Annotated in this window: 57 protein-coding genes (1 of these 57 only partly in view); 30 read left to right on the forward strand and 27 right to left on the reverse strand. The window is 70.9% G+C overall.

Annotation, left to right across the window (positions count from 1 at the left end):
• The first annotated feature begins 934 nt into the window (after positions 1–934).
• Both FHG89_RS32890 and fxsT read left to right on the forward strand, forming a co-directional pair.
• Complete coding sequence (locus FHG89_RS32890; RefSeq protein ID WP_167517382.1) at positions 935–1369, forward strand: hypothetical protein; 435 nt, start codon at positions 935–937, stop codon at positions 1367–1369.
• Between the two features lie 2 nt (positions 1370–1371).
• Positions 1372–4095, forward strand: coding sequence for an FxSxx-COOH system tetratricopeptide repeat protein (gene fxsT / locus FHG89_RS10865; protein WP_244295354.1), 2724 nt, complete (start codon positions 1372–1374; stop codon positions 4093–4095).
• A 115-nt stretch (positions 4096–4210) separates the two neighbouring features.
• Here fxsT and FHG89_RS10870 read toward each other — a convergent pair whose 3' ends face one another.
• Positions 4211–4957 (reverse strand): phosphotransferase family protein, encoded by a 747-nt coding sequence (locus FHG89_RS10870; protein ID WP_139584250.1) that lies wholly within the window; start codon positions 4955–4957, stop codon positions 4211–4213.
• An 81-nt stretch (positions 4958–5038) separates the two neighbouring features.
• Positions 5039–5254 carry a hypothetical protein gene (locus FHG89_RS34120; protein WP_139584251.1) on the reverse strand — a complete coding sequence of 72 codons (216 nt, stop codon included), beginning with the start codon at positions 5252–5254 and terminating at the stop codon, positions 5039–5041.
• A gap of 178 nt (positions 5255–5432) precedes the next feature.
• On the opposite strand from FHG89_RS34120, the gene FHG89_RS10880 reads away from it, so the two are divergent.
• Together FHG89_RS10880 and FHG89_RS10885 are read left to right on the forward strand one after the other, a co-directional pair.
• Positions 5433–5873, forward strand: a complete 441-nt coding sequence (locus FHG89_RS10880; protein WP_139584252.1) for a VOC family protein — start codon at positions 5433–5435, stop codon at positions 5871–5873.
• 544 nt (positions 5874–6417) lie between these two features.
• Positions 6418–6855, forward strand: a complete 438-nt coding sequence (locus FHG89_RS10885) for a GNAT family N-acetyltransferase (protein WP_244295347.1) — start codon at positions 6418–6420, stop codon at positions 6853–6855.
• An 8-nt stretch (positions 6856–6863) separates the two neighbouring features.
• Here the strand turns inward: FHG89_RS10885 and FHG89_RS10890 are convergent, their stop codons facing one another.
• Complete coding sequence (locus FHG89_RS10890; protein WP_139584254.1) at positions 6864–7775, reverse strand: NAD-dependent epimerase/dehydratase family protein; 912 nt, start codon at positions 7773–7775, stop codon at positions 6864–6866.
• A 121-nt stretch (positions 7776–7896) separates the two neighbouring features.
• Between FHG89_RS10890 and FHG89_RS10895 the strand changes: the two genes are divergently transcribed.
• From FHG89_RS10895 to FHG89_RS10905, 3 genes are all read left to right on the forward strand, one after another.
• Positions 7897–8325: a VOC family protein gene (locus FHG89_RS10895; RefSeq protein ID WP_139584255.1), complete on the forward strand. Its 429-nt coding sequence runs from the start codon at positions 7897–7899 to the stop codon at positions 8323–8325.
• 82 nt (positions 8326–8407) lie between these two features.
• Positions 8408–8992, forward strand: a complete 585-nt coding sequence (locus FHG89_RS10900; protein WP_139584256.1) for a hypothetical protein — start codon at positions 8408–8410, stop codon at positions 8990–8992.
• Between the two features lie 48 nt (positions 8993–9040).
• Positions 9041–9985, forward strand: a complete 945-nt coding sequence (locus tag FHG89_RS10905) for an acyltransferase domain-containing protein (RefSeq protein ID WP_139584257.1) — start codon at positions 9041–9043, stop codon at positions 9983–9985.
• Between the two features lie 80 nt (positions 9986–10065).
• Here FHG89_RS10905 and FHG89_RS10910 read toward each other — a convergent pair whose 3' ends face one another.
• The 3 genes from FHG89_RS10910 to FHG89_RS10920 form a co-directional block, all read right to left on the reverse strand.
• Positions 10066–12894 carry a PQQ-dependent sugar dehydrogenase gene (locus FHG89_RS10910; RefSeq protein ID WP_139584258.1) on the reverse strand — a complete coding sequence of 943 codons (2829 nt, stop codon included), beginning with the start codon at positions 12892–12894 and terminating at the stop codon, positions 10066–10068.
• Between the two features lie 88 nt (positions 12895–12982).
• Positions 12983–14122 (reverse strand): ThuA domain-containing protein, encoded by a 1140-nt coding sequence (locus tag FHG89_RS10915; protein ID WP_425280167.1) that lies wholly within the window; start codon positions 14120–14122, stop codon positions 12983–12985.
• 406 nt (positions 14123–14528) lie between these two features.
• On the reverse strand, positions 14529–15149 hold the full coding sequence (locus FHG89_RS10920) for a TetR/AcrR family transcriptional regulator (protein ID WP_139584260.1): 621 nt from the start codon (positions 15147–15149) through the stop codon (positions 14529–14531).
• A gap of 269 nt (positions 15150–15418) precedes the next feature.
• Between FHG89_RS10920 and FHG89_RS10925 the strand changes: the two genes are divergently transcribed.
• The 3 genes from FHG89_RS10925 to FHG89_RS10935 all read left to right on the forward strand — a co-directional run bounded on the left by FHG89_RS10925 (position 15419) and on the right by FHG89_RS10935 (position 18395).
• Positions 15419–15733: a MarR family winged helix-turn-helix transcriptional regulator gene (locus FHG89_RS10925; protein ID WP_139584261.1), complete on the forward strand. Its 315-nt coding sequence runs from the start codon at positions 15419–15421 to the stop codon at positions 15731–15733.
• Positions 15730–17373, forward strand: coding sequence for an MDR family MFS transporter (locus tag FHG89_RS10930; protein ID WP_139584262.1), 1644 nt, complete (start codon positions 15730–15732; stop codon positions 17371–17373). Before FHG89_RS10925 ends, FHG89_RS10930 begins: the two co-directional genes overlap by 4 nt.
• Before the next feature lie 104 nt (positions 17374–17477).
• Complete coding sequence (locus FHG89_RS10935) at positions 17478–18395, forward strand: phosphatase PAP2 family protein (RefSeq protein WP_244295349.1); 918 nt, start codon at positions 17478–17480, stop codon at positions 18393–18395.
• On the opposite strand, the gene FHG89_RS10940 is transcribed toward FHG89_RS10935, so the two are convergent.
• Positions 18374–19117, reverse strand: coding sequence for an SAM-dependent methyltransferase (locus tag FHG89_RS10940; RefSeq protein ID WP_139584263.1), 744 nt, complete (start codon positions 19115–19117; stop codon positions 18374–18376). The genes FHG89_RS10935 and FHG89_RS10940 overlap by 22 nt on opposite strands.
• 208 nt (positions 19118–19325) lie before the next feature.
• Here FHG89_RS10940 and FHG89_RS33660 point away from each other — a divergent pair, with 208 nt between their 5' ends.
• A complete protein-coding gene (locus tag FHG89_RS33660) occupies positions 19326–19517 on the forward strand; it encodes a uracil-DNA glycosylase family protein (protein ID WP_244295351.1) in 192 nt (63 codons plus the stop codon).
• Here FHG89_RS33660 and FHG89_RS10950 read toward each other — a convergent pair.
• Both FHG89_RS10950 and FHG89_RS10955 read right to left on the reverse strand, forming a co-directional pair.
• On the reverse strand, positions 19514–20017 hold the full coding sequence (locus FHG89_RS10950) for an SRPBCC family protein (protein WP_139584265.1): 504 nt from the start codon (positions 20015–20017) through the stop codon (positions 19514–19516). The two genes, FHG89_RS33660 and FHG89_RS10950, sit on opposite strands and share 4 nt — an antisense overlap.
• Positions 20014–20376 carry an ArsR/SmtB family transcription factor gene (locus FHG89_RS10955; RefSeq protein WP_167517384.1) on the reverse strand — a complete coding sequence of 121 codons (363 nt, stop codon included), beginning with the start codon at positions 20374–20376 and terminating at the stop codon, positions 20014–20016. The genes FHG89_RS10950 and FHG89_RS10955 overlap by 4 nt, the downstream gene beginning before the upstream one ends.
• A 100-nt stretch (positions 20377–20476) precedes the next feature.
• On the opposite strand from FHG89_RS10955, the gene FHG89_RS10960 reads away from it, so the two are divergent.
• Complete coding sequence (locus FHG89_RS10960) at positions 20477–21577, forward strand: calcium:cation antiporter (RefSeq protein ID WP_208760927.1); 1101 nt, start codon at positions 20477–20479, stop codon at positions 21575–21577.
• Between the two features lie 42 nt (positions 21578–21619).
• On the opposite strand, the gene FHG89_RS10965 is transcribed toward FHG89_RS10960, so the two are convergent.
• The 3 genes from FHG89_RS10965 to FHG89_RS10975 form a co-directional block, all read right to left on the reverse strand.
• Positions 21620–22876, reverse strand: coding sequence for an RNA polymerase sigma factor (locus FHG89_RS10965; RefSeq protein WP_139584267.1), 1257 nt, complete (start codon positions 22874–22876; stop codon positions 21620–21622).
• Positions 22877–22879: 3 nt separating this feature from the next.
• Positions 22880–23272: a YciI family protein gene (locus tag FHG89_RS10970; RefSeq protein ID WP_244295355.1), complete on the reverse strand. Its 393-nt coding sequence runs from the start codon at positions 23270–23272 to the stop codon at positions 22880–22882.
• A gap of 114 nt (positions 23273–23386) precedes the next feature.
• The gene (locus FHG89_RS10975; protein WP_139584269.1) at positions 23387–23752 is read right to left on the reverse strand and encodes a hypothetical protein; all 366 of its coding nucleotides are present in this window, start codon (positions 23750–23752) and stop codon (positions 23387–23389) included.
• Positions 23753–23942: 190 nt separating this feature from the next.
• Between FHG89_RS10975 and FHG89_RS10980 the strand changes: the two genes are divergently transcribed.
• Together FHG89_RS10980 and FHG89_RS10985 are read left to right on the forward strand one after the other, a co-directional pair.
• On the forward strand, positions 23943–24680 hold the full coding sequence (locus tag FHG89_RS10980; protein WP_139584270.1) for a neutral zinc metallopeptidase: 738 nt from the start codon (positions 23943–23945) through the stop codon (positions 24678–24680).
• A gap of 121 nt (positions 24681–24801) precedes the next feature.
• Positions 24802–25458 carry an HAD family hydrolase gene (locus tag FHG89_RS10985; protein WP_139584324.1) on the forward strand — a complete coding sequence of 219 codons (657 nt, stop codon included), beginning with the start codon at positions 24802–24804 and terminating at the stop codon, positions 25456–25458.
• 15 nt (positions 25459–25473) lie between these two features.
• On the opposite strand, the gene FHG89_RS10990 is transcribed toward FHG89_RS10985, so the two are convergent.
• The 5 genes from FHG89_RS10990 to FHG89_RS11010 all read right to left on the reverse strand — a co-directional run bounded on the left by FHG89_RS10990 (position 25474) and on the right by FHG89_RS11010 (position 31474).
• Entirely contained in the window at positions 25474–25851 is a 378-nt protein-coding gene (locus FHG89_RS10990; protein WP_139584271.1) for a carboxymuconolactone decarboxylase family protein, read from the reverse strand.
• 165 nt (positions 25852–26016) lie between these two features.
• A complete protein-coding gene (locus tag FHG89_RS10995) occupies positions 26017–28572 on the reverse strand; it encodes an ABC transporter permease (protein WP_139584272.1) in 2556 nt (851 codons plus the stop codon).
• Complete coding sequence (locus FHG89_RS11000; protein ID WP_139584273.1) at positions 28572–29339, reverse strand: ABC transporter ATP-binding protein; 768 nt, start codon at positions 29337–29339, stop codon at positions 28572–28574. The genes FHG89_RS10995 and FHG89_RS11000 overlap by 1 nt, the downstream gene beginning before the upstream one ends.
• A 333-nt stretch (positions 29340–29672) precedes the next feature.
• Entirely contained in the window at positions 29673–30359 is a 687-nt protein-coding gene (locus tag FHG89_RS11005) for a response regulator (protein ID WP_139584274.1), read from the reverse strand.
• Positions 30360–30559: 200 nt separating this feature from the next.
• Positions 30560–31474, reverse strand: coding sequence for a RecB family exonuclease (locus tag FHG89_RS11010; protein ID WP_139584275.1), 915 nt, complete (start codon positions 31472–31474; stop codon positions 30560–30562).
• A 140-nt stretch (positions 31475–31614) separates the two neighbouring features.
• Between FHG89_RS11010 and FHG89_RS11015 the strand changes: the two genes are divergently transcribed.
• From FHG89_RS11015 to FHG89_RS11025, 3 genes are read left to right on the forward strand one after another with little or no spacing between them, the layout of a single operon-like run.
• Entirely contained in the window at positions 31615–32706 is a 1092-nt protein-coding gene (locus FHG89_RS11015; RefSeq protein WP_425280168.1) for a M50 family metallopeptidase, read from the forward strand.
• The gene (locus FHG89_RS11020; protein WP_425280166.1) at positions 32703–33704 is read left to right on the forward strand and encodes a tRNA (adenine-N1)-methyltransferase; all 1002 of its coding nucleotides are present in this window, start codon (positions 32703–32705) and stop codon (positions 33702–33704) included. Before FHG89_RS11015 ends, FHG89_RS11020 begins: the two co-directional genes overlap by 4 nt.
• Positions 33705–33750: 46 nt before the next feature.
• Positions 33751–34323 (forward strand): hypothetical protein, encoded by a 573-nt coding sequence (locus FHG89_RS11025; RefSeq protein WP_139584277.1) that lies wholly within the window; start codon positions 33751–33753, stop codon positions 34321–34323.
• 52 nt (positions 34324–34375) lie between these two features.
• On the opposite strand, the gene FHG89_RS11030 is transcribed toward FHG89_RS11025, so the two are convergent.
• Positions 34376–34669: a ferredoxin gene (locus FHG89_RS11030; protein WP_139584278.1), complete on the reverse strand. Its 294-nt coding sequence runs from the start codon at positions 34667–34669 to the stop codon at positions 34376–34378.
• Between the two features lie 178 nt (positions 34670–34847).
• On the opposite strand from FHG89_RS11030, the gene arc reads away from it, so the two are divergent.
• Positions 34848–36632: a proteasome ATPase gene (gene arc, locus FHG89_RS11035; RefSeq protein ID WP_139584279.1), complete on the forward strand. Its 1785-nt coding sequence runs from the start codon at positions 34848–34850 to the stop codon at positions 36630–36632.
• Between the two features lie 61 nt (positions 36633–36693).
• On the opposite strand, the gene FHG89_RS32895 is transcribed toward arc, so the two are convergent.
• Positions 36694–37044 carry a GtrA family protein gene (locus FHG89_RS32895; protein ID WP_167517385.1) on the reverse strand — a complete coding sequence of 117 codons (351 nt, stop codon included), beginning with the start codon at positions 37042–37044 and terminating at the stop codon, positions 36694–36696.
• 171 nt (positions 37045–37215) lie between these two features.
• Here FHG89_RS32895 and FHG89_RS11045 point away from each other — a divergent pair, with 171 nt between their 5' ends.
• From FHG89_RS11045 to prcA, 7 genes are all read left to right on the forward strand, one after another.
• Positions 37216–38823 (forward strand): DUF2142 domain-containing protein, encoded by a 1608-nt coding sequence (locus tag FHG89_RS11045; protein WP_139584280.1) that lies wholly within the window; start codon positions 37216–37218, stop codon positions 38821–38823.
• 37 nt (positions 38824–38860) lie between these two features.
• A complete protein-coding gene (gene dop / locus FHG89_RS11050; protein WP_139584281.1) occupies positions 38861–40378 on the forward strand; it encodes a depupylase/deamidase Dop in 1518 nt (505 codons plus the stop codon).
• A 77-nt stretch (positions 40379–40455) separates the two neighbouring features.
• Positions 40456–41721: an acyltransferase family protein gene (locus tag FHG89_RS11055; protein ID WP_139584282.1), complete on the forward strand. Its 1266-nt coding sequence runs from the start codon at positions 40456–40458 to the stop codon at positions 41719–41721.
• A 90-nt stretch (positions 41722–41811) separates the two neighbouring features.
• Positions 41812–42027 (forward strand): ubiquitin-like protein Pup, encoded by a 216-nt coding sequence (locus FHG89_RS11060; protein ID WP_088948111.1) that lies wholly within the window; start codon positions 41812–41814, stop codon positions 42025–42027.
• 214 nt (positions 42028–42241) lie between these two features.
• Complete coding sequence (locus FHG89_RS11065) at positions 42242–42706, forward strand: endonuclease VII domain-containing protein (protein ID WP_244295352.1); 465 nt, start codon at positions 42242–42244, stop codon at positions 42704–42706.
• The gene (prcB, locus tag FHG89_RS11070; protein WP_208760928.1) at positions 42625–43464 is read left to right on the forward strand and encodes a proteasome subunit beta; all 840 of its coding nucleotides are present in this window, start codon (positions 42625–42627) and stop codon (positions 43462–43464) included. The genes FHG89_RS11065 and prcB overlap by 82 nt, the downstream gene beginning before the upstream one ends.
• Before the next feature lie 58 nt (positions 43465–43522).
• Positions 43523–44356, forward strand: a complete 834-nt coding sequence (prcA, locus tag FHG89_RS11075; protein ID WP_139584284.1) for a proteasome subunit alpha — start codon at positions 43523–43525, stop codon at positions 44354–44356.
• Between the two features lie 53 nt (positions 44357–44409).
• On the opposite strand, the gene FHG89_RS11080 is transcribed toward prcA, so the two are convergent.
• Genes FHG89_RS11080 through rfbB form a run of 6 tightly spaced genes read right to left on the reverse strand, consistent with a single transcriptional unit; the run spans position 44410 to position 49692 of the window.
• Positions 44410–45438 carry a glycosyltransferase family 2 protein gene (locus tag FHG89_RS11080; RefSeq protein WP_139584285.1) on the reverse strand — a complete coding sequence of 343 codons (1029 nt, stop codon included), beginning with the start codon at positions 45436–45438 and terminating at the stop codon, positions 44410–44412.
• Positions 45435–46748 (reverse strand): lipopolysaccharide biosynthesis protein, encoded by a 1314-nt coding sequence (locus FHG89_RS11085; RefSeq protein ID WP_244295353.1) that lies wholly within the window; start codon positions 46746–46748, stop codon positions 45435–45437. Before FHG89_RS11085 ends, FHG89_RS11080 begins: the two co-directional genes overlap by 4 nt.
• Positions 46745–47446, reverse strand: coding sequence for a glycosyltransferase family 2 protein (locus FHG89_RS11090; RefSeq protein WP_139584286.1), 702 nt, complete (start codon positions 47444–47446; stop codon positions 46745–46747). The genes FHG89_RS11085 and FHG89_RS11090 overlap by 4 nt, the downstream gene beginning before the upstream one ends.
• Complete coding sequence (locus tag FHG89_RS11095) at positions 47439–47810, reverse strand: DUF2304 domain-containing protein (RefSeq protein ID WP_139584287.1); 372 nt, start codon at positions 47808–47810, stop codon at positions 47439–47441. Before FHG89_RS11095 ends, FHG89_RS11090 begins: the two co-directional genes overlap by 8 nt.
• The gene (gene rfbD / locus FHG89_RS11100) at positions 47807–48694 is read right to left on the reverse strand and encodes a dTDP-4-dehydrorhamnose reductase (protein WP_139584288.1); all 888 of its coding nucleotides are present in this window, start codon (positions 48692–48694) and stop codon (positions 47807–47809) included. The genes FHG89_RS11095 and rfbD overlap by 4 nt, the downstream gene beginning before the upstream one ends.
• A complete protein-coding gene (gene rfbB, locus FHG89_RS11105) occupies positions 48691–49692 on the reverse strand; it encodes a dTDP-glucose 4,6-dehydratase (RefSeq protein ID WP_139584289.1) in 1002 nt (333 codons plus the stop codon). Before rfbB ends, rfbD begins: the two co-directional genes overlap by 4 nt.
• A gap of 87 nt (positions 49693–49779) precedes the next feature.
• Between rfbB and rfbA the strand changes: the two genes are divergently transcribed.
• From rfbA to FHG89_RS11125, 4 genes are all read left to right on the forward strand, one after another.
• Positions 49780–50670 (forward strand): glucose-1-phosphate thymidylyltransferase RfbA, encoded by an 891-nt coding sequence (gene rfbA / locus FHG89_RS11110; RefSeq protein ID WP_139584290.1) that lies wholly within the window; start codon positions 49780–49782, stop codon positions 50668–50670.
• Positions 50667–51290 (forward strand): dTDP-4-dehydrorhamnose 3,5-epimerase, encoded by a 624-nt coding sequence (gene rfbC / locus FHG89_RS11115; RefSeq protein ID WP_139584291.1) that lies wholly within the window; start codon positions 50667–50669, stop codon positions 51288–51290. The genes rfbA and rfbC overlap by 4 nt, the downstream gene beginning before the upstream one ends.
• 68 nt (positions 51291–51358) lie before the next feature.
• Positions 51359–52717 carry a Pup--protein ligase gene (gene pafA / locus FHG89_RS11120; RefSeq protein ID WP_089021075.1) on the forward strand — a complete coding sequence of 453 codons (1359 nt, stop codon included), beginning with the start codon at positions 51359–51361 and terminating at the stop codon, positions 52715–52717.
• 69 nt (positions 52718–52786) lie between these two features.
• Positions 52787–52981 carry a hypothetical protein gene (locus tag FHG89_RS11125; protein ID WP_139584292.1) on the forward strand — a complete coding sequence of 65 codons (195 nt, stop codon included), beginning with the start codon at positions 52787–52789 and terminating at the stop codon, positions 52979–52981.
• 22 nt (positions 52982–53003) lie between these two features.
• On the opposite strand, the gene FHG89_RS11130 is transcribed toward FHG89_RS11125, so the two are convergent.
• Both FHG89_RS11130 and FHG89_RS11135 read right to left on the reverse strand, forming a co-directional pair.
• On the reverse strand, positions 53004–54089 hold the full coding sequence (locus tag FHG89_RS11130) for a DUF3866 family protein (RefSeq protein ID WP_139584293.1): 1086 nt from the start codon (positions 54087–54089) through the stop codon (positions 53004–53006).
• 60 nt (positions 54090–54149) lie between these two features.
• A complete protein-coding gene (locus FHG89_RS11135; RefSeq protein ID WP_139584294.1) occupies positions 54150–55157 on the reverse strand; it encodes a cation diffusion facilitator family transporter in 1008 nt (335 codons plus the stop codon).
• Between the two features lie 129 nt (positions 55158–55286).
• On the opposite strand from FHG89_RS11135, the gene FHG89_RS11140 reads away from it, so the two are divergent.
• Positions 55287–55980 carry the 5' portion of a helix-turn-helix transcriptional regulator gene (locus tag FHG89_RS11140; protein WP_139584295.1) on the forward strand. Its footprint extends 305 nt past the window's final position, so only the first 694 of its 999 coding nucleotides appear in the window; its start codon is at positions 55287–55289; the stop codon falls past the right edge of the window.

Here is a 55980-nt window from a genome sequence, read left to right on the forward strand (position 1 = left end):
CGACTCAAAGACCGCGACCTCGGCCGCGTCCCACCGGCCACCAAGACAAACGACTAAAGATCAACCAACCCGAGGTGGTCCACTTTCAGCCGGACCACGGTGGTCAGGGTTGAGGCGGCGTTGACAAAGGGATGGAACTAGCGGATTGAGTTGCTTGGGGACGCTCGGCTACGGCCTGACATCTCTGCATACGATCAGCGGGTATGGGGCGAAGTGGAGGCTGGGGCAGTTCGCGGCCAACGTCCTTGTCCAGATGTCCTATTTGGCCCTGACGCTACCCATAGCTGTCGTGGACATACTCATCCAACGCTCGGCGTTGTATCACGTAGGTCCTGATCCCGATCTGTATCTGACGTCCTTAATACCGGACAGCCGGCTGCCAGCGAAGTGACCCAAACTGTCTGTGCGTCTTCAAGGCGGCCCTGAACGGGCCGCACGCGCCGCCGCTCTGTGGCCGTGACGCCTGATGCCCGGCGGCTGGCGCGGACAGCGGGGAGGCCGTGCGGGCCGCAGGAGAACGACAGGCCGTCGAATACTGAAGGGGGTGGGCGCCGGTGGCCGGCCACGAGCCCGCGCGGCGTAGGGAAGCGCACGCCGGCCGCGCCGAGCTGGCGGCGGTCGCGGTGTTGCGGTTCGAGCGCCTCCGGCGGGGACGCTCGCTCCGGCTCCAGGATGGCCGGGGCTTCGTCGGCGGGGTCGCGGTCCGTGGGGCATCCCGTGTGCGATCGACCCGCTCCCCAGGAGGGCGGGTAGACGGCACACGGGATGGCAAAGCGTGCTGTTCCTCGCCAGGTCGATATTGCTGCAAAGGGAGCGGCAGAGGAGCGCGCGAGATTTGTCGGCTCTCGGACCGGTCGCAATCGTTGAGGTTCCCGGTAACGTAGTTCGGATGCCTAACGGCAGGGGTTGCTCACCGAACCATTTGGAGGCTGCGATGCTGGCGGAGACGTTGAGTGCGTTGGCAGGTGCTGGTGGTACGGCTTTGGTTGGCGCGGTGGCTACAGACAGCTGGCAGCTGGCCAAACATGGGTTCGCTCAGTTGTTCGGGCGAGGTGATCAGACTCGGGCCGCTGCAGTCGAGGGACGGCTGGAGCGCACCCGTTCCGTTGTGGAAGCTGTGCCGCAGGATGAGCGTGTGCGTTTGGAACAGCAAGCGGCATGGACGGCGCGTCTGGAGGACTTGTTGAGCGATCACCCGGAGGTCGCCAAGGAGTTGCAGGCTCTGGTGGAGCAGGTTACTCAGGCTGCGGGGACACGTTCGGCAGGTCATGTGATACAGCACGGGGTGGCCTATGGCCAGGCTCAGCAGGTCGTCCAGGGCCACGGTCAGCAAACGAACGTGTTCGGCAGCCGTGGCGGCCAGGCGTGACGATGAACGGCGCTGAGCCCGGCGCGCTCCCGAACGAGTCACTGGTGACGCCGGCATCTGGTGTAACGCAGGCGGTGTGGACTGCCGGAGAGGGCAGCACCGGGGCGCAGGGGACCGGCAACCAACTCAACATCTTCCTGCATCACCCACCAGCTCAGCGGCCCACGGTCAGAGACATCGCGCCAGCAGCATCGCCGGCCGAGCGGGTCGCGGGCGCACTACCCGACGTATGGAGCATGGGTCCTCGTAACCCTGGTTTTGCCGGACGAGAGGGTGAACTCGGGCGATTGCGAGAGCAGTTGCGTGCGGGTGGCGCGGCGGTGGTGCACGCGCTGCATGGCATGGGGGGAATCGGTAAGACCCAACTCGCTACCGAGTACGCCTACCGCTACGCGGCGGACTACGACGTGGTGTGGTGGATATCGGCCGAACAGGCCGGGCTGATTGGTGAGCAGTACAGCGCGCTGGGTGCAAGCCTCGGCCTCGTTGCGTCAGATGCGGACAGTGTGACTGCGGCCCATGCGGTCAAGAGCCATCTGCGCATTCGTGATCGATGGCTGTTGATCTTCGACAATGCCGAGTCGCCGGACGACATCGGTCAATGGTTGCCCGGAGGGCCGGGGCACGTCATCATCACCTCCCGGCACCAACGCTGGACGCAGCTGGCTGTAGCGGTTGAGGTTGACGTCTTGACCAGGGCTGAGTCGATTCTCCTGCTGACCGCCCACCATCCGATGCTTAACCCAGGCCAAGCTGACGAGTTGGCCGATGCCCTGGGTGACCTTCCACTGGCGCTCGTGCAGGCAGCCAGCTTCTTGACTGAAACCGGCATGTCGACGCAGGAGTACCGACAGGCTCTGACGAGCCAGGCGGGCGAAGTACTCGGCGAGGGCCGCCCGGTCAGCTATCCGCGCTCGCTGGCTGCAACGATCGCGGTCAGCAGCGGCCGTCTCGCTGACATCGACCCTGCGTCTCTGGGGATCCTCCGGTTGTGCGCATTCCTGGCTCCGGCGCCGGTGCCCGTGGAGTTGCTGGCCGCGATTGTGCAGTTTGAGGCGGCAACCCAGGATGACTCCTGGGGGTTGACTCCGCTGGCGGCGGTGATCGACAAACCGTTGGCACGGGCGCGTAGCGTCGCCCGCATCGGCGACTACGGTTTGGCGAAGGTCTCTGTTGAGGGCATCAGTGTGCATCGACTGGTGCAGGCCGTGTTGCGCGATCAGCTGGGTCCGACTGCAGTCGAGCAGCTGCGGACGCGAATCGAAGCTGTGCTTAGCATGGCCGAGCCGGGCGACCCGCGTAACCCCGCCGCTTGGCAAGGCTGGGCTCGCCTGCTGCCACACCTTCTCGCAGCAGATCCCGCCTCCTCCGGCAACTTGGGCCTCCGCGACTTGGCCTGCCGGGCGATCGTGTTCCTGATCGTTCGCGGCGACGCCCGACCAGCGCAGCGGCTAGCCGACCGTCTCTATCAGCAGTGGCGTCAAAGGCTTGGACCAGACCACCCTCAGGCTTTGAAAGCTGCGACGGAACTGGTCTGGGCATATCGGGATCTTGGCGAGTTCAACCAGCTGCGTCCGCTGATCGAGGACACCTTGGCCCGCCAGAGAGTGACCCTGGGAGAGGACCATCCTGACACCCTTCGATCAATGAGCGACCTTGCCGTTGTCCTGGACGCGCAGGGTATGCATGAGAAGGCATACCAGTTGGATCAGGAGGTCTTGGAGCGGCGGCGGCGGGTGCTGGGCGAGGACCATCCCGACACCTTGATGTCCGCCGGCAACTTGGCTGGTTCGTCGGCCAGCCTCGGCAGGTATCAGCAGGCGCGGGAGATGCAGCAGGACGTCCTGGAGCGGCGGCGGCGGGTGCTGGGCGATGATCACCCGGGTACCTGGCACGCCCAGGGCAACCTAGCCGTCACCCTCAATCGGTTGGGCGAGTATGAGCAGGCGCGGCGTATGGAAGAGGATGTGCTGGAGCGGCGACGGCTGCTGCTGGGCGAGGATCACCCTGACACCCTCACCGCCGCCAACAACCTGGCTGCCACGCTCCACCGCCTTGGGAACTTCATGCAGGCGCGGCAGATGCAGCAGGACGTCCTGGAGCGGCAGCGGCGGGTGCTCGGCGAGAATCACCCGGACACCCTGAGCACCGTCAGCGGCTTGGCCGGCACGCTGTACCAACTCGAAGAGTATGAGCAGGCGCGGCGCATGCAAGAGGATGTGCTGGATCGGCGACGGCAGGTCCTAGGCGAGGATCATCCCGACACCCTGGCCGCCTTCAGCAGCCTGGCCACCACGCTCAACCGGTTGGGCGAGTATGAGCGGGCGCGGCGCATGCAAGAGGATGTGCTGGATCGGCGACGGCAGGTCCTAGGCGAGGATCATCCCGACACCCTGGCCGCCTTCAGCAGCCTGGCCACCACGCTCTACCACCTCGGTAAAAGTGAGCAGGCGCGGCGCATAGAAGAGGGCGTGCTGAAGCAGCGGCGGCGGCTGCTTGGCGAGGACCACCCCGAAACATTGGTTGCAGCGGTGAACCTTGCAATGTCCCTCGCGGCCCTGCACCAAAAGATTCCGGCACGTCAAGCGGCCGAATATGGATATCGGGGACTTCGAGCCGTGTTGGGAAGTGAACATCCTATGACCGAATGGGCTCGCCTGGAAGTGAACAAAATCGCCGCTTCCATGGGCGGAAGAGGTCCGAAAAGAAGCGGCCGTCGTAGGTAAGGTGATCCGCGAAGGAACCTCCGGAGGTTGTCTTGTGTGGATCCTTCAGCATCATGTCGGGGTGCAGGCTGATCACAGCAGCGAGACCGGGTGCTGTCGGTGGCGGGGACGCCCGTCAGGGTTCCCGCATCCGGGATCTGAGCACGTCGAACTCGCAACCCGGAGCGTCCGGGTCGAAGCCGTGCTCGATCAGCCAACGGGCCACCGCCAGGCTGCGCAGTGACCACCAGGCGCGGATGACGTCCCGGTCGGCGCCGGCGCCGTAGCCGGCGAGCAGGTCGTCCAGGCGTTCCTCGTGCCCGAGCGTCAGGGTGGCGAGGTCGAACATGGCGTCGCCGGGAGCGGCCTCGGACCAGTCGATGACGCCGGTGACCTCGTCGCCGTCGACGAACACATGGGTGATCTGCAGGTCGCCGTGGATGAAGACCGGCTTGCACGGCCGGAGCGCGGCCTCGGCGATCTCGCGGTTGCGCCGGATCACCTCGGCGGGCAGAACGGCGTTGGCGAGCAGCCACGCGCACTCGCTGTCGAGCTCTGCCGCCACGTCGTCGAGCCTGCGCCCCGGCCACGGCGGCAACGGCGCATCGTGCAACCTGCGGATCGCGGCCCCCGCCGCGGCCCACGCCGCCGGCGACGCCGGCGACGGTTCGCCGAGGACGCCGAGTGCCCTGCCGGGTACGGCGGCGATCGCGAGCACGGGCGGCTCGCGCCAGAGGATCGCCGGGGTCGGTATCGGCGCCAGGGCCATCGCCCGCACCTCGACGTCGGCGTGCGCGGGGTCGCCGTCGACCTTCAGGAACACGTCGCCGACGCGCAGCGTCACGCGCTGGCTGTGGGCGACGACGACTTCGACCTCTTCCATACCGTCCATCCTGGCGGTGGCGGTTGCCGATGTCGCCGGACTTTGCGGGCGGCCTCTCCGGTCTACTGTGGAAGAGCCGAGTCAGCCGGTGAGTCCGACACCTGCTCCGCAGCGCACCAGCAGCAAGCCGCCGTCCCGGCCGGTCGCCAAGCCGACGATCAGTAAGCCGAAGCCGAAGCCGACCACCGCGAAACCGAAACCACCTTCTGTTCCGACGGTGCATCCCGGTGCGTTCTGCTCCAGGCAGGGAGCGCGTGGGGTGACCAAGACCGGTAGACCGATGGTGTGCACGACCACCGCGACGGATTCCAGAAAGCGGTGGCGGGCAGCGTGATCCCCCGGAGCGACGAAGCCCGGCCACCTACACTGTGGCCGGGCTTCGTTGTCGGTGAAGGGATGTCGAGAACGGGGTGAGGGCTCCGTCCCAGGGGTGGAGGCGGCCACGGTGGCCGTACCGGACCAAGGAGATCCCAGCATGGCGATCCAGCGGATGGACAACGTCCTCATCGTCGTCGAGGACCTCGACGCTGTCATCGCGTTCTTCGTCGCACTCGGCATGGAGGTGGAGGGCCGGGGGCCGGTCGAGGGACGGTGGGTGGAGCGGGTCATCGGGATCGACGACGTCCGCCAGGAAGTCGCGATGCTGCGGACCCCGGACGGCCACGGCAAGGTCGAGCTGGCCATGTTCCACACGCCGAAGGCGATCAGCGCCGAGCCGAGGGACGCGCCGGCGAACACACTGGGCATCCGACGCGTCATGTTCGCCGTCGACGACATCGAGGACGTCATCGCACGGCTGCGGGCGCACGGAGCCGAACTCGTCGGCGACCTGGAGCGGTACGAGGACATCTTCCGGCTCTGCTACGTCCGCGGCCCCGAGGGCATCATCGTGGGGTTGGCCGAACAGCTTCGCTGAGGGCCGCCCACGCCGACCGTTCACGAGGCGGTGCACCGTCGGCACGGGAACTGCCATGACGGGCATGATGGTGCGGACGCGCTGGACGATGCCCCATCCGCCCGAGGTGCTGTGGCCGGCGTTGTGCGACTCGCGCCTCGAACTTCAGCCCCGGTGTCCGGTGTCCGATGTTCTACCTGGAACCCCTCGGCTTTCACCGCTTCGTCGACCAGCTCGCGGATCTCTTCGAGCTGACCCCGATGGGGGCGGCACACAGGTCACCCGGACCACGACGGTGACCGTCCGCGGGTTCGGCCGTGCGGCTCTCCATCCGGCCCTGTGGGTCGGGCTGAAATCGGTGCACCGATTCGTGTTCCGCAACTGGCAGAAAATGGAGTTGTCGCCCCCGGCGGCAGTCTGACACCCACCGGGCCGCAGGATGTCTGCCTGGCCTGGGCGCAGGACAACCGGTCGCCCCTGGTGGACGAGTTCGTGGACATCGCGGCCCGGCGGGCCCGGGCGGCGGGGCTCTCGCCGGGCGAGTTCGCGCACTAGGCTCCGGGGCATGTTCCGCGAGGCCGGGTCGGACGACTTCGAGCAGATCATCCGCCTCTACCGCCAACTCAACCCGGACGATCCGGTGCTGGACGACGGATCCGACGCGGCGGCCTTCCAGCAGATCCTCGACTCACCAGCGCTACGTCTCTTCGTCCTCGAACTGGACGGGATCGTCGTCGCCACGACGTACCTCAACGTGATCCCGAACCTCAGCCGGTCGGCGTCGCCGTACGCCGTCATCGAGAACGTCGTCGTCGAGGAGTCACGCCGCGGCACCGGCCTGGGCAGGCAGATCATGGCCGGCACGCTCCAGGCGGCGTGGGATGCCGGCTGCTACAAGGCGATGCTGATGACGGGCTCGCGGACGCCGTCGACGCATGCCTTCTACCGGGCCTGCGGTTTCTCGCCCGACGCCAAGACGGCGTATCTGGCGCGTCCGTCGTGACGGCACGGCTAGGCGGCGGGGAAGGTCTCGCGCAGCGCCGCGTCCAGGGACCGGCCGGTCGTCGGCTCGACGAACAGGTCGGCCAGCAGGAGGTCGGCGAGGTGGCTGGGATTGACGCCCGACTCCTTGCGCCCGAGGCCCTGGAGTGCTCCGCCGAGCCGCAGGGCGGCCTTCGCCGCGCCGGACGGCAGGCGGGACACCCGGCGACGTCGACCGACCGCCTCGGCGATACGACCGATCATGTCGTCCCAGGTGAGGTTCTCGTCGGCGACCGGAATGTCGTCACCACGGCCCTGCTCCAGGGCGTCCACCGCGATCTCGGCCACGCTGCGCGCCGAGGCGGCGGCGGTCCCGCCGGTGGGGGCGACCAGGGGGGTACGCGAGCGCGCCCACCGGTCCAGCGGCCCGGCCCAGTTCGGGAGCCGGTCGCCGGCCCGACCGAAGACGAAGGGCAGTTCGAGTACGGCGACAGGCAGGTCGTCGCCGGCCGCTGCCCGTCCCTCACGTGCCTGCTCGACCCGGCACCGGATGTACGTGTGACGTTCGGTGAGCCGCCACTGCGGACGCAGCCGGTCGAAGTAGGTGTAGTACGAGCCCATCACCACGGCACGGGTGAGACCCTCCTCGCGGGCGGCGGTGAACAGGCGCACCACCGGGTCGACGTTGTCGCGGCGGAACCGCGGATAGATCGGCTTGGGCAGCGGGCGCTGCTCGTCGGTGCGGGTCGCGTACACGACGCCGTCGTGGCCGGCGAGCAGCGGCCGCAGGTCCTCGACCGACGCGGAGTCGACATCCATCAGGTGATCGACACCTCCCCGGGCGGTGCGCGCCACAGTTGTCGCGGCGTGGCCGCGTTCGCGGAGCACGTCCACGACGTGCGCGCCGATCAGACCGCTGCCGCCCACCACGAGAGTTCGCACGCCGCATCGTCCACTCTGGAACCGGTTGCTTGTCAAGTCACGACCGCCGCCACCGCAACGAGCGGCTGCGGATGCGGTGGCGGCGTGACGCGGCCAGAATGGCGTCCGGAGGTGATCGGGGATGGTCGACCAGGAGAGCGTGCCCAAGCTGAGTGCGGTGGTGCTCGACTGCACCGACGCGAGGGAGTTGGCGGAGTTCTACCGACAGCTGATGGGCTTCGTCTACCGGCCCGGCGACGAGCCGCCGGCGGATGGGCGACCCGACGAGCGCGGTCGGGACTGGCTGGTGCTGAGGTCTCCCGGTGGTGGCCCGCAGATCGCGTTCCAGCAGGTCGATCACCTGCCGGAGACGACGTGGCCGAAGAACGACGTGCCGCAGCAGCTGCACCTGGACATGACCGTGGAATCCGTCGAGGAGTTGCTGGTCCAGCACGATCGCGTGCTACGCCTCGGTGGCCGGCTGCGGTACGACCGCATCGAGGACCCCGACGAGCCGCTGCGCGTGTACGCCGACCCGGCCGGTCACCCGTTCTGCGTCATGGTGGGTTAGTGGCGGCGAGGACGCCGTGCGCGCCCCGCACATGGCATAGGTTCGACGTGGTGGACACCATCGCCGTGAAACGGGGTCGAGGATGCCTGAGCCGCGCGCCTTCTGGGTGGACGAGCAGTTCGACCGCGAGCACGGCGCCGGCGGGCGGGGCCGGTACGAGGCCGAGGTGCTTCGTCGGATCGACGAGTTCGCCGACACGTGGGACGACATCGCACCCGTGGCGTTCGCGGCGACGGCCTGGCGGGTGGCCAGTGAGCTGTCGCCCGGCTTCGTCCGCTGGCACCGGCGGATCATCTCGGCGTCCTGCGCCCGCAGCCCGTGGGACGGCAGCATGGTCTGCGCGGTGACCGTCGCCTCGCGTTGGCCGGCCGAACTGACCTGGACCAGGCAGTGGCAGCGCGACCGTGGTTGGCACGACTGGCCCCAGATGTTCGGCCAGTTCACGACACCCACCGAGCAGGACCACACGCGCCGCCCTCATCTGCGCGCCCTGCTCCAGGTGGAGGCGCCGGTCCCGCTCGACGACCTGCCGCCGGCGCCCGCCGGTCCGGACGACGACGTCATCTCCGCGGCGCGCCGGGCGGTCGTGGTGCTGGCTCGGGAACTCAACGACCTTCTCGCGCCGATGATCGGCCAACTCGACGCCGGGGTGCCGGCGGACTCCTGAGGTCACCGGGTACCCGCCGGACACGCCCGCGCCGGTAGGGTCGGCGACGTGGATCTGCACGACACCGCCGCCCGACTCGGCGTACCCGTCGAGGACGTCGAGCGGGTGCACCAGCTCGCTGGCGACCTGCCGTCGGCGCCGCTGCCCGCCAGGGCCGACGCGCCCGCGATGCTCGACCGGCTCGCCGTGCCGCCGGACGACGCCGCCGAAATCATGGCGGGCTGGCCGGACGCCGACTCTCCGCTGTGGACGCCCGAGCTGCGCTGGCTGCTCGACCGCTCGATCGCCCTGGTCCGCGCCGATCTCGGGGGCGCGGAATGGCTGCCGCCCGGTCCGGAGCTGCCACGTGATCGGGGCCCCGCCTGGCGGCACCTCTACGTGTACGCGTACCTGGCCCTGGTCGACGTCGCCCGGGCGTACCACCGCGACCACGGCATCGCCGACGCGGTGTCGTGGCTGAGCCTCGCGGATCTGGGCCGCAACCTCGCCATCGACAGGCGGATGCGCGGCGAGGGCTGGCCGGTCATGCAGAGCTGGTTGACGCTGCACGTACGCGGCAGCGTCTACGAGCTGGGCCGGTTGCAGCACCACCGTGGCGGCGCCACCCTCGCCCTGCACGTCCCTGACGCGGGGCCGTTGACCCCCGACGCGATCGACGCGTCGCTCGATGAGGCCCGCGCGTTCTTCCCGCGCCACTTTCCCGACGAGCGCTACGAGGCGTTCTCCTGCGGCTCGTGGCTGCTCGACCCGCAGTTGCTGGAATATCTGCCGGCCGAATCCAACATCGCCCGGTTCCAGCGGCGGTTCGAGCTGACCCCATACGACGAGCAGGAGGGGCCGGACGCCGACGTCGAGGTGCTGCGTTTCGTGTTCCGTACCCTGAGCACGCCGCTCGACGAGCTGCCCCGCCGTACCGTGCTGGAACGCGCGGTCGTCGACCACCTGAAGGCCGGCCGCCACTGGCAGTGGCGGCACGGCCGCTTCCCGATCTAGCCGCCCGCCACAGCGGCAGCCGACGGTTCGGTGGGTCCGGCCCGGCCGCCGACCAGGGCGGGCCGGACCCACCACCCGCGTCAACCGGTCAGCGTGAACCTCTCCCAGGCTCCGACCGTGGTGCGGTTGGCGATCAGGGACCCCGCGCCGGCGTTCTCGGCGGCCACGATCTGGTTGTTGACCGTGGCGCGCAGGCTGACCGTCCCGTCGGAGTTCGTGATGAGCTGGAAGGTCTCCCACGCCCCGACCGTCGTGCGGTTCGCGACCAACGGTTCCGCGCCGGCGTTCTCGGCGCAGACGTACATGCCGTTGGCGCGCGAGCGCAGGGCGATGGCGCCGTTGCCGGCGTCCACCCGGTCGAACTGTTCGGTCGAGGTGACGGTGGCCTTGTCGGCGATCAGCGGGTTTGTGCCGACGGCCGACACGTACTGGCTGTTCACCTGCGCCCGCAGGGTGATCGCCCCGGTGCCGCCGCCGGTGCCGGTGGTGAACGTGAACGCGTCGACGTCGAACAGGTAGCCGGACCCGCCCTTGAACACCAGGTACAGGGTGGTTGTCGACGCGGGCGGGTTGATGATGGCGCCGGACACCTCGGTGAAGGTCTCCCAGTTGCCGGTCACCGGCACCGTGACGGTGCCCAGCAGGGTGCCGGTCGCCGATCCGGCCCGTACCTCGATGGTGCCGCCGGCCCCGGCCGACGACGCCCGCGCGGTGAAGCGGGTCGCGTTGGCCAGGTTGTACGGCTGGTACGAGATCCAGTCGTTGTTCTCGATGAACCCGGCGGTGCGGCCACCCTCGGCGCTTGTGTGGTCGGTGGCCTGGACACCGGACTGGGCGCCGAAGTGCTCACCCTGGCGGTGCTTCGGTTGCAGGGTCCTGATGCTGTGCGTGGTGAGCCCGCCGTTGTCGGTGTACGCGGCGTCGAAGACCCCGTAGATGTTGGCCGCCGAGTCGTGCTCCCCGTCGGTCGGCACGGTGATCGAGCCACTGCACCCGTTCTTCGAGGTGATCTGGTGGGCGTGGCTGTCGTGGCCCAGCGCGTACGTCAGGCTGACCTTGGAACAGTCGATCGTGCCGTCCTGCGGGTCGCTGACGCTGATCTGGTACGGCACCGTGTCACCGAAGCTGAACAGCTGCCCGTCGGCGGGCGCGGTGAGCGTCACCGTCGGGGCCGTGTTGCCCACGGTGATGACCAGGCTCGCCGTGCCGGACAGGCCGGTCGGGTCGGTGACCTTCAACGTGGGGGAGTACGTGCCGTTCGTGGTGTACGTCTTGGTGGGGTTGGCCGCCGTCGACGTGGTGCCGTCGCCGAAGGACCACAGGTAGCTCAGCGCCCCACCCTCGGGGTCGGAGCTGCCGGCCGACGAGAAGGTGACAGTCAGCGGGTTGGCCCCCGAGGTCGGGTTCGCCGAGGCGACCGCGATCGGGCTGCGGTTGCCGCCGCCGATGTACTCGATCCGGAAGAGCGCCTGGTTGTTCGAGCCGGTGCCGTAGTCCAGCACGTACAGGGCGCCGTCCGGGCCGAAGGCCATGTCCATGACCTGGGTGCCGCTCCACGGGAAGCTGGAGATCTCCCCGCGTGAGCCGTCGGCGTTGACCGCGATGGCCTTGATCCAGCGGCGGCCGTACTCGCCCGCGAAGAACTGGCCGTTCAGCGACGCCGGGAACTTGATGCTGGAGTTGAGCGACGCGTCGTACCGGTAGACCGGCCCACCCATCGGCGACTCCGAGCCGCTGCCGAACTCCGACGGTGAACCCGAGTCGCCGGCGTACTTGATCCAGGCCGGCTTCGCCGCGGGCAGCGTGGCGAGCCCGGTGTTGCGGAACGAGTTGTTCGTCGGCCCGCCCGTGCAGTTGTACTTGGACTGCGACGGCCCGGACGGGAAGGTGTATTCATTGTATGTTTCGGTGCTCGTGTTGCTGCCCGTGCAGTACGGCCAGCCGTAGTTGCCCGGCGCCGCGATGCGGTTGAACTCGACCTGACCCTGGGGGCCCCGGCTGGAGTTCGTGCTGCCGGCGTCGGGGCCGTAGTCGCCGAGGTAGACGACGCCTGTGGCCTTGTCGACGCTCATCCGGAACGGGTTGCGCAGACCCATCGCGTAGATCTCCGGACGGGTGTTGGCCGTGCCGGGGGCGAACAGGTTGCCCGACGGGATCGTGTACGTGCCGTCCGCCTGCGGCTTGATCCGCAGCACCTTGCCCCGCAGGTCGTTGGTGTTGCCCGCCGAGCGCTGGGCGTCGAACTGCGGGTTGCGGTTGGTCCGCTCGTCCAGCGGCGCGTAGCCGGACGACTCGAACGGGTTGGTGTCGTCGCCGGTGGTCAGGTACAGGTTGCCGGCGGCGTCGAAGTCCAGGTCACCGCCGACGTGGCAGCACTGCCCACGGTCGTTGGCGACCTGGAGCACGATCTTCTCGCTGCCCAGGTTGAGTGTGTCGTCGCTGTTGAGGGTGAACCGGGACAGTCGCAGGTGCCCCTTCCACCGGTCCCAGTCGGACTGCGAGCCGGTGGTGGGGGCGTCCCCGGACGGGGTGCTCAACGTGGGCGAGTAGTACAGGTAGATCCACCGGTTGGTGGCGAAGTTGGGGTCGACGGCGACGCCCTGCAACCCCTCCTCGTCGTGGGTGTAGACGGACAGGGTGCCGGAGACCTTCGTGTTGCCGGCCACGTCGGTCACCCGCAGCACGCCGTTGCGGGCGGTGTGCAGCACCGAACGGTTGGGCAGCACGGCCAGGGACATGGCCTCACCCAGCTCCGCCGAGCCGGTGGCGAGTTTGACCTGCTGATAGTCGGAGGCGGGAATCACCGCCGCCTGAGCGGTGGACGGTGCGGCAACGGCCAGGGCCACGCTCGCGGCGGCGGTGAGCGCCGCGACGAGAGCCCGGGACCAACGCCGGGGGTACGAGAGCATGATCGTCCTTCCTCGACGACCGGGGTACGGGCGCGCGGGGGCGCACCACGACCAGGTGGGGTGGTGGAGAACGAGCGGGGGGACCAGGTCAGTTGGTGGTGACCAGGTCGAACTTCTCCCACTGCCCGATGGACGTCCGGTTGGCGATCAGCGGGGAGGCGCCAGCGTTGTCGGCCGCGACGTAGCGGCTGTTCACCGTGGCCCGCAGGCTCACCGTGCCGTCGGAGTTGCGGACGAGCTGGAACGTCTCCCAGGCACCCGCGGTGGCCCGGTTGGCGATCAGCGCGGCGGCACCGGCGTTCTCGGCCGCGACGTACTGACCGTTGCTCTTGGCGCGCAGCGCCACGTTGCCGTTGGCGAGGTTGACCAGGTCGAACCGCTCACTGGTGCCGACGGAGGTCTTGTTGGCGATCAGCGCGGTGGTCGAGTTGGGCGCGCTCACGTACTGGTTGTTGGCACGGGCCCGCAGGGTCGAGCCGCTGACGGTGGGCGGCGGGGTGGTGGTACGCGGTGAGCAGTCGGCCGTGACGGAGCCGGCGGCGACCTGGAGGCCACCGAGCAGCATCCGGGTGAAGTTCGGGTCGGTGTACGACGCCTCGGTGTGCCCGAGGCCGGTGTACCAGGCCCGTCCGCCGCCGTACGCCTTGCACCAGGTGATCGGGTGGTCGCCGTTCATGTTGCCGCCGCTGTAGGACGACTCGTCGAGGCTGGCCAGGACCCGCGCGCCCGAGCGGGGGTTGGTGCGGTAGTTGTACCACTCGTCGGAGCGGACCCAGGTGGTGCCGAGGTGCGCGGTCGACGGGTTGGTCTGGTCCTCGATCCGTACGGTGGCGGTCTGGATCGCCGGGTGCGAGTCGAACCACGCCCCGACCAGCCCGCCGTACCACGGCCAGCTGTACTCGGTGTCGGCGGCGGCGTGCACGCCGACGTAGCCACCACCGGCGGCGATGTACGACTCGAACGCGGTCTGCTGGCTGGCGTTGAGGACGTCGCCGGTCGTGGAGAGGAAGACCACCGCCTGGTACTGGGCCAGGTTGGAGGTGGTGAACTGGCCGGCGTCCTCGGTCGACGTCACGGTGAAACCGTTGGCGGAGCCGAGCTGCTGGATCGCGGCGATGCCGTTGGGGATGGACGAGTGCCGGAAGCCGGCGGTCTTGCTGAACACCAGGACCTTGGTCAGGGGTGCCGCCGAGGCGGCGGTCGGCAGGGCGACCAGGCTGGCCAGCATGACGGCCAGGCCGGTGATGAGTGCCAACAGGCGGGGACGGGAACGCATGGTCTTGCTCCTCTGCTGAGCGTCGGTCCAGGCGCGCGTCACGGAGCTGTGCGGGCTCGCCGGGGCCGAGGTTGGCGGTGGGTACGGAGCCGGGCCGCCGATGCTCGGCTGAGGTGGTGCTGGTGGTGCCGTAACTGTGGGGATCGTCCTGCGGGGGAGCGCGACGCTGCGCCGTGCGGGTTGCCGTGCCGGTGCTCCCCGCCCGCCGAGGTGCCCCACTTACCACAAAGGATGGTCAAGGCGCATCGACTTCTATCGCTGACGCAGTAAACCTCCGATGTCTGCGCTCCGTCAAGACCGCGCCCGTTGGCTACCACCCTCTGGGCCCGGGGGATCGTGCGGGGATCGGAGAGCGGCGCTAGGTGCCGGTGCTGGTCCGGTGGCTCCCGAAGGCCGCCGCGGGAGCGGCCGCGACGAGTGCGGTCCGGACGGTTTGCGCCAGCGGGTCGTCCGGGTGCTCGATCCAGTGCTGGACCGCGACCCGCAGGATGGCCAGGAAGGTCGCGGCCAGGAGGCGGGAGCGCAGTGCCACGTCGTCGTCGGTCAGCCGGTGGGCGAGTTCCGCGGCCAACTCGCGCTCGATCGCGGCGTACGCCGCCACCTGGTGTGGAGCCAGGCCGGGGTGTCCGCGTAGCTTCCGGCGTTGGTTCAGCCAGGAAGGTTCAGAACCGCCGAAGACCTCCTCGGTGAGGCGCTCGGCCGCCCGGCTCAGGACGGTCCACGGCTCCTCGTCGACGGGTTGTTCCCGGATCAGCGCCAACAGCCGGTGCAGGCGCATGGTGTCGCCGTGGAAGAGGGCCTGCTCCTTGCTGGAGAAGTAGTTGGAGAAGGTCCGCCGGGAGACGTTTGCGGCGTCCGCGATCGCCTCGACCGTCACCGCGTCGATGCCCTCCTCGGCGGCGAGGCGCAGGGCCGCGCCGTGCAGGGCCAGGCGGGTGGCCGCCTTCTTGCGCTCCCGCAGACCGGTCGTCTCGTCCATCGCACCGAGGGTACGTGCGGGTGAGCGACTTCTCAACGAGCAAACTTGCCTAGTGGGCAAGATCGGTGAATGCTTGCTTGAGGCAACCAACTCTCGTGTGGGAGCAGACGTGGAAAGCGGCACCCGTGAACTCGGACTTCGTCTGTACGAACTGGTCAGAAGCGTTCGATTGTTGAAGCAGCGCCGGGCCGACGAACGCCCGGTCATCCCGCCGGGCATGCTCGGCATGCTCGTGCAGATCGACCAGCTCTCCAGCGACTGCCACGCCCGTGATTTGGCCCACCGGCACTCGACTGGACGCGTCGACCGTCAGCCGCTCGGTCGCGGCGCTCGTCGCGCACGGCCTCGTCGAGCGGCGGCCGGACCCCACCGACAAGCGGGCGACCTTCCTGGCGGTCACCCCGGCCGGCCGTGCCGCCCTTGCCGACACCCACCGCTGGTACGGCGAGGTGCTCGAACGAGCGCTCGCCGACTGGACTCCCGGCGAGGTGGCGGCACTGAGTGCCGCCCTCGGCCGGTTCACCGGCGACATCGAGATCGCCCTCGGAAACAACGACAACGACAACCTGGAGGCCGCGCGATGAGCGCACCCACCATCACGGCCGGCGCTGAGCCGATGACCCATCGGCGGACACTGGAAGCGCTCAGCGGCCTGCTGCTGGTGCTCTTCGTCGCGATGCTGAGCAGCACGGTCGTCTCGACCGCGCTACCGAAGATCATCGGCTCACTGAACGGCTCGCAGACCCAGTACACCTGGGTGGTCACCGCCACCCTGCTCACCGCGACGGCGACCACCCCGATCTGGGGCAAGCTGGCCGACCTGTTCAACAAGAAGGCCCTCATCCAGATCGCCATCGTGGTCTTCCTGCTGGGCTCGGTCGTCGCCGGCTTCTCGCAGAGCGCCGGCCAGCTCATCGCCGCCCGCGCGTTCCAGGGCATCGGGGTCGGTGGCCTGCAGGCGCTCGTCCAGGTGGCGATCGCGGCCATGATCCCGCCGCGCGAGCGGGGTCGCTACAACGGCTACCTCGGTGGCGTCATGGCTGTCGCGACGGTCGGCGGCCCACTGCTCGGCGGCCTCATCGTCGACACGTCCTGGCTCGGCTGGCGCTGGTGCTTCTTCGTCGGCGTGCCGGTGGCCGCCATCGCGCTGCTCCTGCTCCAGGCCACCCTGCACCTGCCGACCGTACGGCGCGAGAACGTCAAGATCGACTACTTGGGCGCCAGCCTGATCGCGGCCGGCGTCAGCCTGCTGCTGATCTGGATCTCGTTCGTCGACAGCTCCTTCGCCTGGGCCTCCTGGCAGACCGCGGCGATGGTGGGCGGCACGCTCATCCTGCTCGCCCTGGCGGTCTGGGTCGAGTCGCGCGCCGCCGAGCCGGTCGTCCCGCTCGGCATCGTGCGCCAGCACACCACCGCGCTGGCCATCCTCGGCAGCCTCGCGGTCGGCATGGCCATGTTCGGCGGCGCTGTCTTCCTCGGCCAGTACTTCCAGATCGGGCGCGGTTACAGCCCGACGGAGGCTGGCCTGCTCACCATCCCGATGATGGCCGGAGTCCTCGGCTCCTCGATCGTCGCCGGCCGGCTGATCACCAAGAGCGGAAGGATCAAGCCCTACATCGTCGCCGGCTCGATCCTCCTCGTCGCCGGGTTCGCACTGCTCGGCACCATCGATCACGAGACGTCGCTCGTCCTGGTCGGCGTCGCCATGTTCACCGTCGGCGTCGGCGTCGGTATGACCATGCAGAACCTCGTCCTCGCCGTGCAGAACACGGTCTCGCTCAAGGACATCGGCGCGGCCAGTTCCAGCGTGGCGTTCTTCCGGTCGCTCGGGGGCGCCATCGGCGTCTCCGTGCTGGGCGCCGTCCTCGCCCGCCGGGTCAGCGACCAGATCACCCACGACCTCGCCGCCGCCGGCGTCCCCGCCTCCGGCAGCTCGCAGGGCAGCAGCAACCTCAACATCACCGCCCTGCCCGATCCGATCCAGGAGATCGTCCGGGCCGCGTACGGCGACGCCACCGGACACATCTTCCTCATCTCCGCCGCCATCGGGGTCGTCGGCATCATCGCCGCGCTCCTGCTCAGGCCGATCACCCTGCGGACCAGCCTCGACCTGCCGGACGCCGCCACGTCGGCGGCCGTCGGTGCCGACGCGATCGACGGCGCTCCCGCCTTCGACCAGGTGCGCGTCGACACCACGCCTGACGGACCGACCCCCCGACGCTGACGTCGGGCCGTCCGACCCGGGGCCGCCGCCGTCCGAGGACGGCGGCGGCCCCGGTCTGTCCTGCCAGGGCCGATCCGAGCGAACGTCACCGAATCGAGGGGTCTGTGGATACCGCGGAGCTGGCAGCGGCGCGTCCGGCGGCACCCGCCCGGCGAGCTGCCGCACTGCACCGGGCCATGCGTGAGCTGGGGCTCGTCGCCGCCCTGTTCCTCATCTACAAGGCGGCTCGGGTGGCCGGGGCCGACCGGGCGTCGACCGCGCTGGGAAACGGGGAGTGGATCTGGCGGGTGGAGCGCCTGTTCCACCTGCCCGACGAGGCCGCCTTCCAAAGGCCTCTGCTCTCCCACGAGCTGTTGGTGCACCTCGCCAACGGCTACTACGCGTACGTGCACTTCCCCGCCACGGCCATCTGTCTGATCTGGCTGTACGTACGGCACCCCGTGCGGTATCTCTGGACGCGTCGCATGCTCGCCGGGCTCACCGCTGCCGCACTGGCGCTGCACTTCCTGGTCCCGCTGGCGCCGCCACGACTGACCGCCCTGACCGGCATGGTGGACACCGGCAGCCGTTACGGGCCCGCCGTCTACGGCCCGCCCGACACGGACGCGTTGAGCAACCAGTACGCCGCCATGCCCTCCCTGCACGTCGGCTGGGCTCTCGCCGTCGCCGTCGCGCTCATCGCGGTGACCGGCGGGCGCCTGCGGTGGCTGTGGCTGGCGCACCCGATCGCCACCCTGCTGGTCGTCGTGACCACGGGCAACCACTACTGGCTCGACGGCATCGTCGCGGCCGTGCTGCTCGCCATCGTCTGTCTCGTGCTGCCCAGGCCCGCACCGCCGACCGGCCCACCCACCCGCCGACGCGGCGTCCGGGCCGGATGGCCCCGCCAGCGCGTACCGGCGCTGCAGGCGCCGTCCGGTCACCCACCCGGGCGAGCCGACGCCTGTGACGTCGTGAGAACGCCATCACCGGCCATTCGGTCCCGACGTGTCCGGTGCCGTCAGCGGCCGAGGACGAGGTAGGCGAGACCGAGGATCCCGCGATACCCGCCGACGTACTGGCGCAGCCGGTCGTCGAGTTCCGCGCGGACCTGCGCCGCCCGGGGATCCTCCGGGTATGTCAGCAGCCACTCCTGCCGTCCCGCGAGCCAGGTGGACTCGAAGTCGTCCCACTCGCGCTGGTCGGCGGTGCTCAGGTGCAGCACCCGCCAGCCGCGTTCCCGGGCGGCCTCGACGAGGCCTGGCAGTTCCGTGATCCCGGTTCCGAAGATTTGCTCGGCCTGCGGGGTCGGGGGGCGTTCCCAGTAGGCGTCGCCGAACAGCAGCCGGCCTCCCGGTCGGACCACCGTGGCGAGCGCGTCCAGCGTGGCGCCGGTGCCACCGAAGGCGTGCGCCGACCCGATGCACAGGACCCGGTCGGCGGGTTCCTGCCAGGCGGCCGCCTCGCCCATCACGAAGGCGACGTGCCGGTTCAGGGACCGGTCGGTGGCCAGCCGTCGTCCCCGGGCGAGCGCGGTGTCGTCGGTGTCGACACCGACGCCCCGGGTGGCGATCGGGCCCGACACGCCACCGGCGGCGACCGCCCGCAGCAGCAGCTCGCCCCAGCCGCAGCCCAGGTCGAGCACCCGCGCGCCGGGGCGTACGTCGAGTCGGCGCAGCAGGAGCGTGGCGTGCTCCTCGGACAGGGGTGTGTTCCAGCGCATCCGCGCGTAGCGGCTGGCGGCGAGGTGGTCGGTTGCCTGCATCCGTTGAGGGTGTCAAGTCATGATCCGCGGCGCACGTCGGGTCCGGCGTCGGGCGGTACGGCAGGATCGGCGGGGTGGACGTGGAGGGTGCGGGGCCGGCGCGGCGGCCGACCCGTCAGGAGATCGCGGCGGCCGTCGGCCGGGGTCTGCCGGACGTGATCGGTCCGGGCCTGCGGGTGCTGTTCTGCGGCGGTACCGGCCGGGCTGGGTGGCGATCCTCGGGGTGACCGCGTACCGGATCGCCTTCGTCCGGCCGAAGGCCGGTCTGGGCCCGCAGCCGGACCGGCTGGGCCCGGCCCGGGTGTGGGTGCTGCCCAACCCCAGTGGCCTGAACGCGCACTTCCCGCTGCCGGCGTTGACCGCCGAGTTCGCGAAGCTGCGGCAGGGCACCGGCCCCTAGCCGGCCGCGGCTGCCAGGGTCTCGTAGTAGGACCGCATGGCGGGGTGGTACTCGTCGAACTCGGGCCGGGGCGAGCCGTCCCGCGAGGCGACAAGCATGTCCAGGTAGTACTCCCAGCCGGCGCCCACCTCGGCGATGGCCTGCACGCTGCTGAGGTGCTGCACGAGGCGCAGCTCGGTGCCGCCCTCGGCCTCGGTCAGCGACAGCTCCAGCAGCCAGGTGCCGAAGTCGTCGGTCGTCGACACGGCCAGGCGCCGCCCCGGCTCGCACGCGTCGACGCGGAAGTCGCACCAGGGCTGCTGCTCCTCGTACGCCATCTGGACCCGGATGGTCCGACCGGGCGCGGCGTCGCCCTCCCACGGGCCGAACCAGCGGGCCGTGCGCTCCGGCTCGGTCAGGCTGGCCCACACGTCGGCGGCCGGCGCGCGGAACGTGCGGGTCAGGACGAGATCGTGGCCGGTGGCGGTGCGGAACAGGCGTCCGGCGGGTGTGCGGGTCATGCCGTTTGCTCCCTTCGGTGCTCCGCCGGGCCGCGGCTGCGACGCTCTCGGCGGGTGCGATAGACCTCGGTCTCCAACGCGTCGAGGTGCCGCTCCCACCGGTCGGTGGCGACGAGCCCGGCGAGCCAGTCGACAAGCGGCGCGAGCGGACCCGGGTCGAGCCGGTAGATCCTCTGCCGACCGACCAGCTCGTCGCGCACCAGGCCGCTCTCGCGCAGCACCCGCAGGTGCCGGCTGATGGCGGGCCGGCTGATCGTGAACCGCCGGGCGATGTCGCCGGCTGGCAGTGGTTCGGCGCGCAGCAGGGTGAGGATGCGCCGTCGTACCGGGTCCGCGATCGCGGTGGCCACCTCGTCCACCTCGAAAGCGTAACCTATGGGTTACGGGTTGAGTCCGTCGCCCTCATTGCGCTGCGTCGTTGGTGGGCACATGATCACGAGACCTGGCACTCTTGACGGCATGCCAGCCCTGCTTCGATCCCGCCTGACCGACTGGACCGTCGCGGTACCCGTGCTCGCGGTACTGATGCTGTTCGTCACCTGGGGACGAGAACTTCCCGGTCCGGTCGTCGTGGTGGTCGCCGCACTGCTGGGCGGGGCGGTGCTCGCGGCCGTGCACCACGCCGAGGTCGTCGCCCACCGGGTGGGGGAGCCCTACGGCTCCCTGGTGCTCGCCGTCGCGGTCACCGTGATCGAGGTCGCCCTCATCGTCACGCTGATGATCAGTGGACCGGAGAAGACCCAGTCACTCGCCCGGGACACCGTCTTCGCCGCCGTCATGATCACCTGTAACGGGATACTCGGGCTGTCCCTGCTGCTCGGGGCGCTGCGCCGCCGGGTCGCGGTGTTCAACCCGGAGGGCACCGGCGGCGCCCTCGCGACCGTGATCACCCTGGCCACGCTGAGTCTGGTCATCCCGACCTTCACCACCGCCCGACCCGGCCCGGAGTTCAGCCCCGCCCAGCTCACCTTCGCCGCCGTCGCCTCGCTGGCCCTGTACGGGTTGTTCGTACTCGTACAGACCGGGCGGCACCGCGACTACTTCCTGCCTGTCGACAGCCGAGGTCAGGTGATAGACGCCGAGGAGCACGCCAAGCCGCCCACCACCCGAGCCGCGCTGGTCAGCCTGGGCCTGCTGCTGGTGGCGCTGGTCGCGGTCGTCGGCGACGCCAAGACCATCTCGCCGACCATCGAGGCCGGCGTGGCGGCGGCGAACCTGCCGCACGCGTTCGTCGGTGTGATCATCGCCCTGCTCGTGCTGCTGCCGGAGACCCTGGCCGCCGCCCGCGCCGCCCGCCGCGACCGGGTGCAGATCAGCCTGAACCTCGCGCTCGGCTCCGCGATGGCCAGCATCGGCCTGACCATCCCGGTGATAGCGATCGCCTCGATCTGGCTGGACGGCCCGCTCCTGCTCGGCCTCGGCGGCACCCAGCTCGCGCTGCTCGCGCTCACCGCGGTGACCGCCGTGCTCACCGTCGTGCCCGGCCGGGCCAACGTGTTGCAGGGCGGCGTGCACCTGGTGTTGCTGGCCGCGTTCGTCTTCCTGGCCGCCAGTCCCTGACCGCCGGCTCAGCCGAGGGCCGCCAGCCCGCTGACCGCCGACTCAGTCGGCGGCCGGCTGGTCGTCGGCCAGCCGGTCCGCGCGGGCGTTCAGGTAGCGCTGCTGCGCCAGGTTCGTCGACCGCGACGCCGCCATCCGGTACGCCCCGCGCGCCGCGACCCGGTCACCCACCAACTCCCACAGGTGGGCGCGGGCGGCCGGCAGTCGCGGGTCGTCGGCCAGTCGCGGGTCGTCGGCCAGGTCGGCCAGCAGCGCCAACCCGGCCGGCGCGCCCCGGCTCATCGCCACCGCCACCGCGTGGCTGAGCGCCACCACCGGGTTGTCGGACATGCCCAGCAGCACCTCGTACAGGGCGGTGATCTGCGGCCAGTCGGTCGCCGCCGCGCTGGGCGCCTCATCGTGCACGGCCGCGATGGCCGCCTGGAGCTGGTACGGCCCGACGACCCCGCGCGGCAGCGCCCCGCTGATCAGCCCGACCCCCTCGGCGATCTGGTCGGCCCGCCACCGGCCGCGGTCCTGCTCGGCCATCGGCACCAACTCGCCGCGCGGCCCGATCCGGGCCGGCGCGCGGGCGTCGGTGAGCAGCATCAACGCGAGCAGCCCGGTGACCTCCGGATCGTCGGGCAGCAGCCGGTGCACCAGGCGGGTCAACCGGATCGCCTCCGCGGTCAGGTCGGCGCGCAGCAGGCCGGGGCCAGCCGTGCGCGCGTACCCCTCGGTGAAGACCAGGTACAACACGTGCAGCACGGCGGCGAGCCGGTCGGCCCGCTCCGCGTCGGTGGGCGGCGCGAACCGTAGCCCTGTGTCGCGGATCCGCTGCTTGCCCCGGCTGATCCGCCGGGTCATCGTCGCCTCCGGCACCAGGAACGCCCGCGCCACCTCGGCGGTGCTCAACCCGCCCACGGCGCGCAGGGTGAGCGCGATCTGCGAGGCCGGCGACAGCGCCGGATGGCAGCACAGGAACAGCAGGATGAGCGTGTCGTCGGCGTCCGGCGGTGGCCCGTCGGCGGCCGGAGCGCGCCACTGCTCGGGCAGCACCCACCGCGCCACGGCGTCCTCCCGACGCCGGCGGGCCTGCTCACGCCGCAGCAGGTCGGTCAACCGGCGGGACGCCACGGTGATCAGCCAGCCCCGGGGACTGTCCGGTACGCCATCGCGCGGCCAGCCGTCGGCAGCGGCGATCAGCGCCTCCTGCACCGCGTCCTCGGCGGTGTCGAAGTGCCCGTAACGGCGTACCAGCGCGCCGAGGACCTGCGGCGCCAGCGTACGCAGCAGGTCCTCGACGGGCGTCTGCGGCACCGGTCAGCCGCCCAGGTCCTCGACGCTGTCCAGCACCGGCCGCACGTCCACGTACGCCCCGGGGGCGTCCGGGTCGACAAGCCCGGCGGCGATCTCGGTGGCCCGGTCGAAGCTGGCGCACTCCACGATCGTGTAGCCGGCGAGGACCTCCTGCGTCTCCGGGTACGGGCCGTCGGTGACCACCGGCGCGCCCTCGCGCACCCGCACCCGACGGGCGTGCACCGGCTCGCTGAGCCCTTGGGCGTCGACCAGCTCCCCGGACTCGGCGAGGGTCTGGTGGAACGTCTCCATGTGCTGGTGCATGGCCGCGATCTGCTCGGCCGACATCGCCGGCCGGTCCGTCGCCCGGCCCGACAGCACGTCGTAGTCCCGCTGCGACCCGTAGAGCAGAATCATGTACTTCACGGGGTCATCCTCCTGTCCGCGAGGCGCCGTCCGGCGCCCGTCACCGGAGACGTCGAAGCCGCGCCCCCGTACCGGACACACCTGGCCCACCTGCTCGTCGAGGGGTCACTGGCCGTAGGAGCGGCGGAGACGGTGGTTGATCAGGTAGTTGAGGCGGTGGCGCAGGTAGCCGAGAGTGCTCTCGCTCGGCACGTCCCCGTCGGTGGTGAGCGTCCAGCGCAGGGCGCAGTCCTGCCCGGGTGGTCCGGCGGTCAGATCGAAGCGCACCCGGTCCAACGGCCGGTGCGGCCACAGCGACGACCACACCAGCAGCACCGGCGCGTGACCCGCCACCACCCGCGGCGGCACCTCGTCGTCGCGCAACTCCAACCACGGGCGGCTGCCGGCCTCGTACGGGTCGCGCAACGAGCGCCACACGATGTGCGCCGGCGCCGGCTGGCGTCGCAGGCGGCTGCCCAACTCGTGCGCCACGACCCCTCCCCACCGGGGCGGCCACACCCGCCCCGGGCCATTGTGGCCGCCGGACGCCACCCTCAGGAACCCTCCAGGGCCGCCCGCACGTGAACCGGACGGCCCCGCCGTGCGTGAATCCGGTCACGGGCGTGACGGTCGTACCGTCGGGGTACTGCGCAGCGCGAGGACAGATGTCTGGGGAGGCACAGTGACCGCACGATCAGGACGCGACGCCCGGGGGCCGCTGGCGGGCCTGCTGATCGCCGCGCTGGTCTCGCTCGCCTGCGCGGGCGGCGGGCTGGCTGAGCCGGAGGGTGAACGCCCGGGGGCGAACCCGCCGGCCGCCTCACCCGGCGCCACGCGGGCCGACAGCACCACAAGCGTGGCCGAGTTCAAGCAGGACGTCGCCGACGCGCAGGCCATCGCCGAGCGGTACTGGGCGGCCCAGTTCAAGCAGTCAGGGCAGCGCTTCCAACCCATCCGTCGGATCATCCCGTACCAGCGGTCCGGCGAGGTGTCCTGCGGCGGGCAGGCGCTGCCCCGCAACAACGCCGTCTACTGCTCGCGGGGCGACTTCATCGCGTACGACGTGGACTGGTCGGTGGCGGCGTTCCGCCAGGTGGGTGACGCCTTCGTGTTCTACCTGCTCGGGCACGAGTACGCCCACGGCATCCAGGTGCGCCTCGGCATCAACTACAGCTTCACCATCCAGCAGGAGTTGCAGGCCGACTGCATGGCCGGGGCGTACCTCGGCGACTCGGTACGCTCCGGCGCCCTGACCCTCGCCGAGGGCGACCTGGACGAGTTCCGGGAAGGGCTGGCGGCGGTCGGCGACGACCCGGACCAGCCGTGGTTCGCCGAAGGCGCGCACGGCACCGCCGAGCAGCGCACCGACACGTTCTTCCGCGGCTACGAGCGCTCGCTCACGGAGTGCGACCTGGGCTGAGCGGCGTTGCCCGGATCACCCCGGCCCCCGTCGCCGGTGCCGACCACAGGCGCTGCTGGCAGGATCGCCGGTGTCGGCCACGACCCTGGAGGATCCGCTGAGCAGCCATCACCCCGCCGCCGTGCTCTTCGACATGGACGGCACGCTGGTCGACAGCGAGAAGCTGTGGGACGTCGCGTTGCAGGAACTCGCCCGGGAGCACGGCGGGGAGCTGTCCGCCGACGCCCGCCGGTCGATCGTCGGCACCGCCATGGCCGAGTCGATGCGCATCCTGCACGACGACCTCGGGCAGCCCGAACGGGATCCGGAGACCAGCGCGGCGTGGATCAACGCGCGGATCCTGGAGCTGTTCCGGGGCGGTCTGCCCTGGCGGCCGGGGGCGTTCGAGCTGCTGCACGCGGTCCGCGCGGCGGGAATCCCCACCGCGCTGGTGACCTCCAGCCCCCGGGCGCTCGTCGAGATCGCCCTGGACACCCTCGGCCGGGACACCTTCGACGTGGTCGTCGCCGGCGACGAGGTGGTCGCGGCCAAACCGCACCCGGAGCCGTACCTGACCGCCGCCCGCCTGCTGGGTGTGCCGATCGAGCGGTGCGTGGCGATCGAGGACTCGCCGACCGGGGTGGCCAGCGCGCTCGCCTCCGGCGCGGCGGTGCTGGCCGTACCGGCGGAGGTGCAGCTGGCGAGCACGGTCGGCGTACACCAGGTGGAGAGCCTGTCCGGCGCGGACCTGGAGTTGCTCGCCGGGCTGGTGACCGACCGGGCCGGCGCGACCGGCTGACGGGGCCGGCGCGGGTCAGGGGCGTTCGGCGAAGACCCTCCCGACCACCTGGTACGCGTCGAACGCTTTCGCGGCGCCCGCGTACGCGGCCAGGTGGATGAACAGTTCGACGATCTCTTCCTTGGTCACGCCCGAGGTCAGGGCGATGCGCAGTTGGCCGCGCAGCGGCTCGTGGGTGCCGAGGGTGGCCGCGATCGCCACCGAGACCAGGCATCGGCTCCGCAGGTCCAGGCCCTCCCGGGGCCACGCCGCGCCGAACGTCTGCACGGTGGCGAGACGACGGAAATCGTGCCCGACCGGCGGCTCGCCCTCGCCGAGCGGCAGCACCAACGGCTGACCGAGCAACCGCTCGGCGTTGTCGAGTGCCCGCTGGTACGCGTCCTGATCGGTCATGTCACCGGTTCCGACTCTCCGCCGCCCGGGTCGCCGGACGGGCCGGCGCCGTGCCGGCACCACCAGCCTGGCAGCCGCCCATCGACGGGCGAGGCCAAACGGACAGGTCGGACGGCCGAGGCCCCCGACCGCGCAGATGGCGATCGGGGGCCTCGGTGGTGCCGATCAGTCGTGGGCGATGGCGCCCAGGACGTTGATCCGGGCCGCCCGCACGGCCGGGAGCACCGCGGCCACCACGCCGATGATCGCGGCGAGGCCGAGGAAGACACCCATCTGCCCCCAGGGCAGGACCAGGTCGGTGATGCCCTCGTCCTTGAGCGCCTCGACCACGGCGGCGCCGAGCCCGGTGCCGACCGCCACGCCGAGCAGCGCGCCGAACACCGAGATCACCACCGCCTCCACGGTGATCATGCCCATGGTCTGGCCACGGCGCAGGCCGATCGCCCGCAGCAGACCCAGCTCGCGGGTCCGCTCCAGCACCGACAGCGCCAGCGTGTTGATGATGCCGAGCACGGCGATCACGATGGCCAGCGCCAGCAGGATCTGGATCATCCTGAGCAACCCGTCGAGCGAACTCATCTGCTGCTTGATGAACGCGTCCCGGTCGGCCACCGACACCTCGGGGCTGTCCGCGAGCAGCGTCTCCACCTGCGGCTGCACGTCGGCCACCCGGGCGCCCGGGGCAAGCTGGATGAAGCCCTGGATGGGCTGCGGGATGGCGAAGTCCTTCGCCGCCGTCACCGGCAACGTCACCGGGTTGGTCAGCTGCGACGACTCGTAGATGCCGCTGATCGTGTACGTGCGCTCCTCGCCCCGGGTCAGCTGCACCTTCACCGTCGAGCCCACCGACCAGCCACGGGACGTGGCGGTGTCCGAACTGGCCAGCATCTGGGTCGGACCGAGCCGGTCGATGTCACCGGCGGTGGCCTTCGCGCCGAAGATCTGTCGCAGCGACGCCACGTCGCTGCTCGCCGCGACCCAGGTGCTCTCGCCGTCGATCCTCGCCATGTCGCCGTACTCGCCGTCGACCATCCGCACACCGGGCAGGGCCTTGGCCCGGTCCAGCACACCCGGGTCGAAGCTCGGCGGACGCGGGCCGCCCTGCTGCCCGGCGATCACGAGCTCGGCCTTGATGGTGTCCTGAGCGAGCGCGCTGAGGCTGCCCTTGGCCGAGTCCAGGATCACCGTGACGCCGGTGACCAGCGCGATGCCGACCATCAACGCGGCGGCGGTGAGCGCGGTACGGCGCGGGTTGCGCCCGGAGTTGAGCCGGCCCAGCTTGCCCGGCACCGACCAGGAGAAGATCGCACCGAGCAGGCTCACCACGGGCCGGCTGATCAGCGGGGTCAGCAGCGCCACCCCGATGAAGGCGAACAGCACCCCGCCCAGGATGGTGGACAGCGTCTGACCGCCCGCGTTGCCGCTGAGCCCGAGGAACAGCAGCACCGCGCCGACGCCGGTGACCAGCGCCCCGGCGACCGTGATCTTCGTCAACGGGCGGTCCGGGGTGGCCACGTCCTGCATCGCCGCGATCGGCGGGATCCGGGACGCGCGCAGCGCCGGCAGCAGCGCCGCCACCACCGTGATCACCAGACCGACGGCGAACGAGCCGATCACCGCCGCCGCCGGCACCCCGATGCCGGCGAGGGTGAGCCCACCGGCCAGCTTGCCGAACAGGAACGCCAGCAGCGCGCCCACCCCGATGCCGGCCGCCAGGCCGAGCACCGAAGCGATCAGGCCGACCGCGATGGCCTCCAGCACCACCGAACCGATGATCTGCCGGCCGCTGGCCCCGATGGCGCGCATCAGCGCCAGCTCCCGGGTCCGCTGCGCCACGATGATCGAGAAGGTGTTGAGGATCAGGAAGGTGCCCACCAGCAGCGCCACCGCGGCGAAGCCGAGCAGGATCTTGTTGAAGAAGGACAGGCCCTCCTTCAGGCTGGCCGCGGCGTCCGCGGCCACCTGCTCACCGGTCTTCACCTCGAAGTCCGCGCCCAGGGTGCGGGCCACGTCGTCGCGCAACGCCTCGTCGGAGACACCGCCGGCCGCGCGCACCGTGACGCTGCTGAACGTGTCAGGCTCGCCCAGCATCAGCCGCTGCGCCACAGGCGTGGTGAAGAAGACCTCGTTGACGCCGCCGATCGAGTCCCGGTCACCGCTGTAGCCGGCGATGCCGACCAGGGTGAAGTCCCGCTTCTTCGACTCGAACGCGGTGAGCACGCCGACCTTCTGGCCCACCTGCACCTTCGCCGTGGTGGCCAACGCCTTGTTGAGAACGATCTCGTCCTCGGCCTGCGGCGCACGCCCCTCCCGCAGTTGCAGCAGGTCACTCTCGCCGGTCCAGTTCTCGCCCAACTGCGGCGGACCGAACGACGTGACGACCTTGCCGTTGCTGCCGATGACCCGCGCGCCGTCGGCGTTGACGACGCCCGTCGCCGAGGCCACGCCCGGCACCTGCTTGACCCGGTCCACCACGGCGGCCGGCAACGGGGCGGCGGTCTGCTCGCCCTCCATCTCGTTGACCTGGACCTTCGGCTTCGCCGCGACGTTCACGTCGATCTCGGAGAAACCGTCGGCGAAGACCGAGTCGAAGGAGCGACCCAGCGTGTCGGTGAGCACGAACGCGCCGGAGACGAACATCACCCCGAGCACCACCGCCAGCCCGGACAGGATCAGCCGGACCTTGCGAGCCAGCAGACTCTTGAATGTCGCCCGGAACATCAGTTGCCCACCTCGGCGGGAGTGTCCAGCTTCTTCATGGTGTCCAGCACCGTCTCGGCGGTCGGCTCGATCAGCTCCGAGACGATCTCGCCGTCGGCGAGGAAGACCACCCGGTCGGCGTACGCGGCGGCGGTCGGGTCGTGGGTGACCATCACGATGGTCTGGCCGTGCTCGCGGACCGAGTCGCGCAGGAAGTTGAGCACCTCGGCGCCCGAGCGCGAGTCCAGGTTGCCGGTCGGCTCGTCAGCGAAGATCACCTCGGGGCGGGAGACCAGCGCCCGCGCGCACGCCACCCGCTGCTGCTGCCCACCGGAGAGCTGGGCCGGACGGTGGTCCAGCCGGTCCCGCAGACCCACCGTCGTGATCACCGTGTCGTACCAGGCCGGGTCCGGCTTGCGCCCGGCGATCGACAGCGGCAGGAGGATGTTCTCCTTGGCGGTGAGCGTCGGCAGCAGGTTGAACTGCTGGAAGATGAAGCCGACCTTGTCGCGGCGCAGCTTCGTCAACCCGGAGTCGCCCAGCCCGGTGACCGTCGTCTCGCCGATCTCCACCGTGCCCCGGGTGACCGAGTCCAGGCCGGCCAGGCAGTGCATCAGGGTCGACTTGCCGGAACCCGACGGGCCCATGATCGCGGTGAAGCGGCCACGTTCGAACTCGGCGCTGACCCCCCGCAGCGCGACGACCTGAGCCTCGCCGCTGCCGTACACCTTCCACACGTCGTTCGCCCGGGCCGCGGCCTGCGCCTGCTGGCCTACCGTCGCGGTCACGTCATCTACCTCTTCCGTCTGTCCGAAAATGCACGCCGCCCCCCGATGGTCCGACGTGACTGTTCAATCATCGGTGCCGCCCACACGCGTCCCGTCCGTCCCTGGGGGGACGCGGCGCGGATTTCCCGCTGCGGGTGCCCCCCCATGCCGGATCAGGGTTGCCCCTGACCCGACGGCCGAACGGGCCCGCCGCCGACCCTCCCCCCTCACGTCACAGGAGGGTCAACCGCGTCGGACCGTCTCCGGTCACGGTAGGTGACGGCGGCAACGGTGGCCGTCACCCCAGGGAGGGATCTTCGGGTACGCCGGGTGAGGTATCCCGCCCCGGCGCGACTACGCCCGAGGGCGGACCAGCCCCGACTCGTACGCCAGCACCACGGCCTGTACCCGGTCGCGCAGCCGCAGCTTGGTCAACAGATGCCCCACGTGGGTCTTGATGGTGGTCTCGCTGACCGACAACACCGCGGCGATCTCGGCGTTGGACAGCCCCCGCGCCACCTGCACCAGCACCTCGCGTTCCCGGTCGGTGAGCGCGTCGAGCGCCGCCGAAGGCGTCTGCGCCGGATCGGGCAGCAGCTCGGCGAAGCGGTCCAGCAGACGCCGCAGGATCCGCGGCGCCACCACCGCGTCCCCGCCCGCGACCGTGCGGATCGCCGCGATCAACTCCTCGGCCGGCACGTCCTTGGCCAGGAACCCGCTGGCCCCGGCCCGCAACGCGCCCACCACGTACTCGTCCAGGTCGAACGTGGTAAGCACCAGCACCCGCACCGGCAGCCGGGCGTCGACGATCGCCCGGGTCGCGGCCACCCCGTCCATCCGGGGCATCCGGATGTCCATCAGCACGACGTCGGGCAGCAGCCGGCGGGACAGCTCCACCGCCTCCACGCCGTCGCCGGCCTCCGCCACCACGTCCAGGTCACCCTCGGTGCCGAGCACCATCCGAAAGCCGGTACGCAGCAGGGGCTGGTCGTCGGCGAGCAGGATCCGCACCGGCCGCGCCGAGGCCACCCGTTCGGTCATCTCGTCTCCCGTCCCCCCGATGGCCCTGCCGCACCGGTCATCCTCGCGTACACCGGCCGGTGCGTCGTGGACCACCGTAGAGACGCGGAGCGCGCCGTGTCCCGATCGGCGTGGCGCCGATCCGGTCGGGTGTCGCGCTCACCCGCGAGGAGAACGCCGCGAAGCGGGCGCCGGACGCCGTCGGATCGACGGCGGGCCGGTCACTCGTCGGCGCCGGGCGTCACCGGAGCGGACCGGGCGTCGCGCAGCGGATCGGCGCCCGCCACCGCGACCGGGAACGGCGGCGGGGTGCCGCCGAAGCTCGGGCACAGCGCCTGGTGGCTGCACCAGTCGCAGAGCCGACTCGGTCGGGGCCGGAAATCCTGGCGGACGGTGGCCTGCTCGATCGCCCGCCACAGGGCCACGACGGTGCGCTCGAAGCGGACCAGTTCGTCGGCGTCCGGCGTGTAGTCCAACACCTCGGCGTCGCGCAGGTAGAGCAGCCGCAACACCCGGGGCACGACGCCCCGGGTGCGCCACAGCACCAGCGCGTAGAACTTCAACTGGAACAGCGCCCGCGCCTCGAACGCCTCCCGCGGAGCGCCACCGGTCTTGTAGTCGACCACCCGCAGCGCGCCGTCCGGCGCCACGTCGAGCCGGTCGAGGTAACCCCGGATCAGCAACTCCTCGTCGACCACCGCCGAGATCAGGCTCTCCCGTTCGGCCGGCTCCAGACGGGTCGGGTCCTCCACCGCGAAGTAACCCTCCAGCAGCCCGGCCGCCGAGCGCAGGAACTCCACCGGGCCGGCCGGCTCCGCGCCGTCGAAGATCGCCGCCAGCTCCGGCTGCTCGGTGACCAGCCGGTCCCACTGGGGGGCCACCAGATCACCGGCCGCCGCCGGCGTACGACCGGCGGCCGGCAGGTCGAACAGGCGCTCCAGGACGGCGTGCACCAGCGTGCCCCGGGCCTGCTCGATGGTGGTGCGCTCGGGCAGCCGGTCGATGCTGCGGAACCGGTAGAGCAGCGGGCAGGTCTTGAAATCCGCCGCCCGCGACGGGGACAGCGACGCCCGCACCGTCGGCGGGGTCTGCGCCGGTAGGGGGGACTGGGTGGTGGTGACCGGTTCCGCCGTCATGTCGGCAAAGGTTAGGGCACCGGTGTGACACCGACCGCCGCCCGCCCCTGGCACGACCGGTCCGTAGCATCGTGGCGATGGAGCAGACATCCCGGCCGCCGCGCCGACCCGACCGGCGCCCCGGCCTGAACGTGGGCCGGGTGTTCGGAGTGCCACTGCACCTCAACGGCTCGATGGTCCTGCTCGCGGCGCTGGTCGCCGTGCTGTACGCCGAGTTCGCCCGCCGCCAGCTCGACCTGTCGCAGCTCGCCGGCTACCTGATCGGCTTCGGTTTCGTGGTGTCGCTACTCGGCTCGGTGCTGCTGCACGAGCTGGGTCACGCGCTCACCGCCCGGCGCTACGGCATCGGTGTGCGCGGCATCACCCTGGAACTGCTCGGCGGCTACACCGAGATGGACCGCGACGCCCCCTCACCCCGGGTCGACCTGCTGGTCTCGCTGGCCGGGCCGGCGGTCTCCGCGGTGCTCGGCGTCATCGCGGTCGCCGCCACCGTCGCGCTGCCCGAGCGGACAGTGGCCCACCAGCTCGCCCTCCAGCTCGCCGTGAGCAACGTCATCGTCGCGGTGTTCAACATCCTGCCCGGGCTGCCGCTGGACGGCGGCCGGGCACTGCGCGCCCTGGTCTGGGGGCTGACCCGCGACCGGCACCGGGGCACCGAGGTCGCCGGCTGGGCGGGCCGGGCCGTCGCCGTCGGCACCGCCGCCCTGGTCCTGCTGCTCACCCTCGCCGACTACCTCGCTCCGCTGGCGCTGCCGCTGATGCTGCTGGTAGCCCTCACCCTGTGGCGGGGCGCCGGGCAGGCCATCCGCGCCGCCCGGGTCAGCCGCCGATTCCCGCTGATCGACCTGTCCCGGCTGGCCCGACCGGTCTGGCCGGTGCCCACCGGCACCCCGCTGGCCGAGGCGCAACGTCGCCGCGCCGAGGCCGGGCAGCCCGCAGCCGCGCTGCTGGTCACCGACTCCACCGGTCGGCCGGTGGCGCTGGTCGACCCGGCCGCGGCCGAGGCGGTGCCCGTCGAGCGTCGCCCCTGGCTGGCGGTCGACGCCGTGGCCCGGTCGCTGGGCGCGCTGCCCACGTTGCCGGCCGGGCTCGACGGGGAGCGGGTGATGGACGCCGTACAGACCCACCCGGGCGCGCAGTACGTGGTGACGTCAGGCGAAGATGTCGTCGGCATTCTGCACATCGGGGACCTGGCACAGCTCCTCGAACCCAACCGGAAGATGACATCGTGACCGCAACGTCCTCCACCGTCCCGGCCGACGCCGCCAGCCCGGCGCTGACACCCGTGCACCGTGGGCCCTTCCGGCCCGGCGACCGGGTGCAGCTGACCGACCCAAAGGGGCGGATGCACACGGTGACGCTGGAGCCCGGCAAGGAGTTCCACACCCACCGGGGCATCCTGGCGCACGACGCCCTGATCGGGCTGCCCGACGGCAGCGTGGTGACCACCTCCGGCGGCGGCACGGCGTTCCTGGCGTTGCGGCCGCTGCTGTCGGACTACGTGCTGTCGATGCCGCGCGGCGCGCAGGTGATCTACCCGAAGGACTCGGCGCAGATCGTCGCGATGGGCGACATCTTCCCCGGCGCGAAGGTCCTCGAGGCCGGCGCCGGCTCCGGCGCGCTCAGCTGCTCGCTGCTGCGGGCCGTCGGCACCGAGGGGGAGCTGCACTCGTTCGAGCTGCGCGACGACTTCGCGCAGATCGCCAAGCGCAACGTGGAGGCGTTCTTCAACGGGCCGCACCCGTCCTGGCACCTGCACGTCGGTGACGTCGCGCAGTGCCAGGAGACCGGCTTCGACCGGATCATCCTGGACATGCTGACCCCCTGGGAGACCCTCGACATGGTCGAGCGGGCGCTGGTGCCCGGCGGGGTGTTCATCGGCTACGTGGCCACCACGCCGCAGCTCTCCGAGCTGGTCGAGGCGCTGCGTGAGCGCGGCGGCTGGACCGAGCCGCGCGCGTGGGAGTCGCTGGTGCGCGACTGGCACGCCGAGGGCCTCGCCGTCCGCCCGGACCACCGGATGATCGCGCACACCGCGTTCCTGGTCTCCGCGCGCAAGCTCGCCCCCGGCGTCACCGCGCCGCCCCGGCGGCGCAAGCCCAGCAAGGGCACCGAGGCGTACGCGCAGCGCCGGCAGGACCTGCGCGAGGCGGAGGCGGCACGGCAGGCGGCCGCCGCGCAGGCCGCAGGCGCGCAGCCCGACGCGACGGGGGAGATGGACAGGCCGTGACCATCGAGCTGGGCGCCGGCCTCGCCGGGCGGAGGGAGGCGGCGGCATGAGCCGACCGGGCTACGGCGGCGGTGATCTGCCCGCGGTCTTTCCCGACTGGTCGCCCTACCAGGACCTGGAGTCGGCGGCGCGGGCCTACCTGCGCGACCCGGACGTCGCCCTGGAGGCGCTCGGCGGGGTGCTGCGGGGCGCGTCGGTGCTCGGCTTCACCCTGGAGCGCTTCGTCAACGAGGTCAACGGCGTGTGGCAGGAGGTCGTGGTCTGCGACGGCAGCCGGCTGATCCTCTGGCACGGCGAGGACGTGCCGCCGGGGGAGGGGCCGCCGGGGTCGATGACCTCGTCGCTGCGGGTGGTGCCGGTCTCCACAGTCACCGAGGTCGGCTGCCGGCGTCGGCTGAACCGCTCCGACAGCGGCGAGATCCGGGTCGACAGCATCGACGTGTACCTGCTGCTCACCTCGCTCGACGAGGCGCCCCCGAGTGAGGAGATGGCCGGCGCACCGCGGCACGACGCGCTGCGTTTCGGCAAGACCCTGGACGACGGCGGCGCCGGGCAGATCGCCCGGTTGGAGGAGTTCGCCCGGCTTGTCGCCTCGGTGGTCGGCCGTCCGGTGCTCTGAGGCGTACCCCTCGCAGAGCCGGCCGGGCCGCGCGGCCCGGCCGGTGGGCGGCTCAGTCCTCCTCGGCGTCCGGGCCGGCGACCTCGACGCCGTCGCCGCGCACCACGTGGATGCAGTCGCCCGGGCACTCCTTCGCGGAGTCGATCACTTCGAGTCGCAGGTGCTCGGGCACGTCGACACGGCTGCCCGGCGCCATCCGCAACTCACCGTCGACGCCCTTGACGTACGCCAGACCGTCGATGTCGAACTCGAACACCTCCGGCGCGTACTGCACGCAGAGCCCATCGCCCGTGCAGAGATCCTGGTCCACCCAGACCTGCAGCTGGTCGGTCGCGACCTCGGCCACCGGTGCACCCCCCATGTTCTCCCGTACCAGCCTCCGACGGTACCCGAACGCCAGTACCGGCCCGTCAGGCCACCCTTGGCGATCAAGGTTCGGTGACGAGGGTGTTGCGTGGGACCGAATCGGCCTCATAGCGGCTAGTGTTAGGGCAGAACGTTCAAGCCCCCCGGGGAGGTGGGACGTGGCAGCACGCAGCGACGACGCGGACTCGCGCGCCGCACGGTGGGAGAAGGAAGCCCACGATCTCTCCACGCAGGTCGCGTTTCTTCAAGAGGAACTCGCCCTGGTGCGGCGTAAGTTGACCGAAAGCCCCCGACACGTCCGGCAGCTCGAAGAGCGGCTGGCGGCCACCCAGGCACAGTTGGCGCGGCTGACCGAAAACAACGACCGGCTGGTGAGCACCCTCAAGGAGGCTCGCACGCAGATCGTGACGCTCAAGGAGGAGATCGACCGCCTCGCGCAACCGCCGAGTGGCTACGGCGTCTTCCTGGCCAAGCACGACGACGGCAGCGTGGACGTCTTCACCGGCGGCCGCAAGCTGCGGGTCGCCGTCTCGCCCTCGCTGGACGTGGCCGAGCTGCGCCGCGGCCAGGAGGTCCTGCTCAACGACGCGCTCAACATCGTCGATGCGTTCGGCTACGAGCGGGTCGGCGAGGTGGTGATGCTCAAGGAGATCCTGGAGGGGCCGGGTGGCGGTCCGGGTGACCGGGCGCTCGTGGTCTCCCACTCGGACGAGGAGCGCATCGTGCACCTCGCCGAGACGCTCATCGGATCGACGATCCGCGCCGGCGACTCGCTCATGATCGAGCCCCGTTCGGCGTACGCGTACGAGCGGATCCCGAAGAGCGAGGTCGAGGAGCTGGTCCTGGAGGAGGTGCCCGACGTCGACTACGGCGACATCGGTGGCCTCCAGTCGCAGATCGAGCAGATCCGCGACGCGGTGGAGCTGCCGTTCCTGCACGCGGACCTGTTCCGTGAGCACCAGCTCCGTCCGCCCAAGGGCATCCTGCTCTACGGCCCGCCCGGCTGCGGTAAGACGCTGATCGCCAAGGCGGTGGCCAACTCCCTGGCCAAGAAGATCGCCGAGCGGCAGGGCAAGGAGAAGCACACCAGCTTCTTCCTCAACATCAAGGGCCCCGAGCTGCTCAACAAGTACGTCGGCGAGACCGAGCGGCACATCCGGTTGATCTTCCAGCGGGCTCGGGAGAAGGCCGGCGAGGGCACCCCGGTGATCGTGTTCTTCGACGAGATGGACTCGATCTTCCGGACCCGTGGCTCCGGTGTCTCCTCCGACGTGGAGAACACGATCGTCCCGCAGCTGCTCAGTGAGATCGACGGCGTGGAGGGGCTGGAGAACGTCATCGTCATCGGCGCCTCCAACCGGGAAGACATGATCGACCCGGCGATCCTGCGACCCGGTCGACTCGATGTGAAGATCAAGATCGAGCGACCGGACGCCGAGGCGGCCAAGGACATCTTCTCCAAGTACATCCTCTCCGGGCTGCCGCTGCACCCGGACGACCTGGCCGAACACGGAGCCGACCCGCAGGCCACCGTCGCCGCCATGATCGACGCCGTGGTGCTGCGGATGTACTCGGAGACCGAGGAGAACCGGTTCCTCGAGGTCACCTACGCCAACGGGGACAAGGAAGTCCTCTACTTCAAGGACTTCAACTCCGGCGCGATGATCCAGAACATCGTCGACCGGAGCAAGAAGATGGCCATCAAGGAGTTCCTCACCTCGGGCCGCAAGGGGCTGCGCCTGCAGCACCTGCTCGACGCCTGCGTCGACGAGTTCCGCGAGAACGAGGATCTGCCCAACACCACAAACCCCGACGACTGGGCCCGGATCTCCGGCAAGAAGGGCGAGCGGATCGTCTACATCCGCACGCTCGTCTCCGGCGGCAAGGGCACCGAGGCCGGCCGGTCCATCGAGACCGCCAGCAACACCGGCCAGTACCTCTGACACCAGCGGCGGGGGTGTCCACCTGATGGTGGACACCCCCGCCGCCGTTCTCAGGTAGTCGTCAGGCGAAGATCCAGCGCTTGGACACCACGTAGTTCACCGCCGACAACGACGCCGTCACGAGCAGCTTGGCCAGCAGGTACGGGGTACCCGCCCAGGTCAGCCCGGAGACCAGCACGACGTTGGCGGTCAGGTTCGCCAGGACCAGGGCGAAGTAGCGCCCGACCTGAGGCACCATCTGGGCGGACGAGCCGAACGACCACGCCCGATTCAGCCCGAAGTTGACCCAGAACGAGGTCAGGAACGACAGGGCAGCCGCGACCGGCAGGACGATCCGCAGAACTCCGTGGTAAATGAACAGTGAGCCGGTGTCCACGGCGACGCTCAGACCCCCGACGACCAGGAACCGCACGGCACTGTGTCGGGACAGGTGGCGGACGGAATCGGCAACAGGTGACAGCAAAGAGTTCTCCAAGGGGGGACCCGGAGCGGTGAGGACGACGAGGGAGTCTATCGTCTGTCCATCCACCCAGCGGGGCCTGCCCGCGCGAGCCGCGAGGTTGACGTGCCTGATCCCGGAAGAGTGACGCCAGCGGCCACCGGCGAGAGCCCGGCGGCAACCACGAGCGGCGCCCGACGACACTGGGCTCTGGCCTTTGTCGCCTTCTTCCTGCTCATCTTCGCCTGGTCGATGGCCGCCCCGTACGACGGCACACCGGACGAGCGCGAGCACATCGTCCGGGCGGCCGGCGTCGCCGCCGGACAGATCGCGCCTCCGCCGGCGGCCGCGAAGAAGGGCACCGGCGCCTTCCAGACCGTTCCCGGTGGTCTCGTCCGGGAACAGTGCTGGCAGTTCAAGAAGGATGTCTCGGCCGCGTGCGCCCAGCCGCCGGGCAGTGACCGGACACCGACCCGGGCCGGCACCGGCGCGGGTCGCTACTTCCCCGCCTACTACGCCCTGGTCGGCGCGCCGACGGTGCTGTGGCCGGGCTGGCCCGGCGTCCTGCTCGCCCGCATGATCAGCGCGCTGTGCTGCGCCGCGCTGCTCGCCTGCGCGTTCGTGGTGATCCGCAACCGCTCCCGGCGAGGCCTGATGATGGGCGCCCTGGTCGTGGTCACCACGCCGATGGCCGTGCACATGGCCAGCGCGGTCAACCCCAACGGGCTGGAGATCGCCGCCGGCATCGCCTTCTTCAGCGCGGTGATCCCCCTGATGATCGGCCCACCCGGCCCCCGGCGGGGCCTGATCCTGCTGGTCGGGATCAGCGGGTTGCTGCTGGCGGTGCTGCGCCAGACCGGCCCGCTGTGGCTCGCGACCGCCTTCGTCGCGTTCGCCTTCCCGCTGCGCCGCAGCAACCTCGTCGGCCTGCTGCGTGACCGGGCCGCACAGCTCTGGGCCGGCGGCATCGTCCTGTCCACCCTGGCCGTGCTCGCCTGGACGGTCCGCCAGCAGACCTCGGACCTGGGCAACTACTCCGCCAAGTCGCTCACCTACGGGCAGGCGGCGCTGATCGAGGCCGACCGGTGGCGGGGATACCTCGACCAGATCGTCGGGGTCACCTCCTGGCTGGACACCCGCATGCCGGCGCCGCCGTACGTGATCTGGCAGCTCGTCGCCGGGGCGCTGCTGCTGATCGGCGTCGTCTGGGGCAGCACCCTCGACCGGTGGCGCCTGCTCGTGCTGCTCGGCGGCGGCGTGGCCGTTCCGTCGGCCATGCAGATCGCCCTGGTCAACGAGAGCGGCTTCGTCACGCAGGGCCGCTACATGCTGCCCATGCTGGTCGGCGTCCTGCTCTACGCCGCGTGGGCCGCCGAGCGACGCGGCTTCGAGGTCGCCCGGGCCCGCTCGTTCACCCGCCTCGCCGTGCTGGTCCTGCTGCCGATCCAGCTGTTCTGCCTGGCGTACACGATGGTCCGCTGGCAGAACGGCCTGCCCGCCAACATCGGGTTGAGCAGCCTCAACCCGCTCGCTGGCGACTGGCACCCGGTGGTCGGCTCGGTGCTTCCGCTGCTGAGCGCCACCGTCGGTCTGGTGCTGTTCGGATGGCTCGTCTGGACCACCCGCACCTCCGGCACCGACGAACCGACGCCGCGCGACGAGCGTCCCGCCACCGAATCCACCGAACTGTTCCGGCCCGCCGGCTCTCACCTGCAGAGTGCGGGCGCCCAGGGCGGACTACGCTCGACCTGACGGGGGACCGGGTCGGGCGAGCGAAGCGGGTAGATCGATGAGCGTAAGACGGATCATGGGCACCGAGGTCGAGTACGGCATCTCGGTGCCCGGTCAGGCCGGAGCCAACCCGATGGTCACCTCGTCGCAGGTGGTCAACGCCTACGGGGCACGCCCCGAACTCAACCGGGGCGGGCGGGCACGCTGGGACTACGAGGAGGAGTCGCCGCTGCGCGACGCCCGCGGCTTCACCTACTCCGGGGCGGCCTACGACCCGGCGGAGGCCCTCGCCGACGAGGACCTCGGCCTGGCCAACGTGATACTCACCAACGGCGCACGCCTCTACGTGGACCACGCCCACCCCGAATACTCCACCCCCGAGGTCACCACGCCGCGCGACGTGGTGCGCTGGGACAAGGCCGGCGAGCGGGTGATGGCCGAGGCGTCACGCCGGGCCGCCACCATCCCGGGCACCCACCCGATCCACCTGTACAAGAACAACACCGACAACAAGGGCGCCAGCTACGGCGCCCACGAGAACTACCTGATGCGCCGGCAGACCCCGTTCGCCGACATCGTGGCGTACCTGACGCCGTTCTTCGTCACCCGGCAGATCGTCTGTGGCGCCGGCCGGGTCGGCATCGGGCAGGACGGCGGGCAGAGCGGCTTCCAGATCTCCCAGCGCGCCGACTTCTTCGAGGTCGAGGTGGGCCTGGAGACCACCCTGAAGCGGCCGATCATCAACACCCGCGACGAGCCGCACGCCGACGCCGACAAGTACCGCCGGCTGCACGTCATCATCGGCGACGCCAACCTCTCCGAGATCTCCACCTACCTCAAGGTGGGCACCACCGCGCTCATCCTCACCATGATCGAGGAGAAGGCGCTCGGCGCCGACCTCGGCATCGCCGACCCGGTCAGCGAACTGCGGGCGGTCAGCCACGACCCCAGCCTCTCCCATCTGATGCGCCTGCGTGACGGTCGCCGGCTCACCGCCTTGGACCTGCAGTGGGCGTACCTGGAGCGGGTCCGGTCCTTTGTCGACGACCGGTACGGCACCGACGCCGACGAGCAGACAGTCGACGTGCTCGACCGCTGGGAGAGCGTGCTCGACCGGCTCGGCCGTGACCCGATGCTCTGCGCCGACGAGTTGGACTGGGTGGCCAAGCTGCGGCTGCTGGAGGGCTACCGGGAGCGGGAGAAGCTCGGCTGGGGCTCGCACAAGCTCCAACTGGTCGACCTGCAGTACTCCGACGTCCGCCCGGAGAAGGGCCTCTACCACCGGCTGGTCACCCGGGGCGCGATGAAGACGCTGCTCACCGACGACGAGACGCGCCGCGCGATGACCGAGCCGCCGGAGGACACCCGGGCCTACTTCCGGGGCCGCTGCCTGGCCCAGTACGCCTCCGAGGTCGTCGCCGCGAGCTGGGACTCGGTGATTTTCGACGTGGGCCGGGAGTCTCTGGTCCGGGTGCCGATGATGGAACCGGAGCGGGGCACCCGCGCGCACGTCGGTGCGTTGTTCGACCGCTGCGCCAGCGCCAAGGACCTGTTGGAGACGCTGACCGGCGGCTGACATCCGGTGCCTCCGCCGGGCATCGGGCTGTGGCATGCTAGGCCGTCCCTCGAATCCTCGACCCACACGGTGATGCGATGCTCCCCTCTGCCCGGCAGGTTGGCCGGCGTGCGCTGACGGCTGTTCCCCTGTCGAACGCGTACGCCGGGCGGGCCAACAGTTTCGGCTTCCTGCGGCTCTGCTTTGCCGTAGCGGTCGTCCTCGCGCACACCGCGGTGATCGGGTACGCCCGACCACTGACCGAGGTGGTCGACGTGGCGGGCCTGGGAGTCGCCGGTTTCTTCGGCATCTCCGGGTTCCTCATCACCCGCAGCGCCAGGCGCGCCAGCCTGCCCCGCTACCTGTGGCACCGCGCCCTGCGGATCTGGCCGGGTCTGTGGGTGTGTCTGCTCTTCATCGGCTTCGTGGTGGCTCCGATCGTCTGGTACGCCGAGCGGGGCAACGTGGACGGCCTGTGGCGGCACCCGGCCGGCGTGGTCAACTTCCTCCAGGCGAACTGGTGGGGTGGCTACCGTCAGCAGGGAATCATGGACGTCTTCCGGGACACGCCGTACGGCGAGCTGGTGCGTCGGAGTGTCCTGGACGGTTCGCTCTGGACGCTCAGTTACGAGATCTTCTGCTATCTGATCGTGGCGTCGCTGGCCGTGGTGGCGGTGCTGCGTCGCGCCCGCTGGCTGGTGCTCGCCGCCGCCGTCCTCGTCTTCGGTCTGCTGCTCTGGAACCAGTACGAGGCGCTGCGCTTCGGCGGGTCGACCTACTTCACCAGCGGCTCGCTCGGCCCGCTGCCGCTGCTTGGCGCGCTCAGCAAGATCTGGTTCCTGCGTTTCGGCTTCATGTTCCTCGTGGGCGCCGTGGCGGACCTGTACAGCGACAAGCTGCCCATCAGCGACGTCCTCGGCGTGCTCGCCATCGTCGTGACCGGCTGGCAGACGCTGGAGGGTCACCTGTTCGGCCCGGCGCTGCTCGCCTACGAGTACGCCATCCTCTACCTCGCGGTCCGGCTGCCTCGTCTGCTGCACGTCGTGGGCCAGAAGAACGACTACTCGTACGGCATCTACATCTACTCCTTCGTGGTGCAGCAGATGCTGGCCTGGCTGGGCGCCGCGGCCTGGGGGTTCGTCGGCTACTTCGCGGTGGTCATGATCTGCACCGTGGTCCTGGCCTTCCTGTCCTGGCATCTGGTGGAGAAGCAGGCCCTGCGGTTCAAGGACTGGACTCCGCGCATCCGTCGTCAGGCGCCGCCCACGGACGACACGTCGGTGCGAGCGCCGCGCGAGCCGCAGCGCGCGCCAGAGCCCGGCCCGGTACCGGTCACGGCGGACGCGTCGGCTCCACGGGGCTGAACGCAACGGACGCGAACACTCCTGGCGTGAGGGCTTTCTGTCGCCCGCGCGGGGTAGATTTCATGCCAGACGATCGTGGAGGAGACAGCCATGGCCACTCATGACAGCGGCGGCCAGTCGCAGTCCGGCAAGTCCCGTCAGGGCGAGGAGATCGAGGACGTCACCACCGAGGCCAACCCCGAGGTGGCCGAGCGGCACGCCGAGATCACCGAGGACGTCGACGACTTGCTTGACGAGATCGACTCCGTCCTCGAAGAAAACGCAGAGGAATTTGTGAGGGGCTATGTCCAGAAGGGCGGAGAATAGGGCATATGTCCGATTCGTCGGGCCGGTTGGAAAAGATCTGCCCGCAGTGCAAGAGGCTGCTGGCCAACACGGAGTTTCACCGTAACCGGCGACGGGCGGACGGGCTCGCCTTCTACTGCAAAGCCTGTGCCGCTGCGCGGGCGGAGGCGAGCCGTCGCAAGCGGGGCGTAGCCCCGCAGCGGAGGTCGTCCACACCCGTGGGCGAAGGGCTCAAATGGTGCCCGGACTGCGAGCGGATCAAGCCGGTGGACGAGTTCCCCCCACCACCAGGTCCAAGGCCAATGGCCGACACAGCTACTGCAAGCCCTGCCACAATGCTCGGGGTAAGGAGACGGCGCAGCGGCGCTACGGCGGGACGCGCGAGTACCACCTGCGGCGGCGTTACGGCGTGGGCGAGAAGGAGTTCACCGAGCTCCTGGCCGAGCAGGGCGGGGTCTGCGCGATCTGTGGCGATGCCGACCCGCAACATCTGGACCACGATCATCGCACCGGATGGGTGCGCGGGATACTCTGCTTCAACTGCAACGGTGGTCTTGGCCAGTTCCGTGACAGTCCCATGAGGCTGGCCAGGGCGATCACGTACCTGAGAGGAACCACGTGGCAGCGGGCTTTGATCCATCCGGGCGTCTACCAGATGTGTTCACCAACGCGGGGACGTCGTCCTTCACCACGTTTCTGAGCCGGGTGGCCCCCGAGATGCTGCCCGGCCGGCGACCGTTGCCCCCGGGCATGGCCGCCGACCTGGCGCCGCACGCGACCACCATCGTGGCCATCTCGGCCACCGGCGGCGTGGTGATGGCCGGCGACCGGCGGGCCACCATGGGCAACCTGATCGCCCAGCGGGACATCGAGAAGGTGCACCCGGCCGACGCGTACTCGCTGGTCGGCATCGCGGGCACGGCGGGCATCGGCATCGAGCTGATGCGACTGTTCCAGGTGGAGTTGGAGCACTACGAGAAGATCGAGGGCGCGATGCTCTCGCTCGACGGCAAGGCCAACCGGCTGGCCTCGATGATCCGCGGCAATCTCGGCGCCGCCATGCAGGGGCTGGCCGTGGTGCCGCTGTTCGCCGGCTTCGACCTGGCCGCGGGTGACGCGGCGACGGCGGGCCGGATCTTCAGCTTCGACGTGACCGGCGGCCCCTACGAGGAGACCGGGTACGACGCCATCGGCTCCGGCTCGCTCTTCGCCAAGTCAGCGCTGAAGAAGCGTTTCCGGGCTGGTCTGTCCGTCGAGGACGCGACCCGGCTCGCGGTCGAGGCGCTCTACGACGCCGCCGACGACGACACCGCTACCGGCGGACCGGATCTGACCCGCCGGATTTATCCGGTGGTGATGACCGCGACCGCCGAGGGCACCCGCCGGCTGACCGACACCGAGACGGCCGCGATCGCCGAGGGCGTGGTCGCCGGCCGGATGGAGAATCCGGGCGGTTGAGACCCGCGCCCCACCAGTCAGCAGTCGTCAGCACAGCGCCGTAAGGAGAATCGCCGCCGTGGCAATGCAGTTCTACGCCTCTCCCGAACAGATCATGCGGGACCGTTCCGAGTTGGCCCGCAAGGGCATCGCCCGGGGTCGCAGCGCGGTGGTCCTCAGCTACGCCGGCGGGGTCCTCTTCGTCGCGGAGAACCTCTCCAGCGCCCTGCACAAGGTCAGCGAGATCTACGACCGGATCGGGTTCGCCGCGGTCGGCCGGTACAACGAGTTCGAGAACCTGCGCCGCGCCGGCGTACGGATGGCCGACCTGAACGGCCTCAGTTACGACAGGCGTGACGTCACCGGCCGCGCCCTGGCCAACGCGTTCGCGCAGACGCTCGGCGCGATCTTCACCGAGCAGTCGAAGCCCTTCGAGGTGGAGATCTGCGTGGCGGAGGTCGGCCCGACCGCGGACGCCGACGAGCTGTACCGGCTGACCTATGACGGCTCGGTCAACGACGAGCCGGGCCGCATGGCCATGGGCGGCCAGGCCGAGGCGATCACCGGTGTGCTGAAGTCACAGCACCGGGCGGACATGTCCCTGGCCGAGGCGGCCAAGGTGGCGGTGCAGGCCCTGAGCAGCGTCGGTGGAGAGGGCGGCGCCGCCCGGACGATCGCCGCCAACCAGCTCGAGGTGGCCGTCCTGGACCGCCAGCGGGTGGGGCGTACCTTCCGGCGTATCACCGGCGCCGCGCTGACGGCGCTGCTGGACGGTGAGGTCGAGACCGGCGGGCAGGCCGGGGCGGGCGGTGGCGCAGAGCCCACCGTGCCGACCACGGAGGCGCACAAGCCGACCACGTCGGCGGGCTCGGCGGACCTGGAGGACCGGCCGGCCGAGGGCGGCGAACGCTAGGAATCTGCTGTTACCTGGTGCCGGGCTCGTCGTCGAGCCCGGCACCACGTGCTTTACCGCCGGCGCAGCAGCGGCCTGGTCAGCGCCCAGTAGCCGCCGGCGACCGCGTTGAAGACGCCCAGCCCGGCTGTGGTGGGCACACCGGAGGGCGTGACACGGCCGGTCATCAGCTCCGCGATGACCCCGTCCGGCACCCGACGCTCGGTCTGCAGCTGCCGCCGGCGGGCACGTACCCAGCCACGGTTGCGCCACAGCCAGCCCCAACCCCGCGTCTTCTGCCGGGACCATCCACCGACGATCGCGGCGGTGAGCATGGCGACCTCGGTGAGCAGCAGCGCGGGTGACAGGACGACGAGGGTCCGTGCCTCGTACGCGGTGAGCAGGGTGACGAGCCGGTTCCGCTCGACGAGGTAGAGCTTCAGGGCGTTGCGCGAGAACTCGTAGTGGTGCAGCACGACGGCGTCCGGCACGTACTCCAGGCGCAGGCCCCGCTGCCAGAGCCGCAGGCTGAGTTCGGTGTCCTCGTGGTAGGCGAAGTACTCGGCGGCGAAACCGTCGAGGTCCCGCCACAGCTGACGGCTGATCACGAAGCAGCACCCGCTGAGCGAGGGAACGACCTTCCGCTGAGCGTGGGCGCTGGCCGGCTCGCCGTTTCCGCCGGCCCAGGAGAGGCCGGTGAAGTGCAGCGGGTTGCCACTGGTGTTGATCAACTCAGGTTGGTCGGCCAGCCGGATCGACGCCATCGCCGCGCCGACACCCGGCTCGGCGGCCACCGCCGTCGTCTTCGCCAGGGCGTCGGGCGCCACCACGGCGTCGGAGTTGACGAACACGAGCCAGTCCCCGGTCGCCTCGGCCGCGCCCACCCGGCAGCCGCCGGAGTAGCCGGTGTTCTCCTCCGGACGCACCACCCGTACCCCGGGGAGGCCCTTGACGATGTCGATGCCGTCCCCCGTGCAGCCGTTGTCGACCACGATCAGGTCGACCTCGACGCCGGTGCTGGCCAGCACCGCCCGAGCGGCGTCGACGAGGTACGGCTCCGGGCCGTAGGCGAGCATGACCGCGCTCACCCGTGGTCGGATCATCGGGTGCCTCCGGTGGGGCCGACAGCGACGGTGTCGCGCGAGGGGGCGAGGGGGGTGGCGGTGCCGGGACGGACGGCGTTGCGCAGCAGCAGGGCCATCACGGCTGCCACCACCACCGAGCCACTGGCGTACCCGATCTCGACGCGCAGGGCGACCGGGAGCGGGATGAGCGTGACGGCGACGAGCACGACGACGCCGAGGCACCAGGCGACGGCCTGCGCCCGGTGCCGGTCGAGCGCCAGCAGCACCTGGCCGAACACCATCGCCCACAGGTAGGCGAGCGTCGCCACGGCGAGCCAGGCGAAGTCGCCGTGGCCGAGGACGTCCGGGGCGTCGAAGAGGGTGCGTACCAGCCAGGGCCCGAGCAGGACGGCGAGCACCGCCCCGGTGACGCCGAGCGCGGTGACGACGCCCAGGGCCCGCTGGAGCAGGCTCCGGAAGGTGGCGTGGTCACCGGTGGTGGCGGCCGTGGCCAGGCCGGGCAGCAGCGACGCCTGGAGCGAGGCGAAGACGAACAGCGGGATCCGGACCAGGACGAGGGCGGACAGCAGAGCCCCGGCGGTGGCGGTGTCGGACGGGTCGAGCAACTTCACGTTGATCACGCCGATGTTGACCACGACCTGCGAGAGGAGGCTGGAGACCACGAGCAGACCCAGACCACGTACCAGCGTCGTCCAGGCCACCGCGGCGCCGCCGCCGAACGTCCGCAGGATCGGCGGGGTGGTCAGCGCCACCCCGAGCAGGGGCGCGATGACCAGCACGGCACCGAACCACACCGGCGAGGTGACGCCGGTGAGGCCGAGCAGGAGGACCAGGGCGATGCGCAGCCCGCCGTCGAGGGCGAGTTGCGTGCCGTACCAGGGAAAGAGCTGAAGGCCGGCGAGGACGCCCCGGGTGGTGTGCGCGACCGCCAGCGCGGCAAGCGCTCCGATGAGCACGGTGACCATCGTGCGGTCGCCGCCGAACAGCCGGTCGGCGATCGGCTGGCGGGCGACGAGGATCAGCGTGACCAGCCCGAGCAGGATGGCGGCCGCGAGCAGACCGCCCCGCGCCAGCACCGGCCCGGCCGGCAGCCCCTGGCTGCGCCGGGCGGCGATGATCCGGGCGACCTCCTGCTCGACGGGCATGAACATGCCGATGCCCAGGGTGAACACGATCGTCCAGAGCACCGAGAGCGAGTTGTAGTCCGCCTCGGTGAGGCTGTGCCCGGCCACCGCCAGATGCACGTAGGAGGCGAGCCCGAGAAGGGCCAGCCCGGCACCGACAGCGACGGTGCCGGGCGGGACCAGGCTCAGTAGCCGTCGAATCACCGGCGGATGAGCGCCAGCGTGAGCACCGCGAACGCGCGACCGAGGTAGATCATCGCCTTGGCGGGGGAGTGGCTGGGCGTGCCGGCCATCCGCTTGCGCATGGCCACCGGCACCTGCCGGATCCGGTACCCACGCCGGGCGGTGTGCACCAGGGTCTCCACGGTGTCGCCGAGGTACTCGGCCGGGTACCACCCGGCGAACATCTCGATGACCCGCCGGTTGGCGGCCCGGAAGCCGGACGTGGTGTCGGTGAGCTTGGTGCGGGCCACCCGGGACAGCACGGCGGAGAGCATGACCATGGCCCAGCGGCGGGGGCCGCGGACGTTGTAGTCACCCTCACCGGCGAAGCGCGCGCCGATGACCAGGTCGTTGTCGTCCAGCAGGTCGACGAGCTTCGGCACGTACCGGGGGTCGTGCTGGCCGTCGGCGTCGATCTGGATGGCGACGTCGTAGTCGTTGTCCCGGGCGTACCGGTAGCCGAGGCGCATGGCCCCGCCGACACCGAGGTTGTACGGCAGTTTCGCGACCCGGGCGCCGGCGGCGGCGGCGACCGCGGCGGTGCGGTCGGTGGAGCCGTCGTCGACGACGAGCACGTCGACGCCGGGCAGCTCGCCGCGGACCTCTCCGACGACGTCGGCGATCGAGCCCGACTCGTTGAGGGCCGGGATGATGATCAAGGTGCGCTTGCCGTTAACCATCGGTGGACACCAGTTCGTCTCGGGCCGCCCGGTCCGCGTCGATCTGAGCGCGGAGCAGGGCGAAGTCTTCGGCCAGGGTGCGGGTCTCTTCTTCCAGGGCGCTGACCTCCCAGCTGAGGTGCACGCACACCAGCAGCAGGAAGACGATGCCCAGGAAGAGCACCAGGCTGACACCGGAGGCGACGCCGAGGAGTTCGGCGACGTTGTCGAGCAGCCGGGGGAACAGGGACAGCGGAATCACGATGATCAGCACGGCGAGCCAGAGCATGCCGTACTTCTCCCGCAGCTGACGGCGGCGCAGCAGCTCGACGATGGTGCCGAGCAGCAGCAGGCCGGTCAGGCCGGTGACGAGGGTGAGCTTCATGCGACCTTCCACGGGGCGGGTGGAGCGGGGGAGTGGAACGCGTCAACCAGGGTGGAGTGCCAATCCGGAAACGGCGGCAGACCCGCGACCGCCCAGCGGCTGTGCCCTAGCACACTGTACGCCGGACGGGGGGCGGGACGAGGATACCGGTCGCTGGTGGTGGGTCGGATCCGGTCCGGGTCGAGACCGGCCAGTGTGAACGCGGCGCGGGCCAGCCCGTACCACGTGGTCTGGCCGGCGCAGGTGCCGTGGTAGACGCCGGGCGCCGCCCGACCGTCCAGAGCGGCGTCGGCGAGCGCGACCAGCCGCTCGGCGAGACGGTACGACCAGGTGGGCTGCCCGTGCTGGTCGTCGACCACGTCGAGGTGCTCGCGCTGCTCGGCGAGCCGCAGCATGGTGGCCACGAAGTTCGGGCCGTGCGCGCCGTACAGCCAGGCGGTGCGGACCACGTACCCGGTGTCCGGCAGCAGGCGGGCGACGGCCTGCTCGCCGACCAGCTTGCCGCGCCCGTACGCGTTGACCGGCGCGGTGGGCGCGTCCTCCGGGTAGGGGGAGTCGGCGTCGCCGGCGAGGACGTAGTCGGTGGAGACCTGGATCAGCCGGGTGCCGCCGGTGGCGCACGCCGCCGCGAGGTTCGCCACGCCGTGGCCGTTGACGGCGGTGGCCGCCGCCTCGTCGACTTCGGCGCCGTCGACATTGGTCCACGCGGCGGCGTTGATCACGACGTCGTGGCCGGCGACAGCGGCGCGGACCGCGGTGGGGTCGGTGACGTCCAGGTCGGCACGGGCGGCGGCGGTGACCTTCAGGTCGGGTCGGGTCTCCAGGACGGTGACCAGGTCCCGGCCGAGCATCCCCCCGGCGCCGGTGACGAGTAGTCGGGTCATGCGGTGGGGGCCGACTTCAGCGGCTCCCACCAGGCCCGGTTCTCCTGGTACCAGCGCACGGTGTCGGCGAGGCCGTCGTCGAGGGTGACGCTGGGCTGGTAGCCCAGCTCCTCGCTGATCTTGGTGATGTCGAGGGAGTACCGGCGGTCGTGGCCCTTGCGGTCGGCGACGGGCACGACGCGGTCCCAGTCGGCGCCGCAGGCCTCCAGGAGCCGGCCGGTGAGCTCCTTGTTGGTCAACTCGGTGCCGCCGCCGATGTTGTAGACCTCGCCGGCGCGGCCCTTCTGCTGGACCAGGGCGATGCCCCGGCAGTGGTCGTGCACGTGCAGCCAGTCGCGGATGTTGCCGCCGTCGCCGTAGAGCGGAACCGTCCCGCCGTCGAGCAGGTTGGTCACGAACAGCGGGATGACCTTCTCCGGGAACTGGTATGGCCCGTAGTTGTTGGAGCAGCGGGTGACGACCACGTCCATGCCGTGGGTGCGGTGGTAGGACAGGGCGAGCAGGTCGGAGCCGGCCTTGGACGCCGAGTACGGCGAGTTCGGGGCCAGCGGCCAGGTCTCGGTCCAGGAACCCTCGTCGATGGAGCCGTACACCTCGTCGGTGGAGACGTGCACGAACCGGCCGGTGCGGTGCCGCAGCGCGGCGTCGAGCAGGGTCTGGGTGCCCAGCACGTTCGTGGTGACGAACGGCGCGGCGCCGGCGATCGAACGGTCGACGTGCGACTCGGCGGCGAAGTGCACGATCACGTCGTGGTCGGCGACGACCTCGTCCACCACGACCGGGTCGCAGATGTCGCCCTGCACGAACCGCAGACGGGGGTCGTCGCGGACGGGGTCGAGGTTGGCCCGGTTGCCCGAGTAGGTCAACTTGTCGAGCACGGTCACGACCGCCGGTTCGAGCGGGGGCACGCCGTCAGCGCTGCCCAGGGGCTTGCCCAGCAGCAGTCGAACGTACTCCGACCCGATGAATCCGGCTCCGCCGGTGACGAGGATCCTCACGGGTCCGAAAGTGTACGCGACGTTAGGCGCGGGGCGTGGGACGCGACCCCCACGCACGTTTCGTAGCCATGCCGGTAGGCTTCGCCGGTGCGTGGAATCCTACTTGCCGGCGGTACCGGATCCCGGCTGTGGCCGATCACCCGGGCGGTGTCGAAGCAGCTGATGCCGGTCTTCGACAAGCCGATGATCTACTATCCGCTCTCCACCCTGGTGATGTCCGGGGTTTCGGAGATCCTGGTGATCACGACCCCGGAGGACCAGGACCAGTTCCGGCGGCTGCTCGGCGACGGCAGCCAGTTCGGGCTGCGGCTGGAGTACGTGAGCCAGGAGCGCCCCGAGGGCATCGCGCAGGCGTTCATCCTCGGCGCGGACTTCATCGGCGACGAGTCGGTGGCGCTGATCCTCGGCGACAACATCTTCCACGGCGTGGGTCTGGGTCGGCAGCTCGCCGACCACGGCGACCCCGTCGGCGGCCGGGTCTTCGCCTACCAGGTCGCCAACCCGCAGGAGTACGGCGTGGTCGACTTCGACGCCGACGGTCGGGTGCTCTCGATCGAGGAGAAGCCGGCCCGGCCGAAGTCCCGTTACGCGGTGCCGGGGCTGTACTTCTACGACAACCGGGTGGTCGACATCGCCGGCAAGCTCACCCCGAGCGCGCGCGGCGAGCTGGAGATCACGGCGGTCAACGAGGCGTACCGGGAGACCGGGGAGCTGTCGGTGACCGTGCTCGACCGGGGCACCGCCTGGCTGGACACCGGCACGTTCACCTCGATGATGCAGGCCGCCGAGTTCGTCCGGGTGGTCGAGGAGCGGCAGGGTCTCAAGATCGGCTGTGTCGAGGAGGTGGCCTGGCGGGCCGGCCTGATCGACGACGACCAGCTGCGCGCGCTGGCCGCCCCGCTGACCAAGAGCGGCTACGGCGACTACCTGCTCGGTCTGCTGGCCGAGCGCGACGGCAACCCCGGGGCGTCCTGGTGAAGATCCGGCAGTTGAGCATCGAGGGCGCCTGGGAGATCGCCCCCCAGCAGCACGGCGACCCGCGCGGCATGTTCATGGAGTGGTACCGCTTCGACCGGCTCGCCGAGGCGGTGGGGCATCCGCTGCGCCTCGCCCAGGCCAACATGTCGGTCTCCGCGCGCGGCGTGGTGCGGGGCGTCCACTTCGCCGACGTGCCCCCCGGGCAGGCCAAGTACGTCACCTGCGTACGGGGCGCGGTGCTCGACGTGATCGTGGACCTGCGGGTGGGCTCCCCGACGTTCGGCCGGTGGGAGGGTGTCCGGCTCGACGACACCGACCGTCGGGCGGTCTACCTCAGCGAGGGTCTGGGGCACGGCTTCTGCGCCCTGACCGACGACGCGACGCTGAGCTACCTCTGCTCGGCCACGTACAACCCGACGGGTGAGCACGCGGTGCACCCGCTGGACGAGGAGCTGGGCATCGAGTGGCCCGCCGAGGTCCCGCTGCTGTCCGCGCGCGACGAGGCGGCGCCGACCCTCGCCCAGGCCCGCGAGCGGGGCCTGCTGCCGGAGTACGACGCCTGCCGGCGGTTCGTGGCGAGCATCGGACCGGACGGAATGTCGCACTCAGCCGGTATGTGACCACCCCCGAGGCGCGACCTGTGGTGTGACAGTGACGAACCGGGCCTCCGGGCGGCTAATGTCACACCATGGAGCGGCGAATCTTCGGCCTCGAGACCGAGTACGGCGTCACCTGCACCTATCGCGGGCAGCGGCGGCTGTCCCCGGACGAGGTCGCGCGGTATCTGTTCCGTCGCGTGGTCTCCTGGGGCCGGTCGAGCAACGTCTTCCTGCGCAATGGGGCCCGGCTCTACCTGGACGTCGGGTCGCATCCGGAGTACGCCACACCGGAGTGCGACTCGGTGACCGACCTGGTCGCCCACGACCGGGCCGGCGAACGGATCCTGGAGGGTCTGCTCGTCGACGCGGAGAAGCGGCTGCACGACGAGGGCATCGCGGGTGAGATCTACCTGTTCAAGAACAACACCGACTCGGCCGGCAACTCGTACGGCTGCCACGAGAACTACCTGGTCTCCCGGCACGGCGAGTTCGGCCGGCTCGCCGACGTGCTCATCCCGTTCCTGGTCACCCGCCAGTTGATCTGTGGGGCCGGCAAGGTCCTGCAGACCCCGCGCGGCGCGGTCTACTGCCTGTCGCAGCGGGCCGAGCACATCTGGGAGGGCGTCTCCTCGGCGACCACCCGCAGCCGCCCGATCATCAACACCCGCGACGAGCCGCACGCCGACGCCGAGCGCTACCGGCGCCTGCACGTGATCGTGGGCGACTCCAACATGAACGAGGTCACCACGCTGCTCAAGGTCGGCACCGCCGACATCGTGCTGCGGATGATCGAGGCCGGGGTCGTCATGCGCGACCTGTCGCTGGAGAACCCGATCCGGGCCATCCGGGAGGTGTCGCACGACATCACCGGCCGGCGCAAGGTGCGCCTTGCCTCCGGCAAGGAGGTCAGCGCGCTGGACATCCAGCAGGAATACCTGGCCAAGGCCACCGAGTTCGTCGAGCGCCGCGGCGGCGACCAGGCCGCCAAGCGGGTCGTCGAGCTGTGGGGCCGGGTGCTGCACGCGGTGGAGACCGGTGACCTGGAGCCCGTCTCGCGCGAGATCGACTGGGTCAGCAAGCTGCGGCTGATCGAGCGGTACCAGCGCAAGCACGACCTGCCGCTGTCGCACCCCCGGGTGGCGCAGATGGACCTGGCGTACCACGACGTGCGCCGTGGCCGTGGCCTCTACGGGCTGCTGGAGCGCCGCGGCGAGGTGGACCGGGTGGCCACCGACCCGGAGATCTTCGAGGCCAAGGAGACCCCGCCGCAGACCACGCGGGCGCGGCTGCGGGGCGAGTTCATCAGGCACGCCCAGGAGAAGCGGCGGGACTTCACCGTCGACTGGGTGCACCTGAAGCTCAACGACCAGGCGCAGCGCACCGTTCTCTGCAAGGACCCGTTCCGGGCGTACGACGAGCGCGTGGAGCGGTTGATCGCCAGCATGTGAGGGGTGGTGGCCGGCCCTGGCGGTGGTGTCCGTCGCCGGGGTCGGCCGGCCCGGTAGTCTGGGCGCGCCATGACGACTTCTGGACCTTCCGACCGCCCCGGGGGCGGCACCGAGCGGCAGAACTGGGTCGAACGTCGGCGGGAGAAGATCCGCGCCGAGATCGAACGGAACCGCCGCGGCGAGTACACCGTGCCGACCTGGGTGCTGGCCCTGGCGCTGGTCCTCATCGTCGGCGGCTGGCTGGCCCTGATCTTCCTCGCCTGAGCACCGGTGGCCGGCGGGCCGGTCAGGGGAGCCGGGTGACGGCGTGCCGGCCGGCCGCGGCGGCGGCCAGGAAGTAGGAGTGGTCGGCGTCGAGGCCACGGCCCATCGTGGACAGCGGCACGACGCTGGCCCGCAGCGCCGCGTCGAGACCCGCCGTGGGCACCCGGACGATCCGGTGCCGGGCAGCCAGGGGCGCCAGCGCGGCGTCGACCTCGGCGGCGAGGGCCGGCTCCAGGTCGTCCGGCACCACCAGCTCCGCCGGGGCGAGCGCGACCCGGCCGTACGCGGTGAGGCTGTGGTGTGACACGCCCCGGTGCCGGGGGCGGGGGTCGGCGGCGGAGATCCGCAGCGAGCCGACCGGTCGGCCGCCCAGCGTGGCGCTCGCGTTTACCGCCTCGCCGACGGCGACCCCGGAGAAGCCCCACCGGGTGCCGGTGCCCAGGTTGCCGGGCCCCTGCGCGACCACGGCCAGGTCGGCGTCGAGCACGTGCCTGGCGGCGAGCAGGCCGCCGTGCAGCGTGGTGGCCTCCAGGTCGCCGCCGAACGCCTGCCCCACGGTGATCGTGCCGGCCAGGTCGGCGCGCAGACCGGCGAGGGTGCGGGAGAACCAGGCCGGCAGCGCCCCACCGTCGGTGAGCAGGTACGCCACCCGGGCGCGCGGAGCGTCGGCGCGGATGCCGGCCAGGATCGCGGGCAGGGCCGAGTGCAGGTCGGCGGTCACCACCGGCATGCCGTCCAGGTCGTCGGCGTCGGCGAGGACGGCGCGGTGCGGGGAGGCCTCCTCGTCGACGCCGAGCAGGATCGGTTGCAGCGGCGTGTAGCGGGCCTTGACGAGGTGCCCGGCGTCGCGGGTGTCACCGGCGTCCGGCGGGTCCGGCGGCAACCGGTCCGGCAGGGCCACGACCAGGGCGTACCCGCCGGTGCCGAGCCCCATCAGCAGCGCGCCGGCGTTGAGCAGCACCCGGTCGCCGGGCTCGGGGGTGCCGACCAGTTCCGGGTACGCCAGCGCCCGCATCCGCGTGCCGTCGGGCAGGTCGACGTCCAGCTCCACCGCCCCGGTCCACTGCCGTCGCAGCGTCGCCACCGTCCCCGTACGCCATCGCACCATGACGGGCACGCTAGCCGCGCGTGCCGGGCGGGTCGCGCCCGGGTGCGGCGCCGGGGTGGTTCAGCTCGGCGCGGGGTCGCCGCCGGCGTCCGGGCTCGGCCGGGCCTGGGTGTCCCGGGCACGGCCGGTCGCGCCGGGCAGCGAACGGGTCGGATCGAGGAAGACGAAGCGGATCTCCGGGTACCGGTCGGTGAGCCGCCGTTCGGCCTCGTCGGCGGTCGCCTCGATCTGCGCGCCGGTGGCCTCGTCCCGGAAGTCGACCTTGGCGGCGACCAGGATGTCGTCCGGGCCGAGCTGCATGGTCAGCAGCGTGTCGATGCGTTCGACCTCGGGCAGCCCGGCCAGCTCCCGCTCGATCTCCCGACGCAGCCGGTCCGGGACCGCCCGGCCGACCAGCAGCGACAGGTTGTTGCTGGCGAGGATCCCGGCGACGGTCAGCAGCAGCAGACCGATGAGGATCGACGCGACGCCGTCCCACACCTCGTCGCCTGTGGCGTGCGACAGGCCGACTCCGAGACCGGCCAGCAGCAGGCCGATCAGGGCCGCGCTGTCCTCCAGGAAGACCGCCTTGACTGTGGTGTCGGCGGTCAGCCGCAGGAACCGCCGCGGGGTCGTCTCCCAGCGTCGGGACTCGCGGCGGACCTGGCGTACGGCGCGGGCCAGCGAGATCGACTCGATGACGAACGACACCGCCAGCACGACGTACGAGATGAGGTAGTCGCCGCTGTGCTCGTGCACCAGGATCGTGGTGACGCCGTGGGTGACGGCGAAACCGGCGCCGGCGACGAACGTGAACATGGCGGCGAAGAACGCCCAGACGTAGCTCTCCTTGCCGTACCCGAAGGGGTGCCGCTGGTCGGCCGGTCGGGCGCCGCGGCGCAGCGCCTGGAACAGCAGCACCTCGGTGGTGGTGTCGGCGACCGAGTGCGCCGCCTCGGAGAGCATCGCGGCCGACCCGGAGATGAGCCCGGCGACCAGTTTGGCCACCGCGATGGCGAGGTTGGCGGCGCCGGCGACGACGACGGTCCCGACGCTCTCGCTCTCCGGTCTGGCCCCCGCCTGCGACATGAGGATCACCCTATGACCGGTGGGGGCGGCGCGCTCGGCTAGTGGTTCGCGACACCACCGATCCGAACAAGTGTGCGGCGCGCCCGCGTGGGTGCACGTCACGGGCGCATCGGCTGCTAGCGTCTACCCGTGTCGCGGACCCGCACCGAACGCCTGGTCAACCTGGTGATCTGCCTGCTGTCCACGCGACGGTTCCTGACCGCCGCGCAGATCGCCGCGACCGTGCCCGGTTACGAGCACGATCCGGACGACGCGCGTGATCACGAGGCGTTCCAGCGCAAGTTCGAACGGGACAAGGCCGAGCTGCGTGAGCTGGGTGTGCCGTTGGAGACCGGGACGGCAAGCGTCTTCGACGCCGAGCCCGGCTACCGGATCGCCCACCGGGAGTACGCGCTGCCCGACATCCCCCTGGAACCGGACGAGGCCGCCGCCGTGGGCATCGCCGCCCGGCTGTGGCAGCACGCCGGGCTGGCCGCCGCCGCGTCGTCCGGGCTGGCCAAGCTGCGCGCCGCCGGGGTGGACGTGGACCCGCAGGCCACCCTCGGCCTGGAGCCGATGGTCACCGTCGACCCGGCGTTCGCGCCGCTGACCGCCGCCGCCAGGGACCGCCGCGAGGTGGGTTTCGACTACCGGGTGCCGGACCGCGACGCGCCCAGCCGCCGCCGGCTCCAGCCGTGGGGCGTGGTCTGCTGGCGCGGCCGGTGGTACGTGGTGGGTCACGACCTGGACCGGGCGGCGACCCGCTGCTTCCGGCTGTCCCGCGTGGTTGGCGCGGTGCGGGTGACCGGCGCGCCCGGCGCGTACCAGCCGCCGGCCAACGAAG

It is taken from the genome of Micromonospora orduensis (genome assembly GCF_006228125.1).
Lineage (GTDB): Bacteria > Actinomycetota > Actinomycetes > Mycobacteriales > Micromonosporaceae > Micromonospora > Micromonospora orduensis.

Coding starts and splice junctions, on each gene's coding strand:
- FHG89_RS32890 (WP_167517382.1), top strand. CDS start 935: ATGCTGGCGGAGACGTTGAGTGCGTTGGCAGGTGCTGGTGGTACGGCT.
- FHG89_RS10930 (WP_139584262.1), top strand. CDS start 15,730: ATGAGCGCACCCACCATCACGGCCGGCGCTGAGCCGATGACCCATCGG.
- FHG89_RS10900 (WP_139584256.1), top strand. CDS start 8,408: ATGCCTGAGCCGCGCGCCTTCTGGGTGGACGAGCAGTTCGACCGCGAG.
- FHG89_RS11135 (WP_139584294.1), bottom strand. CDS start 55,157: ATGTCGCAGGCGGGGGCCAGACCGGAGAGCGAGAGCGTCGGGACCGTC.
- FHG89_RS10990 (WP_139584271.1), bottom strand. CDS start 25,851: ATGACCGATCAGGACGCGTACCAGCGGGCACTCGACAACGCCGAGCGG.
- FHG89_RS10870 (WP_139584250.1), bottom strand. CDS start 4,957: ATGGAAGAGGTCGAAGTCGTCGTCGCCCACAGCCAGCGCGTGACGCTG.
- dop (WP_139584281.1), top strand. CDS start 38,861: ATGAGCGTAAGACGGATCATGGGCACCGAGGTCGAGTACGGCATCTCG.
- FHG89_RS10915 (WP_425280167.1), bottom strand. CDS start 14,122: ATGCTGGCCAGCCTGGTCGCCCTGCCGACCGCCGCCTCGGCGGCACCC.
- FHG89_RS11025 (WP_139584277.1), top strand. CDS start 33,751: ATGAGCCGACCGGGCTACGGCGGCGGTGATCTGCCCGCGGTCTTTCCC.
- FHG89_RS11065 (WP_244295352.1), top strand. CDS start 42,242: ATGGTGCCCGGACTGCGAGCGGATCAAGCCGGTGGACGAGTTCCCCCC.
- rfbD (WP_139584288.1), bottom strand. CDS start 48,694: ATGACCCGACTACTCGTCACCGGCGCCGGGGGGATGCTCGGCCGGGAC.
- FHG89_RS10880 (WP_139584252.1), top strand. CDS start 5,433: ATGGCGATCCAGCGGATGGACAACGTCCTCATCGTCGTCGAGGACCTC.
- FHG89_RS10940 (WP_139584263.1), bottom strand. CDS start 19,117: ATGCAGGCAACCGACCACCTCGCCGCCAGCCGCTACGCGCGGATGCGC.
- FHG89_RS11010 (WP_139584275.1), bottom strand. CDS start 31,474: ATGACGGCGGAACCGGTCACCACCACCCAGTCCCCCCTACCGGCGCAG.
- FHG89_RS10895 (WP_139584255.1), top strand. CDS start 7,897: ATGGTCGACCAGGAGAGCGTGCCCAAGCTGAGTGCGGTGGTGCTCGAC.
- FHG89_RS11080 (WP_139584285.1), bottom strand. CDS start 45,438: ATGATCCGACCACGGGTGAGCGCGGTCATGCTCGCCTACGGCCCGGAG.
- FHG89_RS10960 (WP_208760927.1), top strand. CDS start 20,477: ATGCCAGCCCTGCTTCGATCCCGCCTGACCGACTGGACCGTCGCGGTA.
- FHG89_RS11090 (WP_139584286.1), bottom strand. CDS start 47,446: ATGGTTAACGGCAAGCGCACCTTGATCATCATCCCGGCCCTCAACGAG.
- FHG89_RS11060 (WP_088948111.1), top strand. CDS start 41,812: ATGGCCACTCATGACAGCGGCGGCCAGTCGCAGTCCGGCAAGTCCCGT.
- FHG89_RS10910 (WP_139584258.1), bottom strand. CDS start 12,894: ATGCTCTCGTACCCCCGGCGTTGGTCCCGGGCTCTCGTCGCGGCGCTC.
- FHG89_RS10885 (WP_244295347.1), top strand. CDS start 6,418: ATGTTCCGCGAGGCCGGGTCGGACGACTTCGAGCAGATCATCCGCCTC.
- FHG89_RS11055 (WP_139584282.1), top strand. CDS start 40,456: ATGCTCCCCTCTGCCCGGCAGGTTGGCCGGCGTGCGCTGACGGCTGTT.
- fxsT (WP_244295354.1), top strand. CDS start 1,372: ATGAACGGCGCTGAGCCCGGCGCGCTCCCGAACGAGTCACTGGTGACG.
- FHG89_RS10950 (WP_139584265.1), bottom strand. CDS start 20,017: ATGACCCGCACACCCGCCGGACGCCTGTTCCGCACCGCCACCGGCCAC.
- FHG89_RS10995 (WP_139584272.1), bottom strand. CDS start 28,572: ATGTTCCGGGCGACATTCAAGAGTCTGCTGGCTCGCAAGGTCCGGCTG.
- FHG89_RS11125 (WP_139584292.1), top strand. CDS start 52,787: ATGACGACTTCTGGACCTTCCGACCGCCCCGGGGGCGGCACCGAGCGG.
- FHG89_RS11005 (WP_139584274.1), bottom strand. CDS start 30,359: ATGACCGAACGGGTGGCCTCGGCGCGGCCGGTGCGGATCCTGCTCGCC.
- pafA (WP_089021075.1), top strand. CDS start 51,359: ATGGAGCGGCGAATCTTCGGCCTCGAGACCGAGTACGGCGTCACCTGC.
- FHG89_RS11130 (WP_139584293.1), bottom strand. CDS start 54,089: ATGGTGCGATGGCGTACGGGGACGGTGGCGACGCTGCGACGGCAGTGG.
- FHG89_RS11095 (WP_139584287.1), bottom strand. CDS start 47,810: ATGAAGCTCACCCTCGTCACCGGCCTGACCGGCCTGCTGCTGCTCGGC.
- FHG89_RS10920 (WP_139584260.1), bottom strand. CDS start 15,149: ATGGACGAGACGACCGGTCTGCGGGAGCGCAAGAAGGCGGCCACCCGC.
- FHG89_RS10970 (WP_244295355.1), bottom strand. CDS start 23,272: ATGATTCTGCTCTACGGGTCGCAGCGGGACTACGACGTGCTGTCGGGC.